Origin of the sequence: Flavobacterium glaciei (genome assembly GCF_003350545.1) — a bacterium.
Lineage (GTDB): Bacteria > Bacteroidota > Bacteroidia > Flavobacteriales > Flavobacteriaceae > Flavobacterium > Flavobacterium glaciei.
Genome location: NZ_QQBA01000007.1, coordinates 115,344 through 164,098 on the forward strand (window position 1 = coordinate 115,344; position 48,755 = coordinate 164,098).

General features: G+C 33.5%; 44 protein-coding genes and 1 tRNA gene (1 of these 45 only partly in view). 19 read left to right on the forward strand and 26 right to left on the reverse strand.

All coding sequences use genetic code 11. The annotated features are described in order from the left end of the window. Nucleotides 1-1,521 carry the 5' portion of a DNA mismatch repair protein MutS gene (gene mutS / locus DFR66_RS08065; RefSeq protein ID WP_167400501.1) on the reverse strand. The gene continues 1,113 nt to the left of window position 1, outside the view, so 1,521 of the gene's 2,634 nt are visible here — the first part of the coding sequence; it begins with the start codon at nucleotides 1,519-1,521; its stop codon lies beyond the left edge, outside the window. A 161-nt stretch (nucleotides 1,522-1,682) separates the two neighbouring features. On the opposite strand from mutS, the gene DFR66_RS08070 reads away from it, so the two are divergent. The 3 genes from DFR66_RS08070 to DFR66_RS08080 all read left to right on the forward strand — a co-directional run bounded on the left by DFR66_RS08070 (nucleotide 1,683) and on the right by DFR66_RS08080 (nucleotide 4,936). Next, nucleotides 1,683-2,129 (forward strand): DUF1573 domain-containing protein, encoded by a 447-nt coding sequence (locus DFR66_RS08070; protein ID WP_114754322.1) that lies wholly within the window; start codon nucleotides 1,683-1,685, stop codon nucleotides 2,127-2,129. A gap of 69 nt (nucleotides 2,130-2,198) precedes the next feature. Then, nucleotides 2,199-2,735: an RNA methyltransferase gene (locus DFR66_RS08075; protein ID WP_114754323.1), complete on the forward strand. Its 537-nt coding sequence runs from the start codon at nucleotides 2,199-2,201 to the stop codon at nucleotides 2,733-2,735. A 35-nt stretch (nucleotides 2,736-2,770) separates the two neighbouring features. Beyond that, nucleotides 2,771-4,936 carry an Ig-like domain-containing protein gene (locus DFR66_RS08080; RefSeq protein WP_114754324.1) on the forward strand — a complete coding sequence of 722 codons (2,166 nt, stop codon included), beginning with the start codon at nucleotides 2,771-2,773 and terminating at the stop codon, nucleotides 4,934-4,936. A gap of 24 nt (nucleotides 4,937-4,960) precedes the next feature. Here the strand turns inward: DFR66_RS08080 and folK are convergent, their stop codons facing one another. Continuing rightward, the gene (gene folK, locus DFR66_RS08085) at nucleotides 4,961-6,097 is read right to left on the reverse strand and encodes a 2-amino-4-hydroxy-6-hydroxymethyldihydropteridine diphosphokinase (RefSeq protein WP_114754325.1); all 1,137 of its coding nucleotides are present in this window, start codon (nucleotides 6,095-6,097) and stop codon (nucleotides 4,961-4,963) included. A gap of 138 nt (nucleotides 6,098-6,235) precedes the next feature. Here folK and sppA point away from each other — a divergent pair, with 138 nt between their 5' ends. Both sppA and DFR66_RS08095 read left to right on the forward strand, forming a co-directional pair. Beyond that, nucleotides 6,236-7,996, forward strand: a complete 1,761-nt coding sequence (gene sppA, locus DFR66_RS08090) for a signal peptide peptidase SppA (protein WP_114754326.1) — start codon at nucleotides 6,236-6,238, stop codon at nucleotides 7,994-7,996. A gap of 194 nt (nucleotides 7,997-8,190) precedes the next feature. Further along, nucleotides 8,191-10,803 (forward strand): AsmA-like C-terminal region-containing protein, encoded by a 2,613-nt coding sequence (locus DFR66_RS08095; protein WP_114754327.1) that lies wholly within the window; start codon nucleotides 8,191-8,193, stop codon nucleotides 10,801-10,803. A gap of 269 nt (nucleotides 10,804-11,072) precedes the next feature. Here DFR66_RS08095 and DFR66_RS08100 read toward each other — a convergent pair whose 3' ends face one another. Then, on the reverse strand, nucleotides 11,073-11,867 hold the full coding sequence (locus tag DFR66_RS08100) for a DUF2797 domain-containing protein (RefSeq protein ID WP_114754328.1): 795 nt from the start codon (nucleotides 11,865-11,867) through the stop codon (nucleotides 11,073-11,075). 94 nt (nucleotides 11,868-11,961) lie between these two features. On the opposite strand from DFR66_RS08100, the gene DFR66_RS08105 reads away from it, so the two are divergent. Together DFR66_RS08105 and DFR66_RS13895 are read left to right on the forward strand one after the other, a co-directional pair. Continuing rightward, a complete protein-coding gene (locus DFR66_RS08105; protein WP_114754329.1) occupies nucleotides 11,962-13,485 on the forward strand; it encodes a GH3 auxin-responsive promoter family protein in 1,524 nt (507 codons plus the stop codon). Between the two features lie 10 nt (nucleotides 13,486-13,495). Continuing rightward, on the forward strand, nucleotides 13,496-13,645 hold the full coding sequence (locus DFR66_RS13895; protein WP_158634642.1) for a hypothetical protein: 150 nt from the start codon (nucleotides 13,496-13,498) through the stop codon (nucleotides 13,643-13,645). 213 nt (nucleotides 13,646-13,858) lie between these two features. Here DFR66_RS13895 and serB read toward each other — a convergent pair whose 3' ends face one another. The 4 genes from serB to DFR66_RS08125 form a co-directional block, all read right to left on the reverse strand. After that, the gene (serB, locus tag DFR66_RS08110; protein WP_114754330.1) at nucleotides 13,859-15,097 is read right to left on the reverse strand and encodes a phosphoserine phosphatase SerB; all 1,239 of its coding nucleotides are present in this window, start codon (nucleotides 15,095-15,097) and stop codon (nucleotides 13,859-13,861) included. Nucleotides 15,098-15,259: 162 nt separating this feature from the next. Beyond that, on the reverse strand, nucleotides 15,260-16,492 hold the full coding sequence (gene clpX, locus DFR66_RS08115; protein WP_114754331.1) for an ATP-dependent Clp protease ATP-binding subunit ClpX: 1,233 nt from the start codon (nucleotides 16,490-16,492) through the stop codon (nucleotides 15,260-15,262). 87 nt (nucleotides 16,493-16,579) lie between these two features. Next, the gene (gene clpP / locus DFR66_RS08120; protein ID WP_114754332.1) at nucleotides 16,580-17,254 is read right to left on the reverse strand and encodes an ATP-dependent Clp endopeptidase proteolytic subunit ClpP; all 675 of its coding nucleotides are present in this window, start codon (nucleotides 17,252-17,254) and stop codon (nucleotides 16,580-16,582) included. A gap of 403 nt (nucleotides 17,255-17,657) precedes the next feature. Then, a complete protein-coding gene (locus DFR66_RS08125; protein WP_114754333.1) occupies nucleotides 17,658-18,983 on the reverse strand; it encodes a trigger factor in 1,326 nt (441 codons plus the stop codon). Nucleotides 18,984-19,463: 480 nt separating this feature from the next. Here DFR66_RS08125 and DFR66_RS08130 point away from each other — a divergent pair, with 480 nt between their 5' ends. Both DFR66_RS08130 and DFR66_RS08135 read left to right on the forward strand, forming a co-directional pair. Next, nucleotides 19,464-19,892, forward strand: a complete 429-nt coding sequence (locus DFR66_RS08130) for a hypothetical protein (protein WP_114754334.1) — start codon at nucleotides 19,464-19,466, stop codon at nucleotides 19,890-19,892. 199 nt (nucleotides 19,893-20,091) lie between these two features. Continuing rightward, complete coding sequence (locus tag DFR66_RS08135) at nucleotides 20,092-20,469, forward strand: hypothetical protein (protein ID WP_114754335.1); 378 nt, start codon at nucleotides 20,092-20,094, stop codon at nucleotides 20,467-20,469. Between the two features lie 282 nt (nucleotides 20,470-20,751). Here the strand turns inward: DFR66_RS08135 and DFR66_RS08140 are convergent, their stop codons facing one another. From DFR66_RS08140 to DFR66_RS08215, 17 genes are all read right to left on the reverse strand, one after another. Continuing rightward, nucleotides 20,752-21,129: a hypothetical protein gene (locus tag DFR66_RS08140; RefSeq protein ID WP_114754336.1), complete on the reverse strand. Its 378-nt coding sequence runs from the start codon at nucleotides 21,127-21,129 to the stop codon at nucleotides 20,752-20,754. Between the two features lie 55 nt (nucleotides 21,130-21,184). Further along, on the reverse strand, nucleotides 21,185-21,358 hold the full coding sequence (locus DFR66_RS13900) for a hypothetical protein (protein ID WP_167400502.1): 174 nt from the start codon (nucleotides 21,356-21,358) through the stop codon (nucleotides 21,185-21,187). A 633-nt stretch (nucleotides 21,359-21,991) separates the two neighbouring features. Then, the gene (locus DFR66_RS08145; protein ID WP_114754337.1) at nucleotides 21,992-22,489 is read right to left on the reverse strand and encodes a CAP domain-containing protein; all 498 of its coding nucleotides are present in this window, start codon (nucleotides 22,487-22,489) and stop codon (nucleotides 21,992-21,994) included. Between the two features lie 766 nt (nucleotides 22,490-23,255). After that, a tRNA-Glu gene (locus tag DFR66_RS08150) sits at nucleotides 23,256-23,327 on the reverse strand. A gap of 163 nt (nucleotides 23,328-23,490) precedes the next feature. Continuing rightward, the gene (locus DFR66_RS08155) at nucleotides 23,491-26,178 is read right to left on the reverse strand and encodes a multicopper oxidase domain-containing protein (RefSeq protein WP_114754338.1); all 2,688 of its coding nucleotides are present in this window, start codon (nucleotides 26,176-26,178) and stop codon (nucleotides 23,491-23,493) included. Nucleotides 26,179-26,384: 206 nt separating this feature from the next. After that, on the reverse strand, nucleotides 26,385-27,260 hold the full coding sequence (locus DFR66_RS08160; protein ID WP_114754339.1) for a DUF2911 domain-containing protein: 876 nt from the start codon (nucleotides 27,258-27,260) through the stop codon (nucleotides 26,385-26,387). Nucleotides 27,261-27,284: 24 nt separating this feature from the next. Beyond that, the gene (locus DFR66_RS08165; RefSeq protein ID WP_114754340.1) at nucleotides 27,285-29,819 is read right to left on the reverse strand and encodes a heavy metal translocating P-type ATPase; all 2,535 of its coding nucleotides are present in this window, start codon (nucleotides 29,817-29,819) and stop codon (nucleotides 27,285-27,287) included. Nucleotides 29,820-29,894: 75 nt separating this feature from the next. Then, the gene (locus tag DFR66_RS08170) at nucleotides 29,895-30,212 is read right to left on the reverse strand and encodes a heavy metal-binding domain-containing protein (RefSeq protein WP_114754341.1); all 318 of its coding nucleotides are present in this window, start codon (nucleotides 30,210-30,212) and stop codon (nucleotides 29,895-29,897) included. Between the two features lie 108 nt (nucleotides 30,213-30,320). Further along, a complete protein-coding gene (locus DFR66_RS08175) occupies nucleotides 30,321-31,058 on the reverse strand; it encodes a DUF3347 domain-containing protein (RefSeq protein WP_114754342.1) in 738 nt (245 codons plus the stop codon). Nucleotides 31,059-31,131: 73 nt separating this feature from the next. Then, nucleotides 31,132-31,941, reverse strand: a complete 810-nt coding sequence (locus DFR66_RS08180) for a hypothetical protein (RefSeq protein ID WP_114754343.1) — start codon at nucleotides 31,939-31,941, stop codon at nucleotides 31,132-31,134. Further along, a complete protein-coding gene (locus DFR66_RS08185) occupies nucleotides 31,941-32,471 on the reverse strand; it encodes a heavy-metal-associated domain-containing protein (protein WP_114754344.1) in 531 nt (176 codons plus the stop codon). Before DFR66_RS08185 ends, DFR66_RS08180 begins: the two co-directional genes overlap by 1 nt. 6 nt (nucleotides 32,472-32,477) lie before the next feature. Further along, nucleotides 32,478-32,948, reverse strand: a complete 471-nt coding sequence (locus DFR66_RS08190) for a TlpA family protein disulfide reductase (protein WP_114754345.1) — start codon at nucleotides 32,946-32,948, stop codon at nucleotides 32,478-32,480. Between the two features lie 20 nt (nucleotides 32,949-32,968). Beyond that, nucleotides 32,969-33,841, reverse strand: a complete 873-nt coding sequence (locus DFR66_RS08195) for a DUF3347 domain-containing protein (RefSeq protein WP_114754346.1) — start codon at nucleotides 33,839-33,841, stop codon at nucleotides 32,969-32,971. A 155-nt stretch (nucleotides 33,842-33,996) separates the two neighbouring features. After that, nucleotides 33,997-34,368, reverse strand: coding sequence for a hypothetical protein (locus tag DFR66_RS08200; protein ID WP_146841136.1), 372 nt, complete (start codon nucleotides 34,366-34,368; stop codon nucleotides 33,997-33,999). Between the two features lie 88 nt (nucleotides 34,369-34,456). Beyond that, the gene (locus DFR66_RS08205) at nucleotides 34,457-34,801 is read right to left on the reverse strand and encodes a phage holin family protein (RefSeq protein WP_114754348.1); all 345 of its coding nucleotides are present in this window, start codon (nucleotides 34,799-34,801) and stop codon (nucleotides 34,457-34,459) included. Between the two features lie 54 nt (nucleotides 34,802-34,855). Continuing rightward, a complete protein-coding gene (locus DFR66_RS08210) occupies nucleotides 34,856-35,614 on the reverse strand; it encodes an alpha/beta fold hydrolase (protein WP_114754349.1) in 759 nt (252 codons plus the stop codon). Between the two features lie 105 nt (nucleotides 35,615-35,719). Further along, a complete protein-coding gene (locus tag DFR66_RS08215) occupies nucleotides 35,720-36,433 on the reverse strand; it encodes a pyridoxine 5'-phosphate synthase (protein WP_114754350.1) in 714 nt (237 codons plus the stop codon). Between the two features lie 114 nt (nucleotides 36,434-36,547). On the opposite strand from DFR66_RS08215, the gene DFR66_RS08220 reads away from it, so the two are divergent. From DFR66_RS08220 to murI, 8 genes are all read left to right on the forward strand, one after another. Then, complete coding sequence (locus DFR66_RS08220) at nucleotides 36,548-37,207, forward strand: CBS domain-containing protein (RefSeq protein WP_114754351.1); 660 nt, start codon at nucleotides 36,548-36,550, stop codon at nucleotides 37,205-37,207. A gap of 78 nt (nucleotides 37,208-37,285) precedes the next feature. Next, nucleotides 37,286-38,170, forward strand: coding sequence for an NAD kinase (locus DFR66_RS08225; RefSeq protein ID WP_114754352.1), 885 nt, complete (start codon nucleotides 37,286-37,288; stop codon nucleotides 38,168-38,170). Between the two features lie 168 nt (nucleotides 38,171-38,338). After that, a complete protein-coding gene (gene porG / locus DFR66_RS08230) occupies nucleotides 38,339-39,013 on the forward strand; it encodes a type IX secretion system protein PorG (protein ID WP_114754353.1) in 675 nt (224 codons plus the stop codon). Nucleotides 39,014-39,017: 4 nt separating this feature from the next. Beyond that, nucleotides 39,018-39,758 carry an isoprenyl transferase gene (locus DFR66_RS08235; protein WP_114754354.1) on the forward strand — a complete coding sequence of 247 codons (741 nt, stop codon included), beginning with the start codon at nucleotides 39,018-39,020 and terminating at the stop codon, nucleotides 39,756-39,758. Beyond that, on the forward strand, nucleotides 39,691-42,420 hold the full coding sequence (locus DFR66_RS08240) for a BamA/OMP85 family outer membrane protein (RefSeq protein ID WP_114754355.1): 2,730 nt from the start codon (nucleotides 39,691-39,693) through the stop codon (nucleotides 42,418-42,420). Before DFR66_RS08235 ends, DFR66_RS08240 begins: the two co-directional genes overlap by 68 nt. A 39-nt stretch (nucleotides 42,421-42,459) precedes the next feature. Then, nucleotides 42,460-43,461, forward strand: coding sequence for an OmpH family outer membrane protein (locus DFR66_RS08245; protein ID WP_114754356.1), 1,002 nt, complete (start codon nucleotides 42,460-42,462; stop codon nucleotides 43,459-43,461). A 21-nt stretch (nucleotides 43,462-43,482) separates the two neighbouring features. Then, a complete protein-coding gene (locus DFR66_RS08250) occupies nucleotides 43,483-43,983 on the forward strand; it encodes an OmpH family outer membrane protein (protein WP_114754357.1) in 501 nt (166 codons plus the stop codon). A 110-nt stretch (nucleotides 43,984-44,093) separates the two neighbouring features. Beyond that, nucleotides 44,094-44,873, forward strand: a complete 780-nt coding sequence (gene murI / locus DFR66_RS08255) for a glutamate racemase (protein WP_114754358.1) — start codon at nucleotides 44,094-44,096, stop codon at nucleotides 44,871-44,873. A gap of 11 nt (nucleotides 44,874-44,884) precedes the next feature. Here the strand turns inward: murI and DFR66_RS08260 are convergent, their stop codons facing one another. Continuing rightward, nucleotides 44,885-45,403: a gamma carbonic anhydrase family protein gene (locus DFR66_RS08260; protein ID WP_114754359.1), complete on the reverse strand. Its 519-nt coding sequence runs from the start codon at nucleotides 45,401-45,403 to the stop codon at nucleotides 44,885-44,887. 11 nt (nucleotides 45,404-45,414) lie between these two features. After that, nucleotides 45,415-46,413 (reverse strand): PorP/SprF family type IX secretion system membrane protein, encoded by a 999-nt coding sequence (locus DFR66_RS08265; protein ID WP_114754360.1) that lies wholly within the window; start codon nucleotides 46,411-46,413, stop codon nucleotides 45,415-45,417. Nucleotides 46,414-46,582: 169 nt separating this feature from the next. Here DFR66_RS08265 and DFR66_RS08270 point away from each other — a divergent pair, with 169 nt between their 5' ends. Then, on the forward strand, nucleotides 46,583-47,482 hold the full coding sequence (locus DFR66_RS08270) for a NifU family protein (protein WP_114754361.1): 900 nt from the start codon (nucleotides 46,583-46,585) through the stop codon (nucleotides 47,480-47,482). Between the two features lie 588 nt (nucleotides 47,483-48,070). After that, nucleotides 48,071-48,646 carry a hypothetical protein gene (locus DFR66_RS13800; protein ID WP_146841134.1) on the forward strand — a complete coding sequence of 192 codons (576 nt, stop codon included), beginning with the start codon at nucleotides 48,071-48,073 and terminating at the stop codon, nucleotides 48,644-48,646. Nucleotides 48,647-48,755: the final 109 nt, after the last annotated feature.

The window sequence follows — 48,755 nt, forward strand, 5'->3', positions numbered from 1 at the left end:
CTCTGTAATGTAACGTTCTGCGTTTACCAAAGTTTGTTTCCTAATCCATTCCGCAGGCACTTTATCTTTGTGCATATTACGAACTTCAATATAGTAGCCAAAAACATTATTGAATGAGATCTTCAATGACGAAATCCCTGTTGCCTGTGATTCGCGTTTTTCAATACCTTCGAGAAATTCCTTACCTGAAGTTGAAATAGCTCTTAACTCGTCAAGTTCAGCGTGAACTCCTGGCGCAATCGCATTTCCTTTGGCAATAGCCACAGGAGCATCTTGATTTAAAACCGATTTAATTTTTTCACGAAGCAAATCGCAACTATGCAAGCTATCCCCTATTACTTTTACTGCTTCTTGCTGACTTTGTAAAGCAAGTGTTTTTATGGGAATTATGGCATCCAGAGATTCTTTCAAGTAAATCACTTCGCGAGGCGATACTTTGCCAGCAGCAATTTTAGAAATCAATCGTTCTAAGTCGGATATTTGTTTGATTTGATTTTGAATGTTCTTCAAAACACTTTGATTCTCTTTTAGATAAGACACCACTTGATGCCTGCCTCTTATTTTATGACTGTCTTTTAAAGGCAAAGCAAGCCATCGTTTGAGTAGCCTTCCACCCATTGGCGAAAGCGTTTTATCAATCACATCAAGCAAGGTTACCGCATTTGGATTATAACTGTGATAAAGCTCTAAGTTGCGAATGGTAAAGCGATCCATCCAGACGTAAGCATCCTCCGCAATACGCTGAATTGAGGTAATATGTTGTACTTTATTGTGCTGTGTTTCGGACAAATAATATAAAATGGCTCCAGATGCAATGATTCCTTCATTCAAATCTTCAATTCCAAAACCTTTTAAAGATACGGTTTGAAAATGTTTTGTAAGCGTTTCAAAGGCATAATCTTGCTTGAAAACCCAATCTTCCAGATAAAAATTATGAAAGTCTTCACCAAAAGCTTCTTTAAATTCCCCTTTTTTGTTTTTTGGAATCAAGACTTCACTTGGACTAAAATTTTGAAGCAATTTATCGATATATTCCGCATTACCTTGAGCGGTTAAAAACTCTCCTGTAGAAACATCCAGAAAAGAGATCCCTATGATTTTATTGGCAAAATAAATTGCCGCAAGAAAATTGTTTGTTTTGGATTGCAAAACCTCATCGTTCATTGAAACTCCTGGTGTAACGAGTTCAGTAACACCTCGTTTTACAATGGTTTTGGTCATCTTAGGATCTTCAAGTTGGTCACAAATTGCAACACGAAGTCCTGCTTTGACCAGCTTAGGCAAATAAGTATTCAAGGAATGGTGCGGAAAACCCGCAAGTGCCGTTTCAGTTTCAGAGCCAGCTCCACGCTTCGTTAAGACAATTCCTAATATTTTTGAAGCCCGAACTGCATCTTCTCCAAATGTCTCATAAAAATCACCAACCCGAAATAAAAGACAAGCATCTGGATACTTCCTTTTGATCTCGTTATATTGCTTCATTAACGGCGTTTCCTTAACTACTTTATCTTTAGATGCCAATTTATTTTATGTTTAATAAATGAAAAAAATTAATTAGCGAATTTATATATTTTTAAACGAATTTAATGGACAATAAAAAATTAAATATTTTTGAGAAAAATTAAGCTAATGGCATGATTTTTTCTTTAACTTTGTAAATAGAATTTAAATTGAAAATAGATATGAAAAAAATAATTACCCTAGCGATGCTAGTTGTTTTAGGAGTTGCAACTTCTACTGCACAAGAAACTTCAAAAAAATTGAAAGCAACTACTGCTAAAGCTGCTCCAAAAGTGAATGGCGCAGGAATGGTTTTCGTAACTGAAACTATCGATTACGGTACTGTTGCTTACAACTCTAATGGTAAACGCGAATTTGTTTTTACAAATAACGGTAACAAACCTTTGATCATAACTAATGCTCAAGGATCATGTGGTTGCACAGTTCCAACATACCCAAAAGAGCCAATTGCTCCAGGAGCAAAAGGCGTTATTGGAGTAAACTATGACACTTCAAGAGGTGGTCAAGCTTTTACTAAAACAGTAACATTGACTACTAATGCTGTTGTTCCTACCAAAACACTTACCATAAAAGGAAATGTTTTAGCCGCTGATTCTTCAAAAAGCTAAATTTTAACTAAATATATTAAAAAGCTTCCATTAACTTCGGAAGCTTTTTTTTTGAATAATTAATAAAATATGAGAAAACTGGAAAACAGCGAACTGGACCGAAAATCTATTGAGGATTTTAAGCAATCGGAAAAAACACCGCTTATTTTAGTATTAGATGATATTCGCAGTCTGCATAATATTGGCTCCGTGTTCAGAACTGCCGACGCTTTTCTGATAGAAAAAATATATTTATGTGGTATCACTGCGACACCTCCAAACAAAGAAATTCACAAAACGGCACTTGGCGCAACAGACACTGTTGCTTGGGAACATTATGACAGCGTCTTGGAAGTGATTGAAAAATTAAAGGCAGGAAACATAATGACACTTGCTATAGAACAAGTGGAAAGCGCCGTTTTTCTTCAAAATTTTGAAGTTGAAAAAGAAAAAAAATATGCTTTAGTTTTTGGGAACGAAGTTCATGGCGTTTCGCAGGAAGCTGTTGCGTTATGTAATGGTTGTATCGAAATTCCGCAACTAGGCACGAAACATTCATTAAATATTTCTGTGAGTGCAGGAATTGTAGTTTGGGATTTATTTCAAAAAATGAATTGGCCAAAATAAAAGTTTAAAGAATAAATACCGCAATACTGCATCGTATGAAAATAAATACTTTCTTGAAAATAACAATAGTTTTTTTATCATTTGCACCAATGGCAACTTATTCTGCCATTCCTTTTGATATCTTAAATAAAAAAAATATTGTAATTTTAAAAGATACATTTAAATCAACTGCTACAGCAATTGCTCCAAGAATTACCGCAACAGGTAATCAAATTTACTGTCCAGGAACAACATTAAATATAGTAAATGACATCACCATTACCGGCTCAGATGTCACCGATACCGGAACCGAAGCTATTTATATCCAAGTTTCTACAGGATATGTTAATGGACAGGATAAAATTGAATTAGCTAATCCCACACTACACCCAAATATTGTCACTGAATGGAGTCCTCTAGAAGGAAAACTAAAATTATCCAGTGTTACACCACCCGCAAAAGTACTTTATACTGACTTTGTAAATGCGATCAAAGATATCGTTTTTAGCAACTCCTCGCCAACACCCTCTGGGAGCAGAACCTTTTCTATTACCCTTGGAGCAGCCAATTATTTACCAAGAAATGGTCACTATTATGAATATTTCCCCAACATAGGCATTAGTTGGACCGCCGCAAAAGCAGCAGCGGAACAGAAAAATTATTTTGGAATTCAAGGATATTTAGCAACAATCACCGCAGCTGACGAAGCAAAAATAGCAGGAGAACAAGCAAAAGGAAATGGTTGGATAGGCGGTAGTGATGCGGAAACGGAAGGCATTTGGAAATGGATGACAGGTCCAGAAAACGGAACTGTTTTTTGGAATGGAGGAATCAATGGCTCAAATGCTCCTAACCAATTTGCTTTTTGGAATAATGGGGAACCAAATAATAGTAATGGAAATGAGCATTATGTACACGTTAAAGCGCTTGATGTTCCTGGAACTCCCGGATCGTGGAACGATTTACAATTAAATGGTGATGCAAGCGGAAATTACCAATCAAAGGGATATATAGTAGAATACGGCGGAATGCCTGGCGATCCAATTCTTGAAATTTCAGCTAGTACCACGATAATAATTCCTCAAATTACAGCTACTACACCAGCTTCAAATTGCGGATCAGGAACTGTGACATTGCAAGCAATAGCATCCGGCGGAACCATTAATTGGTATGATACGGCAAATGGCGGAATTTTATTAGCAACTGGAAATACTTACACAACTCCTTTATTAAATACAACAACTACTTATTATGTTGATGCCGGCTGTTCCAATAACAGAACTGCAGTTACAGCCACTGTAAATACAACTCCTACTGTTACATCAACGAATACAACAGTTTCAAGATGCGGAGCAGGAGCCGTAACACTTCAAGCAACTACTGATGTTGGTAATATAAACTGGTATGCAAGTTCATCCGGTGGCGCAATTATAGGAAGTGGAACAAATTTAAATCTATCTAATATCACTCAAAACTCAACGTATTTCGCAGAGGCAATAAATAACGGTTGTACAAATGGGAATCGGATTGCAATTAACATCTTAATTGATGAGCCGCCTGTGATGACTGACCAAGAAATAATACTTTGCAAATCTGGCAACCTAACTCTTGATGCAGAAATCTCTAACTTGACTTATTTGTGGTCTACAGGTGAAACCACACAAACAATTCAGGTTACTACTCCAGGGACTTATAATGTAACCTTAACAAATAGCACCAACTGCAGCAGCTCCAAAAAAATTACTGTAACCGAACATGATGTTCCTGAAATCGATAGAATTGACGTAAACGAAACTACTGTTGTAATTTATTTGATAAATACGAAAGACTACTTTGAATATTCTGTTGATGGGATTAATTATCAAAGTACAAATGTATTTTTTAATGTAGCAAGTGGTTTGCAAACAGCATATGCACGGGAAAAAAATTCATGCGGAATTGATACTGCACCATTTGTAATATTGATAGCGCCAAAGTTTTTTACGCCAAACAACGATTCTTACAATGACGTTTGGGAAATAAAAGGGTTGTCAAATTATCCTGAGGCAGAAGTAACCATCTTTGATCGGTATGGTAAATTAATCACGAAACTAAGCGCAGCTAAGCCATCGTGGGACGGAACTTTCAATAAAAATCTACTTCCCGCAACTGACTATTGGTATGTATTAAAAATTGATGCGGGAAGTCCTGAAAAAAGAGGACACTTTTCATTAAAAAGATAAGGATTGAGAAATTGAGCTACTGAGTTATCTGGATATTTTTTTTTGTATTTCATCTAAAATATACAGATAATCTTCTTGATTTTTTACAAAATCTCTATCAGAAACATCAATAATAAGAACATTCAAATCGGTTTGTGATTTAATATAATCCAGATAACCGCTATTGATTTTATCTAAATATTCAGCTGGGATTTTTTGCTCGTAACTTCTGCCGCGTTTCTTAATATTTTGCAACAGCCTTTCTGAATTTTGGTACAAATAAATGTACAGATCCGGTTTTGGCATTTCTCTGTAAATGATATCAAAGAGATTTCGATACAAACGATATTCATCTTCTGCCAGTGTTATTTTGGCAAAAATTAAAGACTTAAAAATATGATAATCGGCAACCAGAAAATCTTTGAACAAATCAAACTGCGCTAAATCATCCGATAATTGCTGGTACCTGTCAGCCAAAAATGACATTTCTAGCGGAAAGGCATATCGGTTTTGATCTTTATAAAATTTGGGTAAAAAAGGATTATCGGCAAAGCGCTCCAACACTGTTTTCGCATTGAAATCCTCCGAAATTTTTGTTGCCAAGGTTGTTTTTCCCGCTCCAATATTTCCTTCAAAGGCTACATAATTAAATTGTTCCAGCGGAATATTTTGTAACGGATTAATTAATTCTTGAACTACTGTACAAACACTTTCATCCGGAGACAAAACTAATAATTCCGAAATATTTTTTTGAAGAATGGGATGTTTCCAATCTAAATTCAAATCTTGAATGGGCAGCAAAACAAAATTCCTATTTTGCATCAAAGGATGCGGAATTTGAAGTTTTTCAGTCGCAATAATTTCTGAATCAAAAGCAATCAAATCAATATCTATGATACGTGATTGATATTCTTGGGTTTTATTTCGCAAGCGACCTAAACGCTTTTCAATTTTTAAAACCTGAGTCAGAATTTTATGAGCTGAAGTAAAAGTGTGTAAAACGAGCGCACAATTATAAAAAGCATCACTATCAAAACCCCAAGCCGGAGTTTCATATAATTTGGAAACTTTAATTACAGTCCCAATTTCTTGATGTATCAATTTCAAACAATGCTCAATGTTTTCCAAACGATTGCCTTGATTGCTTCCTATCGATAAAATGACTTGATGTTGTGATTTCATAATTGGGTGCAAATTAACTAAAAGAATTTTAGAATTAGCAATATATTTGCATCCTATGCCGATAATTAAACTTGGAAATTCTAACCAATTGTTTGTAACGTTTCTATGCTTTTTACGACATATTAAAAAAATATAATTATGAAATTTTTAGGGAATGTATTAGCTACTATTATAGGTATTTTTGTTTTTTTTATGTTGTCCTTTTTTGGAATCATCCTCTTAGGAGCTATATTTGGCGGTGAATCCGAAGGTATTACAGTAAAAAATAATTCTGTAATCGAATTAAATTTAGAAGACATCACCAACGACTATGCAGGAAAATATAAAGATCCTTGGGTAACTATTTTTTCAGAAAACAAAAAAATAGGGTTATCAGACATTATTAATGCCATTGAGGAAGCCAAAACCGACAATGATATCAAAGGTATTTCTATCTTAAACAATACTTCATCATTAGGTATGGCACAAAGCAAAGCCTTGAGAGATGCTTTGGAAAGCTTTAAAAAATCAGGAAAATTTGTTATGGCTTATGCTAATTCGTATTCTCAAAAAGAATATTATTTAAATTCTGTTGCCAGCCCAATTTATATAAATCCGGTTGGAGAAATGGATTTCAAGGGATTGTCATCTGAAATTATGTTCTTTAAAGATTTTCAGGAAAAATCAGGATTAAAAATGGAGGTAATCCGCCATGGAAAATACAAAAGCGCTGTTGAGCCCTTTTTAGAAAATAAAATGAGCGATGCTAATAAAGAGCAAACTACTGCATTATTAAATTCCGTTTGGAGTTCTATCACCGCTGACATTTCTAAAAGCAGAAATATATCTGTAGCGCAATTAAATCAAATTGCCAACGGACTTCTTGCTCGAACTCCAGAAATGGCAAAATTACAAAAATTAGTCGACATTATTGCTTATGAAGATATGTATCATAACGCTATAAAAAAAGCGCTAAAAGTAGCAAATGACGAAGATTACAACAAAGTATCTGTTGTAGACTACGCTCAAAAAGTAGCTACCACATCCCAAACTTTTGACAGCAAAGACGAAATCGCCATTATTTATGCACAAGGAGAAATTCTAGGAGGTGAAGGCGATGTAAATGTGATTGGTGAAGGTTCGATGCGTCGCTCGTTACAAGAAGCAAGAAAAAATAAAGATGTAAAAGCAATTGTACTTCGTGTGGATAGCCCAGGAGGAAGTGCTTTGACCTCAGATTTGATATGGAGAGAAATTGAATTAACTAAAAAAGTAAAACCCGTTGTAGTTTCTATGGGGAATTATGCAGCTTCTGGCGGATATTATATTGCTTGTAATGCCAACACCATTTTTGCTGAAGAAAATACAATCACCGGTTCTATTGGTGTTTTTGGAATATTACCAAACTTTACACCACTAGCTACTAAAATAGGAATCCATACAGAACAAGTAAAGACTCATGAAAACTCAGCTGATTACAGTCCTTTTGTTCCCATCGATGAAAAATTCAAGGCAGTTACCTTAGAGAGTGTAGAACACATTTATAAAACTTTTGTAACACGCGTAGCTCAAGGTCGAAAAATGACATTTGCTCAAGTAGATGCTATTGCTCAAGGTAGAGTGTGGACAGGTTCTGAAGCTTTAAAAATTGGGCTGGTAGACAAAATTGGAGGTTTAGATGATGCTATTGCAAAAGCAGCTTCTTTAGCCAAATCAAAAAGTTACAGCACCAAAAACTATCCGGAATATGAGAAGAATTTTGATGATCTTTTAGCTAATCTTCCTTTCGCAAAATCAAAAGCTGACTTTATAAAAGAAGAAATTGGGGAAGAAAATTATCGTATGATGCAGGAAATAAAAAAACTGCAAGCACGAAAAGGAATTCAAGCCATTATGCCGTTTGAAATCAACATCAAATAACTTTTAAAAATACTCTATGAAAATCCGTTTAAATAATAATTTGAACGGATTTTTTTTTAATCCTAAAATCAAACTAAAAGGAAACAGACTGCTATTTGTCCATTCAATACAGACTCCTTAAATTATAATGCCCTATTTTTGTGGAGAACGGGCATCATTTTTGCTGAATATATAAATCTAAAGAGAATCGAATTATGCTAAAAACAATTTTAAAAATTATTGGAGTCCTGATTGTCCTATTCTTAGTTGCTATATTTGCTATCCCATACTTTTTTGAGGATCAGATAAAAGCTAAAATTGCCGAAGCTATTAATGAAAAAGTAGATGCAAAAGTTACTTTTTCGGATGTGGATTTAAGTTTAATCAAAAGTTTTCCGAGTGCCAATGTTTCTTTGGATCAATTAGTAATAATAAACAAAGCGCCATTTGAAGGTGACACACTAATTTCATTGGGCGAAGTGGATTTGAAAATGTCCATCAAAGAATTATTCAAAGGCAAAGAGGAAGCCATCAATATTGACGGAATTACTTCAAAAAATGGATTAATCAATATCATTTTCAATAAAGACGGTGTTGGGAATTACGATATCGCATTAAAAAATAAAGCAAATGAAAAAGGGGGCAAGAGCGATCCTTTATCATTGAAAATCAATAATTATAATATTGAGAATTTCAAATTTCGCTATTTTGATGAAAAATCTAAAATCAAAATGATAATTGATAGCATAAATCATGAAGGTGTAGGAGATTTTGCAGCACAAAAATTGGATTTAGTTACCAAGACAACTGCAAAAATTACTTTGGACATGGACAAAGTCAATTATATGAATAATGTTGCCTTGACTCTGGATGCAGTTTTAGGAATTGATTTAGAAAAAAGTAAATACACGTTCAAAGAAAACAAGGCGCTGATCAATCAATTACCATTGGAATTTGACGGATTTATCCAAATGGTCGAAGCCGGACAGGAATATGATTTGAAATTTAAAACCCCAACTTCTTCTTTCAAAAATTTCTTAGGAATTATCCCCGCAGCTTATGCCGCGAGTTTAGACAACGTGAAAACAACTGGAGATTTTACTGTGACTGGTTTTGCTAAAGGTTTGTATACTGATACAACAGTGCCAAAATTTAATGTTGAAATCGCTTCCAATAACGCCTCTTTTAAGTATCCTAACTTACCCAAAACAGTACAAAACATCATTATTGACACCAAAATTATTAATGAAACAGGGATTCTAAACGACACATATATTAACTTAGATAAACTCTCTTTTAAAATTGACCAAGACGTTTTTAATGCCAAAGCAAACATTAGAAATATCACACAAAATGCAATTGTTGATGCTGCTTTAAAAGGAACTATCAATTTATCCAACCTTTCGAAAGCGTATCCAATAAAGATGGACAAGCCATTGTCAGGAATTTTAAACGCTGATGTAACGACAAAATTTGATATGCAATCAGTAGAGAAAAGTCAGTATCAAAACATTAATAATGCGGGAACCATGAGTTTGTCCGGTTTTAATTATGTAGATGAGAACGGAAAAACAATGAACATCAGCAATGCTTTGATACAGTTTAATCCTAGCCAAGTCAACTTGAAAGAGCTGAACGCAACGACAGGAAAAAGCGACATTAGTGTGACGGGAGTTTTAGAGAATTTTTACGGATTTATATTTAGAAACCAAGAATTGAAAGGAAACTTTAACATGAATTCTAAACAATTAGCCGTTGATGATTTTATGACAACCGGTGAGACTACTAAAACTTCAACTAAAAAAGCCGATGCAATGAAGGTACCTGCTTTCTTAAATTGTACGCTAACCGCAAAAGCAACTACGGTTTTATATGACAATTTGACTCTGAAAGATGTTGCGGGTAAACTGATTGTGAAGGATGAAAAAGTGACTTTAGAAAATGTAAAAACATCGATTTTTGGAGGAACAATTGGTGTAAATGGAGCTGTTTCCACTAAAGGAAAAACACCAGTCTTCAATATGGATTTAAAATTAAATCAAGTCGATATTGCACAGTCGTTTACCCAATTAGATATGTTGAAAAAAATTGCGCCAATTGCTGGAATCATAAACGGTAAATTAAATTCAACCATCAAATTGAACGGAAACCTTGACGCAACAGAATTTACTCCTGATTTGAAAACGCTGACTGGTGATTTATTGGGACAACTGCTTTCTACAACAGTAAACTCCAGTAATTCGACTTTACTTACCGCTTTAGGTGCTAACTTGAAATTTATTGATGTGAGTAAAATAAATTTGAATGATTTGAAAGCAGCAATCACATTCAAGGACGGAAAAGTAAATGTAAAACCATTTGACATCAAGTACAAAGATATCAAAGCGACTATTGGAGGAACGCACGGTTTTGACCAAAGTATGAATTACAATCTGAAATTTGATGTTCCTGCCAAATATTTAGGTTCAGAGGCAAATGCTTTAATAGCAAAATTATCTGCTGCCGATGCTGCAAAACTCGAAAGCTTTCCTATAAATGCTGTATTAGTTGGTAATTTTACAAACCCAAAAATCACAACCGACATTAACAGTGCGGTAACAAAATTGACTACTCAGTTAGTAAACCAACAAAAAGACAGACTTGTAAAACAAGGAACGTCAGCTTTGACGGATTATATTAATAAAAACAAAAAACCCAGTGATACTACAAAAACGGCTACTCCTGCTACTCCTGCAACTAAAGAAGAGGTAAAAGCTAAGGCCGCAGCATTACTTAATGAATTGTTTAAGAAGAAAAGTAAAGCGGTAGATACTACAAAAGCAAACTAAAACAAGAATCCAAACTTACTGCTTAAAAAAATTAAACTATTAAGAAATTAAGAAAATTAAGCTCTAAACCTTAATGAAACTTAATTTCTTAATGGTTTTAAAAAAAACCAAAAACTGATTAGACATTTAAGAATATTAAGTTCTAAACCTCAATAAAACTTTATCCCTTAATGGTTACGAAATATCAAAAAACTGATCAAACAATTAAGAAAATTAAGCTCTAAATCTTAATGAAACTAATTCCTTAATGGTTTAAAAAACTGTGATTTTTATACATTAACCCGCACTAAATATCCTTCTGAGCCACGAATATTAAAAACAGTTCCATCTTCAAAAAGCAGATATTGTCCTTTTATTCCAGTGAGTTTTCCTTGAAACTGCGGTGTTTTATCCAAGCTCAAACTGTTTACTTTATTTGGATAACTCAATACGGGATAGTGCATCTCGTACAAGTCGTTTTTTTGTGAATAAAAGTATTCCTGAACTTCCGTTGGAATCAAATTTTCAACCTTTAATCGTTCTGCGATTAAGTCCATTTGCTCCACATTATTAGTCAGCATTTTTCTCCAATTGGTTTTATCGGCATAATGATTTTTTAGCGCTACCTCGGTAATACCTGCTAAATAGCGATTCGGAACTTCCACAATCGAAATGGCTTGGGTTGCACCTTGATCAATCCATCGGGTTGGCATTTGCGTTTTTCTAGTCACTCCTACTTTTACTTCGCTCGATAACGCCAAATACACAATATGTGGTTGCAATTGCACTTTCTGTTCATACGCTAAATCCCTATCCTGAATCCCTAGATGCGCGGTACTCAACTCCGGTTTCATAATCCAATCGCCAACAGCAGCGCTGGAATAAAAACAATCATAACAAAATCCCTGACGGAAAATTTTTTTCTTCTTCCCACAATTCAAACATTGATACCCCACAAAATTGATTTCCAGCTCTTTATTCAGCAACTGATTCACATTTAAAAATCCATTCTCAAAAACCAAATAATATTGAATTGGGCTTCCAAATTCGGATTGCATTTTTGTAAGTACTCCTTCGTATGTCATTGTGATTAAAGTTTCGGGTTTAACGCAACTGTTAAACAAATTTTATTATTTTTGGTAAAGTTATAACTCGTAATTCATAATTCATAATTTAAAAATGCCACTAACCATAATCAATTCGTTTGCCTCTTGGGTTCTCAAACAAAGAATTCATCAGATCGAACTCTTCCTAAAATATCCAAATGAGGTTCAGGAAGAATTGCTTATGAATTTAATTCAGACATCAAAAAATACTGCATTAGGCAAAGAATATGAGTATGCTTCGATACATTCCTACGCAACTTTTGCCGAAAGAATTCCTATTTCGACCTACGAAGAGTTACAGCCGCTGATTGAAAGAACCCGAAAAGGTGAACAAAATGTTTTTTGGGAAACACCTATAAAATGGTTTGCCAAATCAAGCGGTACAACTAATGCAAAAAGTAAATTTATTCCTGTAAGTAATGAAGCTTTAGAAGATTGTCATTATAAAGGCAGTAAGGATTTGCTGTGTATGTATTTAAACAACAACGAAGATTCCGAACTGTTTCTGGGAAAAAGTCTGCGTCTTGGCGGAAGTTCCCAAATCTATGAAGACAACAATACTTTCTTTGGAGATTTATCTGCAATTTTAATCGAAAATATGCCTATTTGGGCTGAGTTCAGCAGCACACCAAGCAACAAAATTTCGTTGATGAGTGAATGGGAAACTAAAATTGCAGCGACTATAAACGAAACAAAAAACGAAAATGTAACCAGTTTCGCCGGAGTTCCTTCCTGGATGTTAGTTTTAATGAATAAAATGCTGGAAAAAACCGGAAAAGGAAATCTATTTGAACTTTGGCCTAACTTAGAAGTTTACTTTCATGGCGGCGTAAATTTTGAACCCTACCGAGACCAATACAAAAAAATACTCCCTAAAAAAGACTTTAAATATTACGAAATATACAATGCTTCTGAAGGTTTTTTTGCCATTCAGGATCTAAATAATTCCAGTGATTTATTATTGATGCTGGACTACGGAATTTTCTATGAGTTCATTCCAATGGATACTTTTGGGACACCGGATCAAAAAATTATTCGATTAGCAGATGTGGAATTGTTTAAAAATTATGCTTTGGTAATTACGACTAATTCTGGTTTGTGGCGCTATTTGATAGGCGATACCGTTCGTTTCACATCATTGAATCCGTACCGCATTCGGGTTACGGGAAGAACCAAGCATCACATTAATGTTTTTGGGGAAGAATTGATGGTCGAAAATACCGATCAGGCTATAGCCAAAGCGTGTAAACTAACCCAAACCGAAGTGGTTGATTACACCGTTGCGCCTATATTTATGGAAGGCAAAGAAAAAGGCGCTCATGAATGGATGATTGAATTTAAAAACCCTCCAGCTGATGTATCGCAATTCCAGAAAGCATTAGATGAATCTATACAATCACTAAATTCAGATTACGAAGCGAAACGTTACAACAACATGACGTTAAATCCGTTAGTGATTAATGTAGCTCGAAAAAATTTGTTTTACGATTGGTTAAAAGATAGAGACAAATTGGGCGGACAACATAAAATTCCAAGATTATCCAACCAAAGAGATTATCTAGAACAACTGAAAAGTATGCAGTTTCAAACTATGTAAAAATGATAAGATGAAAAACACCTTTTACATCTTGATTGCACTTTTTGTATTGAGTTCCTGCGGACCGCACAGAATGAGTTGTGGTGCCCGAGGAATTTGTAAATCTCCCGAAAAACAAATACAGGAAAAGCCTGAAAAAATGTTTACCGTTCAAACATAAAACAAAAAGAGTCTGTCCGAAAAGTAATTTTGGGACAGACTCTTTTTAAAAATATTATATGACTTTATTTTTTCGCCACAGATTTAAAAGATTCTAACGGATTTCCCTCTATAAATCCAATTCGTTTTTCTCTAATCTATGGAAATCTTTTAAATCTGTGGTAAAATTATTGTTGGTATTAGTTACGGATAATCAAGATATATTAAGCACAATTTATTCCTCCTCCATCATATCAATATGCCTGTCGTGGTATCCTAACAGGTATAAAACACCATCAAGACCCAAACTGGATATAGAACTTTCTGCTTTTTCTTTTACCGTCGGTTTGGCATGAAAAGCAATTCCTAATCCTGCTAAATTCAACATCGGCAAATCATTGGCACCGTCACCTACTGCAATAGTTTGATTGATGTGAATCCCCTCTTTATCGGCAATGGCTTGAAGGTATTCTGCTTTCTTTTTACCATCAACGATTTCTCCAAGATAGTTACCTGTCAATTTTCCGTCTTTGATTTCTAATTCGTTGGCGTGAACATAGTCAATCCCTAATTCCTTTTGCAAGTACTTCCCAAAAAAGGTAAAACCTCCGGACAAAATAGCCGTTTTATAGCCGTAATATTTTAAGGCCTTCATCAATCGATGCGCACCTTTAGTTATCGGAAGATTTTCAGCAACGTTTTGCAACACGTCCTCGCTCAAACCTTCTAGCAAAGCCATACGTTGTTTGAAGCTTTCGCTAAAATCAATTTCGCCGTTCATCGCTGATTCTGTAATGGCTTTTACTTGCTCACCCACACCCGCTAACTCTGCTAATTCATCAATTACTTCCGTTTGAATCAACGTCGAATCCATATCGAAACACACCAAGCGTCTGTTTCTGCGGTACATATTGTCTTCCTGAAACGAAATATCCACATCTAATGTTCTGGAAATTTCCATAAAACTGGCCGTCATAAATGTTTTATCTACAATCGTTCCTGTAACTGATAATTGTATGCAAGAACGCGGAAATTCATCTTTCTCCAAAATAGAAACCCTGCCGGTTAATCTTTTGATTGCGTCAATATTCAAATTTTGATTGGACAGAATTTTGGTTACAGCCGCTAATTGAACCGCGGTCAGTGTCTCGCCTAAAACATTAATGCTATAGCGTTGTTTGCGTTGTCCTTTGACCCATATTTCATAATCAGCAATAGAAATTGGTATGAACTTTACTTTCACACCCAATTCATAGGCTTTAAACAATAAATCTTTCAAAACTGGCCCCGAAGAAGAACCCGCCTTGATTTCAAATAAAATACCTAAAGATAGCGTATCATGAATATCTGCTTGACCAATATCTAAAATAATGGCATCATAATTAGCCAGGATCGATGTCAAACCAGCAGTTACTCCGGGTTTGTCCTGTCCAGAAACTTTTAGTAAAATTACCTCTACATCTTCTATTTGCATTTTGTATATATTTGATTTAGAATGGACAAAAATCGACATTCTGACGTTGATAAAAAAAAATATTCTTCCTTTTTTCAAACAATAACAAATAGTGTAATTTCCCCATAAAAAAACCCGTTCAAATGAATGAACAGGTTTGTATTTTTAAGAAAAATGCAATTTTTATGATGCAATCTCCAAACGTTTCAATAAATTTTTATTCAACGTTTCTTTTGCGTATTCCACATCAATTTCAAGAATTTTGTTTTCAGAACTTGGTAATTCATACATCGCATCCGTTAAGATAGCTTCGCATAAAGAACGCAATCCACGAGCTCCTAATTTGTATTCTAAGGCTTTATCCACAATAAAATCCAAGGCTTCGTCTGTGATGGTAAAAGCTACCTCATCCATCAAAAACAATTTCTCATATTGTTTGATTAATGCATTTTTAGGTTGTGTCAAAATCGCACGCAAAGTTTCTCTATCTAAAGGATCCATGTGTGTCAAAACCGGCAAACGCCCAATAATCTCTGGAATCAATCCAAAATCTTTGATATCTTTTGGGATAATGTATTGCAACAAATTGTCTTTGTCAATATTATCAGTGTTTTTTGAAGTCGAATAACCTACGGCTTGACGGTTTAATCGTTTCGAAATAATTCTTTCGATTCCATCAAAAGCACCACCGGCGATAAACAAAATGTTCTGAGTATTTACCTCAACAAATTTTTGGTCCGGGTGCTTGCGTCCTCCTTTTGGTGGCACATTTACAACCGTTCCTTCCAATAATTTCAATAATGCTTGTTGTACACCTTCACCTGAAACGTCACGCGTAATAGACGGATTGTCGCTTTTACGTGCAATTTTATCTATTTCGTCGATGAATACAATTCCGCGTTCTGCTTTGGCAACATCATAATCGGCAGCTTGCAAAAGACGTGTCAAAATACTTTCGACATCTTCCCCAACATAACCTGCTTCAGTAAGAACGGTTGCATCAACAATAGCTAAAGGGACATCCAACATTTTTGCAATGGTTTTAGCCACTAATGTTTTTCCTGTTCCTGTTTGTCCCACCATGATGATGTTACTTTTTTCAATCTCTACCTCATCGTCTAATTGCTGTTGCATCAAACGTTTGTAGTGATTGTAAACCGCAACCGACATTACTTTTTTAGTTTGGTCCTGTCCAATTACATATTGATCCAAGAACGCTCTGATTTCTTTTGGTTTTTTCAAAATCAAATCTCCAACCAGTTTTGAACTTCCGCTGGACTTTAATTCCTCTAAAACTATTCCGTGTGCTTGTTCGATGCATTTATCACAAATATGTGCATTGATACCAGCAATCAACAAATTGGTTTCTGGCTTCTTTCTTCCACAAAACGAACACTCTAATACTACTTTTGCCATTCCTTTTAGTCTAATGTCATAAAGTCAAAAGTCGTAAAGTCTCAGCTATGCTTTTGACTTTATGACTTTTGAATTTCGACTAATAATTTATCCTCTTATTAAAACCTCATCAATCATTCCGTATGCTTTTGCTTCTTCAGCAATCATCCAATAATCACGTTCGCTATCTGCATGAACTTTATCAAATGTTTGTCCAGAATGATGAGAGATAATTTTATATAATTCATCTTTCAGTTTCAACATTTCACGTAAGTTGATTTCCATATCAGTAGCAACTCCTTGTGCTCCTCCTGATGGTTGGTGAATCATAACTCTTGAATGTGGCAAAGCCGAACGTTTTCCTGCAGCACCCGCACATAACAACACTGCTCCCATAGAAGCTGCCATTCCTGTACAAATCGTCGCTACATCTGGCTTGATGTATTGCATCGTGTCATAAATCCCTAATCCTGCGTAAACACTTCCTCCTGGAGAGTTCAAATAAATTTGAATGTCCTTAGAAGCATCAGCACTTTCAAGGAACAATAACTGTGCTTGAACGATGTTAGCAATTTGGTCATCAATTCCTGTTCCAAGGAATATAATTCTGTCCATCATCAATCTGGAGAAAACGTCTAATTGTGAAATATTCAACTGACGTTCTTCAATGATATATGGAGTCATGTTTTTAGGAGTCATTGCGCCTACGATTTTATCGTAATACATCGAGTTTACACCGTGGTCCTTTGTAGCAAATTTTTTAAATTCTTTACCGTAGTTCATCTTTTTATAAGTTATGAGTTATGAATTATGAGTTATGAATTCTTGACAGAACTTACAACTCTTCTCTTTTTTGTTTAGCCCAGATAGCAGTGAAAAGCTTTTTGAAATCACGTTACATTTTTTCTTGCAGGAAAAGAGCGACCTACGGAAGCTCCTTTTCTTGTTTAGAAAAAAGTAAACGAGATGAAAAAACTTGCAACGAATAGCTGGATTTGCTCCTGAAATCAATTCAGGATAAATTCAAATAAAAGAGCGCCAAAAAATATTTTTTCTGACGCTCAAATATAACTATTTTTTATTGTTTACAATCTGTAATCAAATCATAAAATTTGAAACAACTAACGAAATTATTTTCCGTTTTTTCAACTTTTGACTTTATGACATTTGACTTTAAGACTAGGATTTATTCTCCGTAAGAAGCAGCAATAAATTCTTCGTAAGTTACCTCTTTAGTTGTAGGATTTGCTTTTTCTTTGAACAATTCCAATAATTTCTCAGCAACAACTTGGTCAGAAAGTCTTTTCACTTCGTCTTGGTTAGACAAAACTCTAGCTACAATTCCTTGAACTTCTTCGTCAGTAGGATTTGTTTGCCCGAATTGCGCCATTTGTTGACGGATATTTTTTGTAGTGAATGTTTTCAAGTCTTCAAAAGTGATTTTGATATCCGATTGAGCCATTGCTCTACCTTCGATCAATTGAAAACGCAATCCTTTTTCAGAACGTGCATATTCTACTTCAGCTTCCTCAGGAGTCAATTTTTTCTCACCAACAGTTTGCAACCATTTTTTAAGGAATTCAGCTGGTAAATCAAATTTTGTGCTTTCGATTAAGAACTCAGTAACATCACCTAATAATTTTTGGTCTGCTTGTTGTGCAAATTGATTTTCAGCATCCTCTTTGATTTTAGCTTTCAATTCTTCTAGTGAAGAAATAGTTCCAGCACCAAACAATTTGTCGAACAATTCTTGATTTAATTCAGCTAATTCAGCCGTGTTGATTGCTTCGATTGTGAAGTTTACATCAACATCTAAACCGTGAACGTCATCATGACTTACTTTCATCACGTCCATCAATTGGTGGTCGTCTTCAAATAAACCTTTAGTATTTACAGTCACTACATCCCCTACTTTTTTACCTATGAACAAGTCAAAAGTTGCTTTGTCTTTGAAAAGATCAGCAGCAATAGTAGTAGCGTTATTAATTCCTTTTTCTTCGTTAGCGAATGTTCCAGTTACATCTGAATTTGCAGCAACAACTTCTTGAGGAATTGCAGTTCCAAATTGTTTTTGGATTCTTTCCACTTGACCGTCGATTAATTTATCGTCAGCTGTAACCACATATTTTACGATGTCGTTTTTAGCATCTAAGTCTAAAGTGAAGTTTGGTACTAAACCAATTTCATATTCAAAAACCAATTCTTCAGCATCCCAAGAAAAATTTTCGTTTACTTTAGGAAGTGGCGTCCCAAGAAGGTTTAATCTTTCAGATTGTACAAAACGCTCTAGAGCTAAATCAACAACTTTCTGAACTTCTTCTTGTTTAATCGCTTTACCGTATTGTTTTTCAACAAGATCTTTAGGCACAGCTCCTTTTCTAAATCCCTTAACAGTTGCTAAAGGCATTTTTTCGTTTATTCTTTTTGCAACTTGTCCTTTGTAATCCATGTGAACAACAGTCATTACAATTGTTTCCGTCACAGCGTCTATTGCTACTCTTTTGATATCCATCTTCTTCTTTAATTTACATAATAAAATTGGGTTGCAAAATTATAAAATTTTTGCAACCCAAACAAGCTTTTTAGTACTGAACCTTCGGGATTGAATTTTAGGCAGTTATTTACTAAAATCACAGGCCGAAAAAAGAAAATAATTTGGGTGTGTCCCTTCAGATTGCCTCGTCGTTCCTCCTTGCAACTTTGGGTCAGGCTGTTCGTTCCCGCTTTTTATCGCCTGCCAAAAAAAGGCAGTCTATAAAAGAGCTCCACTGCCATCCTTCACGCGGACCATGGTTTTCAAGAATATAAAGCTGTACATATAATTTGTACTAATTTATTTATATATTTGAAAACAGATAAGACGAAACAAAGAAGCGCAAAGCAAGTCAAAATTGAACGTATTATCGCAAATATGTCGGGAACAAAAAAGTTAGCCCCAAGATAAAAAACTTAGTAATCAATTTTAATTTTATTAATAACTTAAATTTTAACAATGACTAAAATTATATTAAAAGCAATTTTCATTTTTTCTCTTCTTTTTTCTTTCAACGAGACGCAAGCACAAGTAAGCGTTTCCTATTTTGGAAATTCAAACAATACAAAAATTGGTGTCGGATACGATTTTAATGAAAAATTATGGACAGAATTACGTATTTATTCAGGCACATCATTAGCAAATACAACTGCAGAAGCAGTTCTTAATTATAATTTTTTAAGAAAAGAAAAATTTCGCACTTATGTTGGAGGTGGAATCGTTGTAAATAACTTAAACGGAATTGTTGTTCCTGTCGGTGTTCAATTTACTCCATTCGAAAATTTGAATAATTTCTCTTTTCATATTGAATTACAACTAATGTATGAAGTAGATTATGAAGATACGTTCGTTAACGGATTTGGTGGAATCCGATATAAATTCAATTAGGAAATATTTGCCCCTGAATAATTTCAGTGGTCAACATTGTATAAAAACCATGCTATTAAAGTGCTTACCAAAAAAATTGGAACCGGTTGTAACCCCAGCTCCACAAAGTATTCTTTCAAAGAATCAATTTATCATATACGCTAAACAAAAATCCCTTATTTGCGGCTACAAAAATAAGCATATTTAAATTGAGTGTATAATGTCATGGATAATAACATTTGGCACAAAGGCGGGAGATTTTGCGCAACTAGGAAATAATAAACTTTTTATAACAGTTGAAATGAAAAAAATTATTTACATATTATTCCTGCTTTTTAGTCTATCTATAATTGGGCAAACTGAAAACTTAAAAAAGAACTTCAGAGTAGATTTGTTAACTGTTGAGAAAAACACTAAGGACACTTTAATTGGAACATTTACAGAAATATACTCTGGAAATAAAAGAATAGAGGCAAAATGTTGTACTAATTTTGATGGAATTGACATTTTTTATATTAATCCAAAAGACATTGTCGATAATAGAATTTACATAAATTTTATGACCGAAAATGTAAACCACATAAAAAGAAATTTATAATCAGAGGTGACTTAAAAACAACTATTTACCTTACATACGGAAAAACAGAATATAATTCTAAAATAGAGGATTTTGAAATGATGTTTAAAAAGTTAAATATAAAATCTGACGATTTTGGATATGGAACTGTTGATTAATAATTTACTCCAAAAAATGCTAATACAAAAAATAAATTTATCGTAGTATCTGACTTTTCTCTTCATAAAAATGCCTCCAAATAGCTTTTGCTTTTTTTGGAGGCATTTCATTTTAACCAATAAAAAATAGCTTTTTTTAAAGCGATTAGTTGAACTGAGAAGCTATGAATTCAATTAAACTTTCATCATTCATTTTATTAGAAGTACTATCTTTAGTCTCAACATTTTTATATTGTGGAGTCTCTTTCAAATATTTAATAAATTGTTCTTGAGCAGTACCTGTTCCTGTTACATGCAATTCATCAACATTTTGCATATGAGCAGAAATGTTTTTGAAAAGTTTATGAAGCAAATCTCTTTCGGCATTATTTGCTGCGTTTTCGCTTGAATTACTGCCTTGTCCGTCAACTTTTTCGTGACCTAAAATTACGAACGCACCTGAATCTACATTTTCTCTTCCTACAATAGTTGCATGATGTGAATCCATCCAAACACCAAATTGTTTTTTGTTTTTTTCTGACATTATTATATGTTTTAAATTAATACTTATTTCTCATCCTAGCATGATTTATAATTATTTAAACTCCTTTTACAGTTGTTCCAACTGCCAAAACAAAGAAACCAATAAGCAATAGTATATAATTATGTTCCGTTAAAAATTGAACATCTATGTAATGTCCTATGATTCCAAGTATACCGCTAATCAATCCTATAATCCAAGTTATTTTCTTTGGTGCTGAGGGGTTGTTCATGTAAATAATTTTAAATGATGGTTCAAATAATTTGTTTCCAGAAGCAAAAATAATCTATGCGTTGGCAAAAAAGTATTACAATTTCTAGCAATAATTGTATAATTCACACATTTTCAACATACAAGCTTCGCAATCATCTCTTTATGTCAGTTCCTTAAAATTTGGTGCACATTGAGCTATTTTTCGCAAAAGATTCGAGGCTTAAAGCCCAAACTAAAGGAAAAAATTAAGCATACAAAAATGAAATCAATAGTACTAAGAAGTACTTCTACAGAGATAAAAAACGATTTATAAATTATAAAAAAACAGTAGGTAGGAATGAAGAGCTGATTTATAATAATAAAATACAAATATATTTTCCTTTTATTATTTATTAAAAATACGCTTACCATAAACATGGGATTTGCTTGTGAAAGACTTCGAATTGTCCTGCTAATAAATCAGGCAGGAATATAAAAGATAATTTAAAAAAAGTCCTTTTTTATGCTGTCTCTAAAAAAGATTTAGAATTAAATAATTTTCAGATTACTAATTGATAAAAAATAAAAATACAGGCTGTATTGGTATGTGATTAAGGAAAGTACTGCAAAAAGAAGCTAATAAGAATCAACAATCTCTTTGTATATTGTATACTTACATTTTTACAAAGATATTTGTGTAATAATTTCTACCGGTAGCAGGATCTTTTCTTATTGCTATTCCGAAATGAGTAAAATTACCCTCAATATTTTCTTTATGTCCAAAACTTAACAACCAAGCTTTGACGGCTGCTTCAGGAGTTTTATAATTGTATGCAATGTTTTCCGCTACCATTTTTGCACCTATTGTTTTGATTATATCTTGAGAACGAGAAACAAAATTATTATGATTAACCACATTATTTGCAATCATATAATAGTCATGCTGTTCTGATATATGAGATATATATCCTATTTTTTCTAATGCATTCAATCCGATACTAACTCTATAAGTATTAATTAAATTCATAGTTTCAATTTCGGATTCACTATAATTAAAATTAATTGCTTTAAAAGACGGTGTCTCTACTTCTAGAGTATCGGAGTCTGATGAGCATGAATTCATTGTAATAATTGCAACGAAAAACAATAAAGGGCGAATAATAGTGTTCATAATAGTAAAATTTTAAACTTTAATAAAAAAAAATTAATTTGCTGACTGACAATGTTTTAACAACGTATTGTTGTCTGATTGTGAAGCAAAACTACCTTAAAGCTTAAAAAAAAAATAAAAACAATCGACGAAATGCACTTTTCTATATTTGAAATGTAGCGTATATTACTTTTATTTGAAATTCGAATTTCGATGTTAATCGACCAAATAGCTTTAGAATGTATCGCTATCCGGCTAAAAATACACAACGCTAGTGCGAATATCCCATGCATAATTGTTAGCAACCAGAAGAATACAAAAAATAAAACCTAAAAAAGAAAAGTTTTTTATGCCTTTAGAAAAGAGTAAAAAGTAAAATTAATTAGTTCTTTGAAATTGATAATTATTATCAATTAATACTAGTACATTCATGCACCAAAATATTATTTGATATTGAAGATTCAAAAGAAACTAAATTATATTACTCCATCCACTAGAATCGGGACTTTTAATTGATTTCATGATTGAAAATAGTGTAGTAGCAAAAGTTTAAGTCTAAAACTGTAGCCCTATATAATATCTGACATAGAAATGGAGACTCCGTCAAGAGAAATCATCGGCGTAATACAGCTCTAATTTTACCAAAATATTTTTTTGGAAATAATACCCACTTCTAATGGTTGAAGTATTCTATAACCGCATCAGATATAAAATTGTGACATTCTAAATAGGCAATAAAAAAAGCCAAGAAAATATTTTCGAGGCTTTAAGATTTTTATTTAATATGTAGCCCGTAGCGGAATCGAACCGCTCTTACATGGATGAAAACCATGCGTCCTAACCGATAGACGAACGGGCCTTGTTTTGTATTGCGGAAGCAAAAATAGTACTATTTTTTAGATGTACAAAGCCAAAACCTAAAACCTTCTAATAAAATCAGTCTGTACTGAACTTGTAATTTGTAATCAATTCAGAACTAACACCTAACAAAATAAGTTTGCTTTTTTTGTTTTTAGTATTAACTAATAATTCAAACTCAATCCAAAACCTAATCCCATATCACTGTCGTAATGCGTGGTAATTCCAAAATTTCTCTTAACAATATAACGCAATCCCGCCATGTATTCTTTGTCTGTATTCCACATTAAATTCAAACGCAATCTTTTGGAAACCGGGATATCCATACGTTCAAATTGCAATCTAAAATTCCCATCGGTATACACTTCAGCTTGAGCTTTGATGAGCATAGGCAGCGTATATTCGACTCCAGCACTCAAAACAGCGCGATTGTCTTTAGTATTGGTCTGACCAAAAAGATTCTTTTCCATTTCTCCCATTTCCATTTTTCGGTACCTCCAGTCAAAACCAATGAACGGCATCAGCCATTGCATTTTCCCGATATAGCGTCCGATATGTGTTTCCGTTTCATACCCGTGATGATTGGTATATCCCAAACGCCACTCGGTACCAATACTCCATCGTGTGTTTTGAATCATCAACATTCCATCATTTCCATTGGTGGAAAAATCATTTTCAGCCATCAAATGAAATGCTCTATCATCAGCAAATAATTTGCGTTGCGCTAATTTTGGATTAGGAATCAAAGGATTTGGCTCTTGATTTTCATAACTAAAAACTCGGCCCATTCCAGCCATCATGTGATAGAGAATGTGACAATGAAAAAACCAATCGCCTTCAACATTCGCATTAAACTCAAGCGTGTCTGTCTCCATCGGCATAATATCGATGATGTTTTTTAGCGGAGCGTATTCTTCTTTTCCGTTCAGGACTCTAAAATCGTGTCCGTGTAAATGCATCGGGTGACGCATCATGGAGCCGTTGAAAAGCACAATTCGAACATTCTCGCCTTTTTTAATTAGAATTTTATCCGATTCCGAAACTACTTTATTGTCTAAACTCCAAACATAGCGATTCATATTTCCAGATAATTCAAAACGCAATTCTTTTACAGGTGCGTCTTTTGGCAATGTTGTTTTAGTTGGTGATTTGAGCATCGCATAATTCAAAGTAGTAATTTCTGATAGTTCGTTGCTATTATAATCAGCTTCGGTCATTTTCATTCCTTCTTTTTTTGAAGAAGAATCATCCATTTTCATTTTTCCCATGTCATGTCCAGAATGATCCATTCCGCCTTCTTTTTGAACTTCCCCTTTGATTGTAGCAGGACCAGTAATTTCAGGATACATCACCACATTCATATCCATTTGATTCAGTGACATTTTCATACCCATATCATCTAAATCTCCATTCATTTTCATCATGCTGTTCATCATCTTCATTCCTTCAAAATATTTTAATTTAGGCAAAGGTGTAATCAATTGCTTGATACCATCTCCTAAATACAATGAAGCCGATTTTGTGCGATCCTCTGAAGTTACTAAAAACTCAAAGGCCGTTTTGTCTGCAGGAATAGTAACAACAACATCATAGGTTTCAGAAACGGCTACTATCAATCGGTCAACTTCAACAGGTTCCACGTCATTTCCGTCGCTGGCAACAACGGTAATTTTTCCTCCGGCATAATTCAACCAAAAATAAGTTGAAGCACCACCATTAGAAATTCTCAAACGCACTTTATCTCCAGCCTTAAATTTCCTCACCCCCGACCCCTCTCCAAAGGAAAGTGGAGAAGAAACTCCATCTATTTTACTTTCGTTTTTTCCATTAATCAGGAATTTATTATAATAGACATCACTTACGTCCATAGCATTCATTCGTTTCCATTCGTTAGCTACTTTGGTTTTAAAATGCCCTGCTTTTACAGCTTCAGAATAACTTTGAGTAGTTCCTTTTTGAATCGCAAACCAGTCCGTAGCATTGTGCAACATTCGGTGTACATTTTCCGGTTTCAAATCGGTCCATTCACTCAAAATAATGGGAATGGTTGGCAAATCATCAATTCCTGCTCTAAAAGTTGGGTCTTCATTTCTTTTATTCATCACAAAAGAACCGTACATCCCAATTTGCTCCTGCAAACCCGTGTGACTGTGATACCAATGCGTTCCGTGCTGAATAATCGGGAATGTATATTTATGTGTGGTTTTCGGCTTGATGGGCATTTGAGTCAAATTCGGTACTCCATCTTCTTTATTCGGTAAAAATAAGCCGTGCCAGTGCAACGAAGTATCTTCATTTAATTCGTTATGCACATAAATCTCAGCAATATCACCTTCGGTAAAAGTAAGTGTTGGCATCGGAATTTGTCCGTTTACAGCAATCGCTCTTTTGGGTGTATCGCCAAAAGTGACAATCGTATCCCGAACATATAAATCATAGCGAACGGTTCGTGGAGGGTCATTTTTAACTATCTTTTTTATCGGCTCCACTACAACTTTACCTTTTTCTGCGACAATGCTTGTTTGATTTTTAGACAAATCATCACTTGCTGCTTTAGGTTCGATAATAGTTGTTTTTACAGGTACTGCTTTTTTTACAGCTGCTTTAGGTACTTGTTTTTGAACGACTGCTTTTCTGGTTGGTTTTGCCTTTTCTTTGATTAAATCCATCCCACATTTGGGACATTTTCCGGGTTTACTGGCATGGATTTCTGGATGCATTACACAAGTGTAAGTTACAGATTGAACCTCTTTATTTGTCCCTTTTTTGTCGCTATCCATACCTTTCATATTCTGAGCAGTCAGCAAAGTTGGGAATATGGCGAAGACAAAAATTAAAAGTAAATTTTTCATTTCATTATTTTTTTTAATCTGGAATACATTAAGTAAATCCGTTTGGCTACACAAATTAGAATCTCTGAGTGACCTATTATTAATTTAAAAAGCTGTCTGATACTTTTCTCTTTTTCACTACTAATTATAGCTCATTACAAATTTTAACATCCCAAATTAATTTTTAATATTGCTGAATTTAAAAAATGGGAAGAGGAATTCTAATTTTATTTGTTGTTTTTTAGAATTAATTCCCATTCATCAATTTTCGCTTTCAATTTTTCAGCACCTTTCAGTTTTTTAAGTCCCATAATTGCTATAGCCTTTTTAGTAGCTTCAATCGCCATCGGATAATCTTTTAGATCTACAGCTAATTTTTGTCTCAAATTTGGATAATAAAAATTCTCCGGATCCAATTTCTCTGCCTCAAGAAGCCAAGTTATTGCTTGAGAGGCATCTCTATTCGTTATCGAATAATAGTTTGCTGCCTGAAATAATAATTTATCATCCTGACTTTTTTTCTGAACTAGGTAGTTATCAATTAACGCCATAGTATCTCCATCTGCTTTACTTTTCAAAGGAATCTTAACCAATGTATTCTCCCAAAGTATTTTCATGAACCCTTCCCCTTTGCTATTGATGTCGTTTATTTCGATTGTAAAAGTTTCATAAAAATTTTGAATATGTTCTACAGGTACTTTAAAACGAAAAATATCTTTTTTTTCATCGTAACCATTTTCACCGTGCAAAGACGTATCCGAATTAACAATGATAATCCACTCCGTATTTGAAGAAATGGTGAACAAGGAATAACTGCCCGCTTTTAAAATAGTATCCCCAAAAACAATATCTTCATCCGTAGTTAGTGTGGTACAATCACTAGCACCAGTTCGCCAAAGTTTATCAAATGGCACTAATTCGCCAAATATTTTTCGGCTTCTGGCCAAAGGTCTACTGTAAGCAATTTTGATTGTTGCACTACCCAATTCCTGTTGCAATGAAGCAGATGGACTTGTAGAAGTTAATTTTATTTGAACTTTTTCCTGAGCAGAAAAAATCGATATTTTAAAAAAGAGAAGGACTAGTAAAAGTAATTGTCTCATATGTTATTATAGTTATTAATTATTTTAAAGTTTTAAACTACGTAATCGTAACGCATTTGCAATTACAGAAACAGAGCTGAAACTCATCGCCAAAGCCGCAATCATTGGCGAAAGCAACACTCCAAAAAACGGATACAAAACACCCGCCGCAATAGGAATTCCCAATACGTTATAGAAAAAGGCAAAAAATAAATTTTGCTTGATATTTCGCATCACCGCATGACTTAAGTTTTTTGCTTTAACAATGCCTTGCAAATCACCTTTCACTAACGTGATTTTGGCACTTTCAATGGCTACATCTGTTCCAGTCCCCATTGCAATTCCTACATCGGCTTGCGCCAAAGCAGGAGCATCATTGATTCCGTCACCCGCCATCGCAACAATTTTCCCTTCGGATTGCAATTCTTTAATTTCTTTCAGCTTATCTTCTGGCAAACAACCAGCTTTAAACGAACTTAAATTCAATTGAGCCGCTACTGCTTTTGCCGTATTTTCATTATCTCCGGTAAGCATGATGACCTCAACTCCTTGACGCATCAATTCTCTTATAGCTTCAACGCTTGTTGCTTTTATAGCATCTGTAATTGACACAAATCCAACCGCAATTCCGTCCACTGATATGTAAGAAACCGTTTTACCGAGTTTTTGCTCGTCTATAATTTTATTTTCTAATTCCTCCGAAACAGTAGCATTCACTTGCTCCATCAATTTCTTATTCCCGAGTGCCACTTTATTATTAGTAACAGTGCCAATGACTCCTTTGCCTGAAACCGCTTCAAAATCCTTAACTTCGATTAATAAAACTTCTTTTGCTTTCGCAAAATTGACTACGGCTTGCGCCAAAGGATGTTCGCTGTACTGATTTAGAGAAGCGATACTTTGTACTAAAATATCTTCTTGATTATTCGAGGAATAAATTTTCTCTACAGAAGGTTTTCCTTCTGTAATTGTTCCTGTTTTATCAGTAATCAGAACATTTACTTTATTCATGTTTTCGAGTGCCTCGGCATTTTTTATCAAAACTCCTGATTGTGCACCTTTTCCAACACCAACCATCACGGACATTGGCGTGGCCAATCCCAACGCGCACGGACAGGCGATAATTAAGACAGCAATCGCATTAATAAATCCATAAACTAGTGCAGGTTCCGGTCCGAAATTTGCCCAAACAAAAAAGGTAACTACAGAAACAATTACAACTATTGGTACAAAATATTTAGCGATTTTATCCGCTAATTTTTGGATAGGTGCTCTGGAACGACTGGCATCATTGACCATTTGCACAATTTGTGAAAGCAAGGTTTCTGAACCTACTTTCTCAGCAATCATGACAAAGGATTTATTTCCGTTTATTGTTCCTGCTATAACGGCATCTTCTATTTTCTTATCAACGGGGATTGGTTCCCCTGAAATCATTGATTCATCAATCGTACTTTCTCCATCTGTAATTTTACCATCAACGGGGATTTTATCTCCAGGCTTAACACGCAACAAATCTCCTTTTTTGATATCGTGAATAGAAATCACTTTATCAGCTCCTTCGATAATCAAAGTGGCTTCGGTTGGTGCTAATTTTAATAATTCTTTTATTGCTCCACTGGTTCTGCTGTGTGCTCTAGCTTCTAGTAACTGCCCCAATAAAACCAATGTTAATATCACAGTTGTCGCTTCAAAATAAAGATGCACCGCTCCATTATGAGTCTTAAATTCGTCTGGGAAAATAGATGGGAAAAATAATCCAACCAAACTAAACAGAAAAGCGACTCCAGAACCAATTCCAATAAGGGTAAACATATTGAGATTCCAAGTAATAATGGATTTCCATGCTCGCTCAAAAAACATCCAACAGGCATAAAAAACGACAGGAAGCGATAAAATCAGTTGTACCCAATTCCACTTTTCTGTATCCATAATTTTCATTAATGGATTATTATGAATCATATCTGACATGGCAATAATAAAAATAGGAACCGTAAAAGCTACCGCTATTTTCATTTTGCGTACCAAGTCATCGTACACCTTATTTTCTTCGGCATCTGTAGGCTCCATAGGCACTAAATCCATTCCGCAAATGGGACATGATTCAGGACCTTCTTTGATAACTTCGGGGTGCATGGGGCAGGTATACATTGTTTTACTGCTCATCATTGAAGCTTCTTTGACTAAATCCATACCACAAACTGGGCAATCCCCCGGTTTATCATATACCTTTTCGCCTTCACAATGCATCGGACAATAGTACTTCCCTTTTGCGTTTTTGGGTAAAATCACGATTGCTTTTTCTTGTGGTTTATTCGAACTACAGCACGATTTTTCGACTGGATTGGCAGTCGTTTCAGGAGATTCAACCCCATTATTCATTACAATAGTATAGTTTCCCACGACAGTCAAAGCCTCTTGTAATTGAGTAGTAGGAATATGAGTAGCCATCGTTATTGATGCCACTGGAGGATCCAAAGTAACTGTCGCTTGAATCCCGTTAACAGCATTTAATGTTTTTTCCACTTTAGAGCGACAACCATCGCATGACATTCCGGTAATTGTGTAGGTATGCTTCATTTTTGTATGTTTTTAATCAAACCTACAGCGATATACACCACAAGGTTAATTAGAGTAAATACCGTAAAGCCTTATTTACTTTGTGCTTTTTACCTCATTTTCAGGAACAAGCTCCGTTAATTTCATTCCGCATTTTGGACATTTGTCATTCAAATTACCTTGAACTTCAGGATGCATCGGACAAGCATAAACTGCCGCTTTGTTTTTCATCATCTCAGCATCATTGCTCATCATCGTAGAATCATTATCCATCATTTTAGTGGAGTCAGTATTCATCATAGTAGAATTATCATCCATCATGTGAGAATCATTTGTTGTGTTTTCATTGTTCTTTTGGTTACAGGAAACCATAACTGTAGCAGTAATTAGTGCTAAAAAAAGTATTTTTTTCATCTTATTTATTTATTAATTGTAGAATAATTTCTACTCAGAAAAGGTACCAAAAATTGTATCCAAACAGTTGTGATTTTATTTTTCTTAATTACAAAATTCACATATATATTAGAGAAACGTTTGTACTAATTTACCACAATTCAACATTTCAGAACCGTAATATGGGTTAATAACTTCTTTGGTCTCAGTAATCCAATATCCTGTTTTTCCGTCGCCAAACATTGGACAATAATCCTGATATACCGTTTGTTTTGTACCAAATGTCTTTATTAAACCATAAACATCTTTGCTTAACAAGGAGAAATAATCTCTTTGGTGCTCCATATTCCCTGCATTATCACTGATATGTTTCACGTGCGCTTTGGCATCAGCCACAAAACCATTGTATGTGTTTTTTAATTTGGCATCCAAAGAACTTGAAACGCTGTTATCCAAAGTGGTAATTAATTTTTTTGCTTCAGCAGCGGCTTCTTTTGAATCGTCTTTTGTTAATGCATTTTTAATTTTGAGATACTGAGAAGCAATAGCATCCGTTTGAAAAGTAGCTTTATCAGCATTTCTTGTTTTTACCATTGTAGTTGGTTCTTCCTTATCATCAGCTCCAGAAATAGAAGTTGCCTTTTTTTCAGTTAAAGTTGTTGGCATCACTTTTTCAGTTAATTCCATTCCGCATTCAGGACAATCACTGTCGGCTATACCTGTAATTTCAGAATGCATAGGACAGGAGAATAATTCAGTTGTTTTTTCTGTTTTCTCAGAATTTAAAATTGATTTATCTTTATTTTTTTGATTACAAGAAACCGTTAGGACAGTCGCTATCAGAGTCAAAAATAGTATTTTTTTCATTGTATTTTTTTGTAATTAAATTTGCTGCTATTTAAATCAGCTATTCACTGTTATTGTTTTTAGTTCTTACGATTTATTTTAGTAAATTGAAGAAGTTATATTCTAAATTTAAATAAAATCCATTTGGTGCAGACCGCAGCATAGAACTGTATAATTCTTGTCTATATGCAACATCAATTCGTGCTTGGCTGTTTATGATAAATTGAATAGAAGGCACAATATCTAAATATGATTTCCCATTTTCGTTTAATGTCTGCCCAACAAATTCAAGCATTGTATTAATATTTGTTTGTTTAAAATTTGTGTATTTTTTTGGGTACATCAATCTTCCTAACGAAACAGTATAATTGGTTGCATTATCACTTTGTGTTTCAGGAAATCTGTAATCAGGTTTATTGTCAAGTGCTTTTTCAAAACTAACAGAAGCACTAATAGCTACTTTTTTAATAAGCTGAGTAGCCACGATACCAGTTTCAAAACCAGTATTATGCCCCATAATTTCTATTTGTTCTTGGTGAATATCGGCATTATTAAAACTATACCTTCCAAATGCTGCCATCCTAAAATGACTATGCAAATCATCCGTGGAAAGGAAACGATATTTTGTATAAAAACTGGCACCTTCAGTTACCAATTGATTACTTCTATTGCTTACAAACATGGATGTTCTGACCATCAAATTTTTATTAATTCCAAAAGTAACTTCAGGCATGAGATGATAACTATATCCTGGTTTAAATTGCTCTTTAAAAATAGATTGTCCCAAACGAATTCCTAATGAACCCGCAGGAACATTACTTGCTGGATCAGTGACTACAAAAAGCTCTTGAGCAGTTATGCCCTGAATAAAAAAAAGCGTAAATACGATTACTAATTTTCTCATTAAATTACAGTTTTAATATGGTAATCATCTTCATTTTCTAATGGATATGAAGTAGTTTTTGAAAAGGTTTTCAGCAGTTTTTTATACTCTTTTTGAGTTACATAACCTTTGTCAAATATTTTCATTTTTGTTTCTCCATTACTTTTTTTGACTTCCCCATTCAATAAAACGAAAGTGGAACCGTTTAATGAAAAGGTATTATCACCTTTTATTGTTAAGCTTTCTGTAGGTACAGAAATTATTAATGACCCGATAAAAAAGCCAGCTTTTTCAACACCTTCTTTTAATACTCTTGGCATTATTTTACTTTCTTTTTTAAAATAAACCGTGAAGGTATTCGTATTCAAATCAGTACTTACACTATCCACGCCAACAGTTGCTTTCAATTGTTTGTTTATAGCATTGGAACACATAGAACACGTTAAACCTGTGGCTATTATCTCTGCTTTTGAGATTTGAGAATATGATTTAAAGCTTGTTATTAATAGAAAACAAGCAATACCAATGAATTTTAAATTTATATTTTTCATTTTACTTTATTTTTTTATTTGAGTTATTATTTCTTCCACCGTTGGGTTAATGGCAACTAATTTTCCTGATGCATCAAACAGATACGAATTAGGTAATTCTTCTACTCCAAAAAGCAGCGCTGATTTTGAATCAAAACCTTTTAAATCAATTAATTGCTCATAAGTTAATTTATCCTTTTGTATGGCAGTTATCCATTTCGTTTTATTGGTATCGAGTGATATTCCAACAATTTCGAAGTTGTTATTTTTAAATTGATTGTATAAAGGAGCTAACTTTTTATTTGCCACTCTACATGGCGCGCACCAAGATGCCCAAAAGTCAATCAAGACCATTTTCCCTCTCAACGAAGCTAAATTTACGGCTGTCTCTTTATCATTCTTGAGTTCAAAGTCAGGCAAACTATCTCCAATCTTCATTTGAGCAGTTGCTGTTGATACACTGATTATCAAAATGAATAGCAACATTATTTTTCTCATATTAAATTCCTTTAAAATGATTATTGAATCGTTTCGACTGTTTTTCCACAAGTCATCATTTGAGAACCGTAATATGGATTCTTAACAGCACTCTCTTTGCTCAACCAGTTTGCGCCTTTGCCATCATTAGCCATAGGACAAAACTGAAGATAAACTGGAGTCTCATATTTAGCAACTTTTATCAATTCGTACATTGATTTTGAAAAAGGAATAAAAATTTCTCTTTGACGTTCAATATCCTGAGTTTCCGAAATATTCTTGCCATCAGCCATTAAACCTTTCATTTCTTTCATCCAGATCATGTGAACATCCATAGCAAGTTCATCCATTTTTACTGCATTTAATGCTGTAAGAACGTCTTTAGCTAAAGTAGCAGCAACTTTTCCATCCGTTTTTACCAAAGCATCTTTCAAAAGAAAATAGGTATCAAAAACAACTTTTAATTTATTATCTACTTGTTGTTTTGCAACTGTGGCATCAGAATGATTGGCGTGGTTTGCGTGATTCTCTGTAGTAGTTTCCATTTTCATCTCTGTAGAAACAGCAACTTTTGCTTCTCTATCATATTGACAACATCCATGTAATGCATCGTAAGTAGCATCAGGAGCAAGAAATTTATCACTGTCGTAACCTGCTAAAGCAATGCGTTTCAAAATCTCGTCCTGACTGGTTTTACTTGAATCATATGTAAGTGTTGCCATTTTTGTGTCCTTATCCCAATCGACTTTCGCAAGTTTTTTAACGTTTCCGGCAGTTTCTATTTTGGTTTTGCACATACCACAGTTACCGTATATTTTTACCGTTTCTGTTTTGCTGTTTTTTATTTGCGCGCTTGCAATTGTAACTGAAAGCAATAATATAATTGCCATCAATAATTTTTTTATTGAGTTCATTGTATAAATAATTTTGAGGTGAATTAGTCGCAAAAATTTAAAAAACATTAGCTTATTTCGCTGTGTTTTAAATTGTAGTCGACTAAAAATTAATGTTTAAAAAAGCATAAAAATGCTAAGAAAAAGACAGTCTTTTGGCTGTCAGAAAAAGAAATTTAGCTTATTTTAGGTGGAAGCCAAATAGAACGGAAATCCGAGGAAATAAAAATTTCCGAGTAATAATAATTTTGTTTTTCAGTCGAAAAACTAAAAATTTGATTGTTTAATTCAGTGTAAACCGTAGAAGTCAAACCTAATTGAAAGGACGAAGCACTGCAAGTAAGGTCTTTACATGCACCTTTGCATCCGTCATGTGATCTTTCATTCTGATTTTTTTCTTTCTTACAACAGTCTTTTTTGTCTTTTTCTGATGTAGATTCTTTTTTACAACATGCCATCTCCGTTTTTGTTGCACATGCAAAAGCTTCACTTGGCATCATAAAGAAGCCAAGCATAACTAATAGTATTGTGTAAAACTTTTTAGACATTGTTTATCTGATATATAAATACAAAGGTATAAAAATTAACAAATACTGTGAATTAATTGATTCACAAATAGATGTTAAAAATATTTTTTTACTTTCCTTCTCCTAACAATCCATTCATTATAGACTGTAAAACGGACAATATGATACTAAAAAATAAGGCTGTCCAAAATGTATCGACGCTAAATCCGCCCACAATTTTGGTACACAACAATATCATAAGCGCATTGATGACCAATAAAAACAATCCTAAAGTAATAATGGTAACTGGTAATGTAAGTATTACCAATATAGGTTTGATAAATATGTTAAGTAAACCAAGAACTATAGCTACTATCAAAGCGGTCGTAAAACTAGCCACATGTACACCTGGCATAAAGTGAGCAATCAATAATACTAAACCTGATGTAATAAGGATTCTAAGTAATAGATTCATAATTTTTTATTTTAAAATTTAAATAAATGTAAGTAAAATTTAAATCTGATTAATTTATTTTAAGAAAGAAGTGGCTTTTTGGTAAAATTCAGCCGGGTTTTCGGCATGAAGCCAATGTCCTGCGTTAGCAATTGTTTCGATAATTGAAACCGGGAAATGCTGTTTTATATTTTCGAAATCACTATCCAAAATATATTTGGAATTTCCTCCACGAATGAACAACGTGGATTTTTCGAAAATTGCATTCTCGGGTAGCGGAATTCCTATTTCATCTATTTTATGATTGAAAACTGCCAAGTTAAAACGGAATGCCAATTGCCCCGGCTCTTGCCAAAATAAATTTTTCATTAAGAATTGTCTGGTTCCAAAATCAGGAATGTACTTTTCCATAATTTCTTCAACATCGCCTCGACTTGGTTTTATTGAAAAATCTACCGCATTTAATCCCGCCAAAATATCCTGATGGTGTTGCGGATAAAATTTAGGCCCAATATCAGCCACTATTAATTTATCTACTAATTCCGGATGAGTCGTTGCTAAAAGCATGGCTACTTTCCCGCCCATCGAGTGTCCTATAATATTGATATTTTCTAATTTATGAGCTTGGCAATACTCGTAAACATCTTGCGCCATGATTTCATAGCTAAACTCTTCTGTATGTATGCTTCGTCCATGGTTGCGTAAATCGAGAATATGAACTTGAAAATCAGTCGCAAATTGCGTTCCGAGGGTTTTCCAATTATCAGACATTCCTAAGAATCCGTGGAGAATTAAAAGTGGTTTTCCTGAGCCTTCTATTTTTGCAAAAAGCATATAATTTTAGATTTTAACGTTATAATTTAAATTACAAACCACTAAGAAATTAAGATAGATTAAGAGTAAAGCTTAATAACCTTAATTTCTTAATGGCTAATAAAACTATTTTAATTTTTGCAAATACATATTTACCACATTATCCAAGCCTAAATAAATAGCTTCGGAAATTAGCGCGTGACCTATAGAGACTTCCAATAATCCAGGAATGTTTTGTTTAAAAAACTGAATATTATCTAAACTTAAATCATGACCCGCGTTGATTCCTAATCCAAGTTCATTCGCCAAAATGGCTGATTCTGTATACGGCAAAATTCCGTTTTGATTTCCTAAACCGTATTGATGTGCAAATGCTTCGGTATACAGTTCGATTCTTTCTGTTCCAATTTTTTTTGCACCTTCAATCATTTCCAGAACAGGATCTACAAAAATAGAAGTTCTGATTCCGTTGCGTTGAAATTCCTGAACAATTTCGGTCAAATATGCTTGATGCCTTATCGTATCCCAACCAGCATTAGAGGTAATGGCATCAACTGCGTCTGGCACCAAAGTCACTTGAGTCGGTTTTATTTCGAGTACAAGATCAATAAATGTTTTCTCTGGATTACCTTCAATATTATATTCGGTATAAACGACAGACTTTAAATCTCGTGCATCTTGATAGCGGATGTGACGCTCATCCGGACGAGGATGAATGGTGATTCCTTCAGCTCCAAACTTTTGAATGTCAGCGGCAACTTTTAATAAATCGGGAACATTTCCTCCGCGCGCATTACGTAAAGTGGCTATTTTATTGATATTTACACTTAATTTTGTCATTGAAACGTATTTTTATTTTGATACTACTATTTACTTGGAACAAAAATACAAAGTAAAACTTAGGAGTTTTTGCTTATTTTTGATTATTTTGCATGAAATATTGCCAATTGATTTATGACAGAAATTACAGAATATATAACTAATGACTTTAAAGCCATTGACAGCCAAGATTCTATTGCGGCAGTACAAGACTTTTTTAGTGATTTACACTTTTCACATTTCCCAATTGTTGAAGAGGGAGTTTACATAGGCAGTATTGCATCCGAAGACATAGAGACTTTTGACAGTGATAAAAAAGCATCTGATTATCGATTTACACTTGAAGGATTTTTTACTAGAACAAACACTATGTGGCTAGATGTTTTAGAAGTTTTCGCAAAAAATCATACTAATTTGGTCCCAGTTTTAGACGAAAACAATGCCTATGTTGGCTATTATGAAATAGAGGATGTTATGAAGTTTTTTCATGAAACCCCCTTTTTGAAAGAACCAGGTGGTATCATTGTTGTCAAAAAAGGAGTCTTAGATTACTCTATGAGCCAGATTACTCAAATTATAGAGAGCAATAACGGAAAACTTTTAGGGATGTTCATCTCTGAAGCAGATGTTGATAGCGTTGAAGTAACTTTGAAAATAACTTTGGGACCAATGAATGAAATCATACAGACTTTTAGAAGGTATAATTATGAAATCATATCAGAACATCAAGAAGATGATTATATCAATAATTTAAAAGAACGCTCTGATTATTTAGACAAATACCTTAATATATAGTTTAGATTTAACCGGTTACTTGTGTATCCTATTAAATGCTAAAACAGACATATCAACATAAAAAGATTAAGCAAAAAGATGAAAGTAGCTATCTACGGTCAATATTATCAAAACAGTACAGAACCCATCATAAACGACATCTTTGTTTTTTTTAACAAAAACAATGTAGAGATGATTATCGAATCTCATTTTTTGTTGATGCTTAATGAACGGAAGATAGTAGAAAATAAATATAAAACTTTTACATCACACACAGAACTAGATTCTAGTTTTGACATGTTGATAAGTATTGGTGGAGACGGAACTATATTGAGAGCCGCGACACTAGTGCGAGATTCTGGGATACCAATTCTAGGTATAAATGCCGGCAGGCTTGGTTTTTTAGCAACCGTTCAAAAAGAGAATATCGCTGAATTTATGCAATTTGTTATCGATAAAAAATACACGATTTCCAAGAGAGCTTTACTAAGCTTGACATGTTCGCCTCCCAATGAAGCAATAGAAGAAATCAATTTTGCAATGAATGAAATCACGGTCAGTCGAAAAGACACGACTTCAATGATTACGATTGACACCTATTTGAATGATGAATTTTTGAATTCCTACTGGGCTGACGGACTGATTATTTCTACACCAACGGGTTCTACCGGATATTCCTTGAGTTGTGGCGGACCTATTTTGACACCTGATGTAAAAAGCTTAGTCATTACTCCAATAGCACCGCATAATCTTACCGCAAGACCGCTTGTAGTTCCTGACGAAACTGAAATCAGATTGAAAGTTTCAGGAAGAGAAGAAAATTATCTCGTATCCTTAGATTCAAGAGTAACTTCAATAAAAAACGAATCAATTTTGATTTTAAAGAAAACACCCTTCCAGATAAACATGGTAGAAATTCCTGAGGAAACTTTCTTAAAAACACTTCGCAGCAAATTACTTTGGGGACAAGACAAGCGGAATTAAATCAATTTATTCTCCAACTATACGATTTTATCAATTTTTCCCGTTTTAATCAAACAAATACTCATAAAGTGTTAGTTAGCTCGCTAATTATTAAAAAAACACACATTTAACTTAATGGGTATTGAATCGAATTGATAATTATTATATTTGCACGCAATTTTTGATTTAATGAAGAAGCTTTTTTATTTAATTTTCTGTTTTTTTCCTTTGATGGCGGCCCAAGCTCAAATTCATGAGATTGGTGTTTTTCTTGGCGGAAGCAACTTCATTGGAGATATAGGACCTACCAGTTATATTGCACCAAATGAACCAGCTTTTGGTTTGTTGTACAAATGGAATAAAAGTCCAAGACACTCCTATCGCTTTTCTTACACACAATCTGAAATTACATCGAGTGATTTAGATTCAAATGAAGCCAGCAGAAACCAGAGAGGGTATCAGTTTGAAAACGACTTAAAAGAAGTATCTTTAGGTCTTGAATTCAACTTTTTTGATTTTAATCTACATGAATCGAGTACTAAAATTACGCCTTATGTAGCATCTGGGTTGAATTATTTTTTTGGGAAATATACATTAACCAATACAATTACTGACCAAACGGTAGATGGCAGAACAGAAACTAGAAAATCAATAGCTATACCTATGATTGTAGGAATTAAATCAAATATAACACCTAGATTAGTTCTGGCATTAGAAACCGGAGCCCGATATACTTTGACAGATAATATAGACGGAAGTTTTAATCAAAATTTTGGAAATATAAATAACAATGATTGGTATGTTTTCTCAGGAGTTACTTTATTGTATACTTTTGGCAACAAAGCCTGTTATTGCGCAGAATAAGAAGATGGATTTACTAAAGAATATCGATACAACAAAATTACCCAAACACCTGGCCATTATTATGGATGGAAATGGTCGTTGGGCAAAACAGCAAGGACTTTTACGTGCTTTGGGACATGAAAGCGGGACAAAATCAGTGAAGGTAATTATAGAAGCTAGTGCTAAACTTGGCATTGAGTTCCTAACCTTATATGCTTTCTCCACTGAAAATTGGAATAGACCAAAATTAGAAGTGGAGACTTTGATGAAAGTACTTATTAATTCTTTGAAAAAGGAACTTACTACTTTACAAAAAAACAACATCAAACTAAATGCTATTGGTAATTTAGAAAAACTACCAAAATCAGCACAAAAAGAACTTCTTGATGTAATGGATAAAACTAAAGACAACTCACAAATGACTCTGACTCTAGCTCTAAGCTATGGCTCCCGGGAGGAACTTGTAAGTGCAGTCAGAAACATCTGTAATAAAGTTAAAAATAATATAATTTCAATAGACACTATTGACGATTCCATTATTAATGAGCATCTTTACACGCAAAATTTACCTGACGTAGATTTATTAATACGAACAAGTGGAGAACATAGGATAAGTAATTTTTTGTTGTGGCAAATAGCCTATGCAGAATTGTATTTTACTGATATATTGTGGCCAGACTTTAAAGAACAAGATTTATATGAGGCTATCATTAGTTATCAAAAAAGAGAACGTAGATTTGGAAAAACAAGTGAACAAATTAAATAATTTTTTAGTGTTAAATAAAAGCATAAAAATAGTCCTAACCGTTTTGATTTTTGGAATTTTCTCACAAGTTAAAGCTCAAGAAAGAGTCCCTTTCGATCAAGGAAAAATATATATATTAGCTGATGTAGCGGTGGTTGGAGATATCAGTTTCAATTCTCAAACTGTAGTCACTTTTTCTGGTTTAGTAAAAGGACAAGAGATAACAGTTCCGGGCGAAGAAATTAGTGCTGCAATAAAAAAACTTGGAAAATTAGGTCTCTTTGATGAAATCTCGTTTTACATAAATAAAATACAAAACGATAGTATTTATCTTGATTTAAACATTATAGAGTTACCTAAATTAAACCAAGTGAAATTTATTGGTGTTAAAAAATCCAAGACAGAAACTTTGATAAAAGACAACAGTTTAAACAAAGGCAAAGTGGTTAATGAGAACTTGATAACCACTACAAAAAACTACATCGAAAACAAATTTAAAAAAGACGGCTTTTATAATACTAAAGTAAATATTAACACTGTTAAGGATACTTCAACAATAAACTCTGTAAACATGCTTGTCAATATTGACAAAGGTGAAAAGGTAAAGATTCATAAAATTGATTTTGTAGGAAATACAAAAATATCAGATAAGTCTTTACGAAAAGCGATGAAGGATACTAAACAAAAAAATCCTATACGAGTTCTAAAAGCATCTAAATTTATAAAAGACAAATATAAAACAGATTTAGAAAAAGTAATTTCAGCATACAAAGAAAAAGGATACAGAGACGCCCGAATACTTTCGGACTCCGTAACTTTTGACAAAGAAAAAAACGCATTATCTATTAAAGTAAATGTTGAAGAAGGAAACAAATATTACTTTGGAAACATTAAATTTTTAGGAAATACTGTTTATCCTGATCAATTTTTAACGAGAGTATTAGGTGTAAAAAAAGGAGAAACATACAATGGTGTATTGTTACAAAAAAGAATTGCAGATGCATCAAAACCTGATGGTGAAGACATTGACAACTTGTACAAAAACAATGGTTATTTATTTTCTAATATAAATGCCGTTGAGGTAAAAACAGCAAATGACACTATTGATTTTGAAATACGAATCACTGAAGGACCAATTGCTTATTTCAACAAAATTACTGTTGTTGGGAATGACAAAACAAATGACCGAGTAATTTATCGAGAATTAAGGACAAAGCCAGGAGAAAAATACAGCAAAGAAGAATTAGTTAGAACCATTCGAGAAATTGGACAACTTGGTTTTTTTGATCCAGAAGCTATTGACCCAAAGTTTAAGAATGTTGATTCAGGAGCAGGAACTGTTGATATTGAATACAACCTTGTAGAAAAAGGTTCAAGCCAAATTGAACTACAAGGTGGTTACGGTGGTGGAGGTTTCATAGGAACACTTGGACTATCGTTTAACAACTTTTCTGCACGAAATATGTTTAATAAAGAAGCGTACAAACCATTACCTATGGGAGATGGTCAAAAAGTATCTTTACGTTTGCAAGCTAGTACATTTTTTCAAACATATAGTTTATCGTTTTCAGAACCATGGTTTGGCGGTAAAAAACCAGTATCCTTTAGTACCTCTTTATCTTACAGTAAACAATTTTTAAATAATTTTATAACACAAAGAGCTGATAAAACTAAAAGTTTTGACATTCTGACAATATCTGTAGGTTTAGCTAAAAGACTAACTGTACCAGATGATTTCTTTGTATTGTCCCAATCGTTAAGTTACCAACATTATGATTTGAATAATTACAATACTGGATTATTTACTTTTGGAGATGGAACGTCAAGAAATTTTTCATATACCTTTGGATTATCAAGAAGTAATAAAGGTGTAAATCCAATATTCCCTACTTACGGATCGGAATTCAGTATTTCAGCTAAATTAACTCCTCCTTATTCAATGTTTAACGGAGTTGATTATTCTACATTAGAGGATAAAGAAGAATACAAATTAAAAAATACTGTGGATCGTTTAAATGTTCCTGATGCAAATGGTAACATTGTACGAATAGGAGATTATATCGACACTGAAGGAAACAAAGTAACCGACTTCAATCTTGCCGCTACAGACGTTAGTAAAGTTGATCAAGAGCGCTTTAAATGGTTAGAATACTACAAAATAAAGTTTAAAGCAGATTGGTATACAAAAATTTACGGTAAATTCGTATTGAGAGCTTTGTCAGAATTTGGATTCCTTGGAGCATATAATCAAGATCGAGGTTTAGTTCCTTTTGAAAGATTCTATCTTGGTGGTGATGGACTAGCAAACTTTGCTATGGACGGTAGAGAAACGATACAGTTGAGAGGATATCCTAACAACTCTTTGACTTCTGTCAATAGCGCAGGTGAACAAATTGGAGCAACTGTGTATAATAAATTCTCTATGGAATTGCGTTATCCTATAACACTAAAAGCATCAGCTTCAATATATGCCTTGGCATTTGCTGAAGCAGGTTCATCGTTTCCCGATTTAAAAAGCTACAATCCTTTTGCCCTAAGTCGCTCAGCTGGAGTTGGATTACGTATATTTATGCCAGCATTTGGTTTGTTGGGAATTGATTTTGGGCATGGTTTTGATACACTACCAGGTCAAGAAAAAGCTAATGGATGGGAGACCCATTTTATTATAGGGCAACAATTCTAAAAAAAAATTGCTTTTTAAATTTTCTAATACAGAATCGTTATGAGAAAACAATTTTTATATCTATGTTTGGCATTAGTTGTGACAAAAACTATTAATGCACAAGTCAGAGGAACCAGAATAGGTTACATTGATATGGAATACATTTTGCAAAATGTATCCGATTATTCGGAAGCTAAGACTCAATTAGAGTTAAAAGCTGAAAAATGGAAACTGGAAATCGACACAAAGAAAATTGAAATCAATAAACTGAAGGAATCTTTAAAGGCCGAGAGAGCGTTATTGACAAAAGAATTAATTGACGAAAGAGAAACAGAAATTAATTTTCTTGAAAAAGAAAGTTTAGAATACCAACAAAAAAGATTTGGTGCCAACGGAGATTTGGTGAACCAAAAATCAGTTTTGATCAAACCAATACAAGATCAAGTTTTTACAGCAGTTCAGGACATTGCTGAAAGATTAAAATATGATTTTATTTTTGATAAAACTTCTGACTTGACCATGTTATTTGCAGCAAAAAGATTTGACATAAGTGATCAAATCCTACGAACATTAAATAGGATAGAGAAAAGAGAACAACTAACAAAGAAACAACAAAAAGAAGCAGAAGCAAGAGAAAGCAAAGAAGACGCAATAGATGAAAATCCAGCATTAGCTGAACGACAAAAACTCTTAGACGAAAAAAAGGCTACTAGAGAAAAAGTTTTAGAAGACCGCAAATTGTTGCAAGAGCAAAAGAAAAAAGAATTTGACGATAAAAGAAAACAAATTCTGGAGGATAGAGAAGCTAAAAAAAATGGCACGGTTTCTGCAAATGTTAAAAAAGAAGATACGCCAACTAATTTAACAGGAAATAATGTGGCTACAGAAGAGGCGAAACAAAAGCAAGCTGATGCAAAAGCAAAATTATTAGAAGACCGCAAAAAAGTATTGGAAGACCGCAAAAAGATATTAGAAGAAAAAAGAAAAAAAATACTCGATGATCGAGAAGCTATTAAAAAAGCCAAAGAAGAAAAATTAAAAGAAAATACAAACAATAATTAATTACTAAATATTTTAAAAACGATGAAACAAATTAAAACTCTATTAATTGCCGCAATTTTAATGTTAGGAGCAAATCAAACAATTAATGCACAAGCAAAAACAGCTCATGTAGATGTAAGTGAAATTATGACAAAAATGCCAGCAATGTTAGATGCTCAGAAACAATTAGACAAATTGAGTACTACTTATGATGCTGATTACAAAAAAATGGTTGAAGAATACCAAGCAAAATTAAAAAAATACGAAGCTGAAGCTGCGACAGTTACCGAAGCTGTAAACGTTGACCGTTCTAAAGAAGTACAAGATATGGGAAAAAGAATTTCTGATTTTAGAGACAATGCTCAAAAAGAATTGCAACAAAAAGAATCTGATATCGTAAAACCATTAATGGAAAAAGTAAGAGCTTCTATCCAAAAAGTAGGTAAAGCAAAAGGATTCCAATACATTCTTGATGGCTCTTCTCTTTTACTTGCTGATGGTCCAAACTTGACATTAGATGTAAAAAAAGATTTAGGTTTTTAAAAAAAATTACTTAATGCATAAAAACTGCTCAGCCTAAAATAAGGTTGAGCAGTTTTTTTGTTTAAAACAAATCATAGGAAATTTAAATCATAGCATGTAACTTTGTTTTTATGAATAATAACAATCAACCTATAGGAATTTTTGACTCCGGTATTGGCGGAACTTCTATTTGGAAAGCAATTCATCAACTGCTGCCAAATGAAAAAACCATATATCTCGCAGACAGTAAAAATGCACCTTACGGACAAAAATCTAAAGAGGAGATTGTTGTATTAAGCATGAAAAATACAGAATTTCTGCTTGAAATGAACTGCAAGTTGATTGTAGTTGCCTGCAATACTGCTACAACAAATGCTATACAGGAGTTAAGAGCTAAATACAACGTTCCTTTCATAGGAATTGAACCTGCCATAAAACCAGCAGTCACACATTCAAAAACTCAAATCATAGGAATCCTAGCAACACAAGGCACGCTAAATAGTGAACTTTTCAATAAAACCACCGAGAAGTACCAAGATACCAAAATAATAGAACAGGTTGGGCATGGATTAGTCCAGCTTATAGAAAATGGGGGAATCAACTCACCAGAAATGGCACAATTGCTTCACTCCTATCTGAATCCGATGATTGAAGCTAATATTGATTGTTTAGTTTTGGGTTGCAGTCACTATCCTTATCTAATTCCTCAAATAAAAAAAATACTTCCAGATCATATTCAAATTATAGATTCTGGTGAAGCCGTCGCTAAACAAACACAAAACATATTGCGAGATAAAGTAGGTTTTTCATCTGCTGAGAATAATCAGCCTATTTTTTTTACCAATACAAATCCAAAAGTTTTGAATGAAATTTTAGGCAATAAATTTAAAGTTGAAGAAAAATATTTTTAAAAGAATTGTCTCTATTCTTCCTCTTTAAACCAACTGGAATACATGACGTAATTATTAGAAATACGTTCGATTTCACCTGCAAAATCAGATTGATCAATGTCTTTCACTTTCTTAGCAGGAACTCCCGCCCAGATTGTACCAGATGTTACCACTGTATTTTGTGTAATTACAGCACCAGCTGCAACAATAGAATTACTTTCGATTAAACAATTATCCATCACAATCGCTCCCATTCCTATTAGCACATTATCGTGAACTGTACAACCATGAACTATAGCATTATGGCCGATAGAAACATTATTTCCTATAATTGTTGGATGTTTTTTATATGTACAATGAATAACGGCTCCATCTTGAATGTTTACTTTATTGCCAATTTTGATAAAATTTACATCTCCTCTAATTACAGCGTTAAACCAAACACTACAATTTGCACCAAAGGAAACATCACCTACAATAGTGGCATTTTCAGCAACATAACAATCGTCAGGAATTGAAGGCGATATGCCGTTAACAGATTTTATTAGCATGATAGAACAAATTAATTAATTGCAGGACAGTTACAATCGTATTTCACAGGCTTACAAAACAAATCAATACCTAAAGTGATTTGGTGATAGCCACCATTATCGAACTTGACAGCACCCGATAATTGAGAATAAGTATAGGCAAACATAAATTTGTCAAAATTAACTCCTATGATAGGGGTAATGTATTGTAGTTTTTGTTTAGAAACAGAAATTCCGTCAAGATATTCTGCACCATCAAAACTTCTTCTATATGATAATCCGCCCCAAAGCTTTCCAAAATCCAGTGTCTTATAAGCTTTGATGTTAATATCAATTGCTTTTTCATTCGTTCTTTCAACCATTTGGAATAAAAAAGAAGGCTCCCATAATATTTTATCTCTGTCACCAAAAATATACCCGGCACTCAATAAATACTTTCTTAAATTATCGCTTTCGTATTCAGTGTATATATCTCTTCTGGTCTCAATCGCATTCTTTACCGTAGCATGAGCATAAAAATCCAAGTAGTTATATGATGCCCCTATATCTACATTAAAATAAGAATCCTTTTGCACGATAGTTCCATCAATAATAGGATCAAAATCACCAGATTGCATAAATTCCGTTTCATCTAATTGACTTTGAATTAATCCAGCACTCATTCCAAAAGACAATTGGTTCAAATCAATTTCATTTCTTGAAAACATCAAATGATATGCGTAACTAAACTTGACCCCTTTTTGAGAATGATATCCGTTTTTATCATTAAAAAGTATAATTCCAACACCTGCATTTTCCCCCACGCTACCATTAACACTCAAAGTTTGAAGTTCTGGAGCATCTTGCTGATCAAACCATTGTTTACGACCTGTAAGTCTGATTTTGGCACAATTTGAAGCACCAGCCATTGAAGGGTGAATTAAATAATAATTATCTGAAAGGTAATCGGAATAAACAGGAATTCCTTCCTGCGAAAAGGAATAAAATGATATGAAAAAAAGAGCAGATAAAAATTTAATTTTATTATACATTTAATTACATTTTACGAGAATGAACAATTTTAAATCAATAAAATTTTTGTGGAAAATATAGACAAAAAGCTTATCTAAAAATTAAACTAAAGTTAATTTATTCATTAAAAACCCAAATATAGTTATTCGTAGAAAATAACTTTACTAAATTTGTAAAAATTTAAAAATCATGAATAAAGTTAGCATAAAAGAAACACAAAACCCAACTATACTAAAGTTTGAATTTCAAGATTTTATAACACAAAATGAAAGTTTTGAATATAAAAACATTGACGAAGCTAAAACCTCTCCACTTGCGCAACAATTATTTTATTTACCCTTTGTAAAAACTGTATATATTTCCGGAAATTTCATTGCAATTGAAAGATTCAGTATTGTGGAATGGGACGATGTCAAAGATGCCGTAGCAGAACAAATAGAAACATTTGTAAACAATGGTGGAATAATTATTACAATTGACAATAACAAATCTAAAAAACAGCCTGTGACCGTGTATGGAGAAACTACTCCAAATCCAGCTACATTGAAATTTGTAGTGAGTAAGATGTTGACTAAAAACGCTATCGAATTCAAAAATATTGATCAAACAGGTGCATCACCATTAGCCAAAGAACTTTTTAAATTTCCTTATGTAAAAGAGATTTTTATCGATGAAAACTACATATCGGTAACTAAATATGAAATTAACGAATGGCAGGAAATATCATTAGAATTAAGAAGTTTCATCAAGCAATATATTGAAAATGGTGGAACAGTTTTAGATGAAAATTTCATTCAGGCAGTTACTGCAGAAGAAGACAATAAAGCAAAAGAGTTTGATAATCTAGATGTAACTTCACAACAAATAATTAATATATTAGAGGAATATGTAAAACCCGCAGTACAAGCTGATGGTGGAAATATTGCATTCGATTCCTATAATGAATCCGACAAGACCGTAAAAGTAATCCTTCAAGGAGCTTGCAGTGGTTGTCCTTCATCAACATTTACTTTAAAAAGCGGTATCGAAAACATGCTAAAAAGTATGTTGAACGACAATGAAATAAAAGTGGAAGCAACTAACGCATAAGCACAACAAACTGTAAATTTTATATTTACAAATGCGCAGTTGCCGTATTAAATTTAATACATATTATTCTTGATTTAAATGCAGAAATTATTTTAGTATACAGTAATTAAAGTACTTGTTAGTTCAATTATAAGTTGGGAAAACGCTACTCGAAAAGGGAAGCAATGATGGATAAACACAAACAAACTAAAGTTAAAATAACTGCCATAAGTGGAGTTAAAATCACATAATATAGAGCAAACCTAAAATTTAATTTGAACTTCAATAGTTTATTTTTATAGTTACATTTAAGCGTTCGATATATCGAACGCTTTTTTTATTTCAAGATGTTATTTTTAAGACTATTCGTTGACTTACTTTCTACTGTTAATAGTTTTATTGTGTTTTCAAACAGAATCAATCTGGCGGAGGAAAAAATTGAAATTATTTATATCGGTACACTAGACAATATAATAAACGTTAATTTATGCTTGATAAAACAAGACAAAATTGACATCAAATACTGATTTACAGTAAATTATTAGTAATTTAATAAAGCAATCCTAAAAAAAATGTTTAATATTGCGAGTCTAATCAAATAAAAAAACCATGGGACTGTCTACATTTTTTAAGAATTTATTTGGCTCAGCCAAAGAAACTGCCAGCGAACTAGCTGACAAAGCCGAAACTACTTTTGATCAAGCAAAAGAAACTGCCGCACCTTATCTAGAAAAAGCAGAAGCATATGCAGAAGAAACTTTTGAAAAAGCAAAAGAAACCGCTGCTCCTTACCTAGAAAAAGCAGAAACATATGCAGAAGAAACTTTTGAAAAAGCTAAAGAAACCGCAACTCCATACTTTGAAAAAGCAGAAACATTTGTAGAGGAAACATTTGAAAAAGTAAAAGAAACTGCCGCTCCAATTATAGATAAAGTAGAAGAATTTGCTGGTCATGCAAAAGAAACTGTGACTGAATATTCAGAAAAAGCAGTAGAATCCATAAAAGAAAAAACTGCCGCGACCACAACAAAAATCGAAGAAATAGGTAGTAAAACTAAAACAATAGCTACTGATACTGTTGAAACTGTTTCTGAAAAAGCAAGTGAATTGGCAAATGATGGTGATGGAGACACTCTTGAAAAAGCTAAAGAAACTATAAATAAAATAGAAGAAGACGCAGATTAATTTTAAAAAAAATAACCCGTTGGGTGAAATTAAATTAAGGAAAAAAATCGGGGAAAGATATTGGTCAAGATACTGAAATTCAGTATCTTGAAGTTGCAAAACAAACCAA

Bases quoted from the DNA above. Each gene is read 5' to 3' on its own strand.
- DFR66_RS08070 (WP_114754322.1), top strand. From the start codon at position 1,683: ATGAAAAAAATAATTACCCTAGCGATGCTAGTTGTTTTAGGAGTTGCA.
- DFR66_RS08075 (WP_114754323.1), top strand. From the start codon at position 2,199: ATGAGAAAACTGGAAAACAGCGAACTGGACCGAAAATCTATTGAGGAT.
- DFR66_RS08080 (WP_114754324.1), top strand. From the start codon at position 2,771: ATGAAAATAAATACTTTCTTGAAAATAACAATAGTTTTTTTATCATTT.
- folK (WP_114754325.1), bottom strand. From the start codon at position 6,097: ATGAAATCACAACATCAAGTCATTTTATCGATAGGAAGCAATCAAGGC.
- sppA (WP_114754326.1), top strand. From the start codon at position 6,236: ATGAAATTTTTAGGGAATGTATTAGCTACTATTATAGGTATTTTTGTT.
- DFR66_RS08095 (WP_114754327.1), top strand. From the start codon at position 8,191: ATGCTAAAAACAATTTTAAAAATTATTGGAGTCCTGATTGTCCTATTC.
- DFR66_RS08100 (WP_114754328.1), bottom strand. From the start codon at position 11,867: ATGACATACGAAGGAGTACTTACAAAAATGCAATCCGAATTTGGAAGC.
- DFR66_RS08105 (WP_114754329.1), top strand. From the start codon at position 11,962: ATGCCACTAACCATAATCAATTCGTTTGCCTCTTGGGTTCTCAAACAA.
- DFR66_RS13895 (WP_158634642.1), top strand. From the start codon at position 13,496: ATGAAAAACACCTTTTACATCTTGATTGCACTTTTTGTATTGAGTTCC.
- serB (WP_114754330.1), bottom strand. From the start codon at position 15,097: ATGCAAATAGAAGATGTAGAGGTAATTTTACTAAAAGTTTCTGGACAG.
- clpX (WP_114754331.1), bottom strand. From the start codon at position 16,492: ATGGCAAAAGTAGTATTAGAGTGTTCGTTTTGTGGAAGAAAGAAGCCA.
- clpP (WP_114754332.1), bottom strand. From the start codon at position 17,254: ATGAACTACGGTAAAGAATTTAAAAAATTTGCTACAAAGGACCACGGT.
- DFR66_RS08125 (WP_114754333.1), bottom strand. From the start codon at position 18,983: ATGGATATCAAAAGAGTAGCAATAGACGCTGTGACGGAAACAATTGTA.
- DFR66_RS08130 (WP_114754334.1), top strand. From the start codon at position 19,464: ATGACTAAAATTATATTAAAAGCAATTTTCATTTTTTCTCTTCTTTTT.
- DFR66_RS08135 (WP_114754335.1), top strand. From the start codon at position 20,092: ATGTCATGGATAATAACATTTGGCACAAAGGCGGGAGATTTTGCGCAA.
- DFR66_RS08140 (WP_114754336.1), bottom strand. From the start codon at position 21,129: ATGTCAGAAAAAAACAAAAAACAATTTGGTGTTTGGATGGATTCACAT.
- DFR66_RS13900 (WP_167400502.1), bottom strand. From the start codon at position 21,358: ATGAACAACCCCTCAGCACCAAAGAAAATAACTTGGATTATAGGATTG.
- DFR66_RS08145 (WP_114754337.1), bottom strand. From the start codon at position 22,489: ATGAACACTATTATTCGCCCTTTATTGTTTTTCGTTGCAATTATTACA.
- DFR66_RS08155 (WP_114754338.1), bottom strand. From the start codon at position 26,178: ATGAAAAATTTACTTTTAATTTTTGTCTTCGCCATATTCCCAACTTTG.
- DFR66_RS08160 (WP_114754339.1), bottom strand. From the start codon at position 27,260: ATGAGACAATTACTTTTACTAGTCCTTCTCTTTTTTAAAATATCGATT.
- DFR66_RS08165 (WP_114754340.1), bottom strand. From the start codon at position 29,819: ATGAAGCATACCTACACAATTACCGGAATGTCATGCGATGGTTGTCGC.
- DFR66_RS08170 (WP_114754341.1), bottom strand. From the start codon at position 30,212: ATGAAAAAAATACTTTTTTTAGCACTAATTACTGCTACAGTTATGGTT.
- DFR66_RS08175 (WP_114754342.1), bottom strand. From the start codon at position 31,058: ATGAAAAAAATACTATTTTTGACTCTGATAGCGACTGTCCTAACGGTT.
- DFR66_RS08180 (WP_114754343.1), bottom strand. From the start codon at position 31,941: ATGAGAAAATTAGTAATCGTATTTACGCTTTTTTTTATTCAGGGCATA.
- DFR66_RS08185 (WP_114754344.1), bottom strand. From the start codon at position 32,471: ATGAAAAATATAAATTTAAAATTCATTGGTATTGCTTGTTTTCTATTA.
- DFR66_RS08190 (WP_114754345.1), bottom strand. From the start codon at position 32,948: ATGAGAAAAATAATGTTGCTATTCATTTTGATAATCAGTGTATCAACA.
- DFR66_RS08195 (WP_114754346.1), bottom strand. From the start codon at position 33,841: ATGAACTCAATAAAAAAATTATTGATGGCAATTATATTATTGCTTTCA.
- DFR66_RS08200 (WP_146841136.1), bottom strand. From the start codon at position 34,368: ATGTCTAAAAAGTTTTACACAATACTATTAGTTATGCTTGGCTTCTTT.
- DFR66_RS08205 (WP_114754348.1), bottom strand. From the start codon at position 34,801: ATGAATCTATTACTTAGAATCCTTATTACATCAGGTTTAGTATTATTG.
- DFR66_RS08210 (WP_114754349.1), bottom strand. From the start codon at position 35,614: ATGCTTTTTGCAAAAATAGAAGGCTCAGGAAAACCACTTTTAATTCTC.
- DFR66_RS08215 (WP_114754350.1), bottom strand. From the start codon at position 36,433: ATGACAAAATTAAGTGTAAATATCAATAAAATAGCCACTTTACGTAAT.
- DFR66_RS08220 (WP_114754351.1), top strand. From the start codon at position 36,548: ATGACAGAAATTACAGAATATATAACTAATGACTTTAAAGCCATTGAC.
- DFR66_RS08225 (WP_114754352.1), top strand. From the start codon at position 37,286: ATGAAAGTAGCTATCTACGGTCAATATTATCAAAACAGTACAGAACCC.
- porG (WP_114754353.1), top strand. From the start codon at position 38,339: ATGAAGAAGCTTTTTTATTTAATTTTCTGTTTTTTTCCTTTGATGGCG.
- DFR66_RS08235 (WP_114754354.1), top strand. From the start codon at position 39,018: ATGGATTTACTAAAGAATATCGATACAACAAAATTACCCAAACACCTG.
- DFR66_RS08240 (WP_114754355.1), top strand. From the start codon at position 39,691: ATGAGGCTATCATTAGTTATCAAAAAAGAGAACGTAGATTTGGAAAAA.
- DFR66_RS08245 (WP_114754356.1), top strand. From the start codon at position 42,460: ATGAGAAAACAATTTTTATATCTATGTTTGGCATTAGTTGTGACAAAA.
- DFR66_RS08250 (WP_114754357.1), top strand. From the start codon at position 43,483: ATGAAACAAATTAAAACTCTATTAATTGCCGCAATTTTAATGTTAGGA.
- murI (WP_114754358.1), top strand. From the start codon at position 44,094: ATGAATAATAACAATCAACCTATAGGAATTTTTGACTCCGGTATTGGC.
- DFR66_RS08260 (WP_114754359.1), bottom strand. From the start codon at position 45,403: ATGCTAATAAAATCTGTTAACGGCATATCGCCTTCAATTCCTGACGAT.
- DFR66_RS08265 (WP_114754360.1), bottom strand. From the start codon at position 46,413: ATGTATAATAAAATTAAATTTTTATCTGCTCTTTTTTTCATATCATTT.
- DFR66_RS08270 (WP_114754361.1), top strand. From the start codon at position 46,583: ATGAATAAAGTTAGCATAAAAGAAACACAAAACCCAACTATACTAAAG.
- DFR66_RS13800 (WP_146841134.1), top strand. From the start codon at position 48,071: ATGGGACTGTCTACATTTTTTAAGAATTTATTTGGCTCAGCCAAAGAA.